The sequence below is a fragment of the Comamonas sp. A7-5 genome (assembly GCF_039581385.1).
GTDB classification, from domain to species: Bacteria; Pseudomonadota; Gammaproteobacteria; order Burkholderiales; family Burkholderiaceae_C; genus Comamonas; species Comamonas thiooxydans.
This window is the reverse complement of record NZ_JBCPWO010000002.1, coordinates 515,612-573,282: the sequence shown is the minus strand read 5'-3', so window position 1 is coordinate 573,282 and position 57,671 is coordinate 515,612. Positions and strand designations below refer to the sequence as shown.

At 63.6% G+C, this 57,671-nt stretch carries 41 protein-coding genes and 1 riboswitch (2 of these 42 running past the window's edge); of the genes, 15 read left to right on the top strand and 26 right to left on the bottom strand.

The window, feature by feature from the left end; genetic code table 11:
• From AAIL67_RS05545 to AAIL67_RS05530, 4 genes are all read right to left on the bottom strand, one after another.
• On the bottom strand, positions 1-1,893 hold the 5' portion of the coding sequence (locus AAIL67_RS05545) for a hypothetical protein (protein WP_343483542.1). Its footprint begins 468 nt before the window's first position; only the first 1,893 of its 2,361 coding nucleotides appear in the window; the start codon lies at positions 1,891-1,893; its stop codon lies beyond the left edge, outside the window.
• 74 nt (positions 1,894-1,967) lie between these two features.
• On the bottom strand, positions 1,968-3,524 hold the full coding sequence (locus AAIL67_RS05540; protein WP_343483541.1) for a methyl-accepting chemotaxis protein: 1,557 nt from the start codon (positions 3,522-3,524) through the stop codon (positions 1,968-1,970).
• A gap of 137 nt (positions 3,525-3,661) precedes the next feature.
• Positions 3,662-4,879: a DNA polymerase IV gene (dinB, locus tag AAIL67_RS05535; protein ID WP_343483551.1), complete on the bottom strand. Its 1,218-nt coding sequence runs from the start codon at positions 4,877-4,879 to the stop codon at positions 3,662-3,664.
• A gap of 203 nt (positions 4,880-5,082) precedes the next feature.
• The gene (locus AAIL67_RS05530; protein WP_034378665.1) at positions 5,083-6,603 is read right to left on the bottom strand and encodes an amino acid permease; all 1,521 of its coding nucleotides are present in this window, start codon (positions 6,601-6,603) and stop codon (positions 5,083-5,085) included.
• Between the two features lie 543 nt (positions 6,604-7,146).
• Positions 7,147-7,246: riboswitch (glycine riboswitch) on the top strand.
• Positions 7,247-7,417: 171 nt separating this feature from the next.
• Between AAIL67_RS05530 and AAIL67_RS05525 the strand changes: the two genes are divergently transcribed.
• Complete coding sequence (locus AAIL67_RS05525) at positions 7,418-8,686, top strand: D-amino acid dehydrogenase (protein ID WP_343483540.1); 1,269 nt, start codon at positions 7,418-7,420, stop codon at positions 8,684-8,686.
• A gap of 100 nt (positions 8,687-8,786) precedes the next feature.
• Positions 8,787-10,217 carry an amino acid permease gene (locus AAIL67_RS05520; RefSeq protein ID WP_343483539.1) on the top strand — a complete coding sequence of 477 codons (1,431 nt, stop codon included), beginning with the start codon at positions 8,787-8,789 and terminating at the stop codon, positions 10,215-10,217.
• Between the two features lie 122 nt (positions 10,218-10,339).
• Here AAIL67_RS05520 and AAIL67_RS05515 read toward each other — a convergent pair whose 3' ends face one another.
• Complete coding sequence (locus tag AAIL67_RS05515) at positions 10,340-11,272, bottom strand: DMT family transporter (protein ID WP_343483538.1); 933 nt, start codon at positions 11,270-11,272, stop codon at positions 10,340-10,342.
• 349 nt (positions 11,273-11,621) lie between these two features.
• Between AAIL67_RS05515 and nhaA the strand changes: the two genes are divergently transcribed.
• A complete protein-coding gene (gene nhaA, locus AAIL67_RS05510) occupies positions 11,622-13,010 on the top strand; it encodes a Na+/H+ antiporter NhaA (protein WP_343483537.1) in 1,389 nt (462 codons plus the stop codon).
• A gap of 76 nt (positions 13,011-13,086) precedes the next feature.
• Here the strand turns inward: nhaA and AAIL67_RS05505 are convergent, their stop codons facing one another.
• Positions 13,087-14,265, bottom strand: coding sequence for an alpha-hydroxy acid oxidase (locus tag AAIL67_RS05505; protein ID WP_343483536.1), 1,179 nt, complete (start codon positions 14,263-14,265; stop codon positions 13,087-13,089).
• 198 nt (positions 14,266-14,463) lie between these two features.
• On the opposite strand from AAIL67_RS05505, the gene AAIL67_RS05500 reads away from it, so the two are divergent.
• The 4 genes from AAIL67_RS05500 to lldD all read left to right on the top strand — a co-directional run bounded on the left by AAIL67_RS05500 (position 14,464) and on the right by lldD (position 20,167).
• Positions 14,464-16,122 (top strand): L-lactate permease, encoded by a 1,659-nt coding sequence (locus AAIL67_RS05500; protein ID WP_012837244.1) that lies wholly within the window; start codon positions 14,464-14,466, stop codon positions 16,120-16,122.
• Positions 16,123-16,581: 459 nt separating this feature from the next.
• Entirely contained in the window at positions 16,582-18,246 is a 1,665-nt protein-coding gene (lldP, locus tag AAIL67_RS05495; protein WP_343483535.1) for an L-lactate permease, read from the top strand.
• Positions 18,247-18,263: 17 nt separating this feature from the next.
• On the top strand, positions 18,264-19,034 hold the full coding sequence (gene lldR, locus AAIL67_RS05490; protein ID WP_003076706.1) for a transcriptional regulator LldR: 771 nt from the start codon (positions 18,264-18,266) through the stop codon (positions 19,032-19,034).
• Entirely contained in the window at positions 19,031-20,167 is a 1,137-nt protein-coding gene (lldD, locus tag AAIL67_RS05485; RefSeq protein WP_034353288.1) for an FMN-dependent L-lactate dehydrogenase LldD, read from the top strand. The genes lldR and lldD overlap by 4 nt, the downstream gene beginning before the upstream one ends.
• 40 nt (positions 20,168-20,207) lie before the next feature.
• On the opposite strand, the gene AAIL67_RS05480 is transcribed toward lldD, so the two are convergent.
• Together AAIL67_RS05480 and AAIL67_RS05475 are read right to left on the bottom strand one after the other, a co-directional pair.
• Positions 20,208-21,089 (bottom strand): EamA family transporter, encoded by an 882-nt coding sequence (locus tag AAIL67_RS05480; protein ID WP_343483534.1) that lies wholly within the window; start codon positions 21,087-21,089, stop codon positions 20,208-20,210.
• Complete coding sequence (locus AAIL67_RS05475; protein ID WP_012837239.1) at positions 21,086-21,706, bottom strand: nitroreductase family protein; 621 nt, start codon at positions 21,704-21,706, stop codon at positions 21,086-21,088. Before AAIL67_RS05475 ends, AAIL67_RS05480 begins: the two co-directional genes overlap by 4 nt.
• A gap of 80 nt (positions 21,707-21,786) precedes the next feature.
• On the opposite strand from AAIL67_RS05475, the gene AAIL67_RS05470 reads away from it, so the two are divergent.
• Positions 21,787-22,680 carry a LysR family transcriptional regulator gene (locus AAIL67_RS05470; RefSeq protein ID WP_343483533.1) on the top strand — a complete coding sequence of 298 codons (894 nt, stop codon included), beginning with the start codon at positions 21,787-21,789 and terminating at the stop codon, positions 22,678-22,680.
• Between the two features lie 27 nt (positions 22,681-22,707).
• Here AAIL67_RS05470 and pbpC read toward each other — a convergent pair whose 3' ends face one another.
• From pbpC to argH, 11 genes are all read right to left on the bottom strand, one after another.
• Entirely contained in the window at positions 22,708-25,059 is a 2,352-nt protein-coding gene (gene pbpC / locus AAIL67_RS05465) for a penicillin-binding protein 1C (RefSeq protein ID WP_343483532.1), read from the bottom strand.
• Between the two features lie 196 nt (positions 25,060-25,255).
• A complete protein-coding gene (locus tag AAIL67_RS05460) occupies positions 25,256-25,813 on the bottom strand; it encodes a DUF308 domain-containing protein (protein WP_012837236.1) in 558 nt (185 codons plus the stop codon).
• 375 nt (positions 25,814-26,188) lie between these two features.
• Positions 26,189-27,064 carry an endonuclease/exonuclease/phosphatase family protein gene (locus AAIL67_RS05455; RefSeq protein WP_343483531.1) on the bottom strand — a complete coding sequence of 292 codons (876 nt, stop codon included), beginning with the start codon at positions 27,062-27,064 and terminating at the stop codon, positions 26,189-26,191.
• A gap of 66 nt (positions 27,065-27,130) precedes the next feature.
• A complete protein-coding gene (locus AAIL67_RS05450; RefSeq protein WP_343483530.1) occupies positions 27,131-27,520 on the bottom strand; it encodes a VOC family protein in 390 nt (129 codons plus the stop codon).
• A gap of 34 nt (positions 27,521-27,554) precedes the next feature.
• Positions 27,555-28,421, bottom strand: coding sequence for a carbohydrate ABC transporter permease (locus AAIL67_RS05445; RefSeq protein WP_034378648.1), 867 nt, complete (start codon positions 28,419-28,421; stop codon positions 27,555-27,557).
• Positions 28,418-29,338 carry a sugar ABC transporter permease gene (locus tag AAIL67_RS05440; RefSeq protein ID WP_343483529.1) on the bottom strand — a complete coding sequence of 307 codons (921 nt, stop codon included), beginning with the start codon at positions 29,336-29,338 and terminating at the stop codon, positions 28,418-28,420. Before AAIL67_RS05440 ends, AAIL67_RS05445 begins: the two co-directional genes overlap by 4 nt.
• A 35-nt stretch (positions 29,339-29,373) precedes the next feature.
• Positions 29,374-30,663 carry an ABC transporter substrate-binding protein gene (locus AAIL67_RS05435; protein ID WP_063661640.1) on the bottom strand — a complete coding sequence of 430 codons (1,290 nt, stop codon included), beginning with the start codon at positions 30,661-30,663 and terminating at the stop codon, positions 29,374-29,376.
• A 46-nt stretch (positions 30,664-30,709) separates the two neighbouring features.
• Positions 30,710-31,831 (bottom strand): ABC transporter ATP-binding protein, encoded by a 1,122-nt coding sequence (locus tag AAIL67_RS05430; RefSeq protein ID WP_343483528.1) that lies wholly within the window; start codon positions 31,829-31,831, stop codon positions 30,710-30,712.
• A 230-nt stretch (positions 31,832-32,061) separates the two neighbouring features.
• Positions 32,062-38,073: an MG2 domain-containing protein gene (locus AAIL67_RS05425; protein WP_343483527.1), complete on the bottom strand. Its 6,012-nt coding sequence runs from the start codon at positions 38,071-38,073 to the stop codon at positions 32,062-32,064.
• Positions 38,074-38,225: 152 nt separating this feature from the next.
• Positions 38,226-39,206, bottom strand: a complete 981-nt coding sequence (locus AAIL67_RS05420; RefSeq protein WP_343483526.1) for a Bug family tripartite tricarboxylate transporter substrate binding protein — start codon at positions 39,204-39,206, stop codon at positions 38,226-38,228.
• 99 nt (positions 39,207-39,305) lie between these two features.
• Positions 39,306-40,754, bottom strand: a complete 1,449-nt coding sequence (argH, locus tag AAIL67_RS05415) for an argininosuccinate lyase (protein WP_034353260.1) — start codon at positions 40,752-40,754, stop codon at positions 39,306-39,308.
• Between the two features lie 339 nt (positions 40,755-41,093).
• Between argH and AAIL67_RS05410 the strand changes: the two genes are divergently transcribed.
• The 3 genes from AAIL67_RS05410 to AAIL67_RS05400 all read left to right on the top strand — a co-directional run bounded on the left by AAIL67_RS05410 (position 41,094) and on the right by AAIL67_RS05400 (position 44,037).
• Complete coding sequence (locus tag AAIL67_RS05410) at positions 41,094-42,053, top strand: DMT family transporter (protein ID WP_343483525.1); 960 nt, start codon at positions 41,094-41,096, stop codon at positions 42,051-42,053.
• 195 nt (positions 42,054-42,248) lie between these two features.
• The gene (locus AAIL67_RS05405; protein ID WP_343483524.1) at positions 42,249-43,319 is read left to right on the top strand and encodes a histidine kinase; all 1,071 of its coding nucleotides are present in this window, start codon (positions 42,249-42,251) and stop codon (positions 43,317-43,319) included.
• Positions 43,300-44,037, top strand: a complete 738-nt coding sequence (locus tag AAIL67_RS05400; protein WP_034378633.1) for a LytTR family DNA-binding domain-containing protein — start codon at positions 43,300-43,302, stop codon at positions 44,035-44,037. Before AAIL67_RS05405 ends, AAIL67_RS05400 begins: the two co-directional genes overlap by 20 nt.
• A gap of 48 nt (positions 44,038-44,085) precedes the next feature.
• Here the strand turns inward: AAIL67_RS05400 and AAIL67_RS05395 are convergent, their stop codons facing one another.
• The 5 genes from AAIL67_RS05395 to polA form a co-directional block, all read right to left on the bottom strand.
• Positions 44,086-45,039, bottom strand: coding sequence for a ZIP family metal transporter (locus tag AAIL67_RS05395; protein ID WP_034378631.1), 954 nt, complete (start codon positions 45,037-45,039; stop codon positions 44,086-44,088).
• Between the two features lie 200 nt (positions 45,040-45,239).
• On the bottom strand, positions 45,240-46,145 hold the full coding sequence (locus AAIL67_RS05390) for a dienelactone hydrolase family protein (RefSeq protein ID WP_343483523.1): 906 nt from the start codon (positions 46,143-46,145) through the stop codon (positions 45,240-45,242).
• A 95-nt stretch (positions 46,146-46,240) separates the two neighbouring features.
• Entirely contained in the window at positions 46,241-46,552 is a 312-nt protein-coding gene (locus tag AAIL67_RS05385; RefSeq protein WP_082877265.1) for an AzlD domain-containing protein, read from the bottom strand.
• Positions 46,549-47,211 carry an AzlC family ABC transporter permease gene (locus AAIL67_RS05380; RefSeq protein ID WP_034353248.1) on the bottom strand — a complete coding sequence of 221 codons (663 nt, stop codon included), beginning with the start codon at positions 47,209-47,211 and terminating at the stop codon, positions 46,549-46,551. Before AAIL67_RS05380 ends, AAIL67_RS05385 begins: the two co-directional genes overlap by 4 nt.
• A 206-nt stretch (positions 47,212-47,417) precedes the next feature.
• Positions 47,418-50,231: a DNA polymerase I gene (gene polA, locus AAIL67_RS05375; protein ID WP_343483522.1), complete on the bottom strand. Its 2,814-nt coding sequence runs from the start codon at positions 50,229-50,231 to the stop codon at positions 47,418-47,420.
• Positions 50,232-50,331: 100 nt separating this feature from the next.
• Here polA and AAIL67_RS05370 point away from each other — a divergent pair, with 100 nt between their 5' ends.
• The 4 genes from AAIL67_RS05370 (at position 50,332) to AAIL67_RS05355 (ending at position 54,922) form a co-directional block, all read left to right on the top strand.
• Positions 50,332-50,694 (top strand): hypothetical protein, encoded by a 363-nt coding sequence (locus AAIL67_RS05370; protein ID WP_343483521.1) that lies wholly within the window; start codon positions 50,332-50,334, stop codon positions 50,692-50,694.
• Positions 50,695-50,806: 112 nt separating this feature from the next.
• On the top strand, positions 50,807-51,763 hold the full coding sequence (locus AAIL67_RS05365; protein WP_343483520.1) for a homoserine kinase: 957 nt from the start codon (positions 50,807-50,809) through the stop codon (positions 51,761-51,763).
• Between the two features lie 112 nt (positions 51,764-51,875).
• Positions 51,876-52,706: a BPSS1780 family membrane protein gene (locus tag AAIL67_RS05360; protein WP_063661654.1), complete on the top strand. Its 831-nt coding sequence runs from the start codon at positions 51,876-51,878 to the stop codon at positions 52,704-52,706.
• Positions 52,707-52,954: 248 nt separating this feature from the next.
• Positions 52,955-54,922 (top strand): alkaline phosphatase PhoX, encoded by a 1,968-nt coding sequence (locus AAIL67_RS05355; protein ID WP_343483519.1) that lies wholly within the window; start codon positions 52,955-52,957, stop codon positions 54,920-54,922.
• A 70-nt stretch (positions 54,923-54,992) separates the two neighbouring features.
• Here the strand turns inward: AAIL67_RS05355 and AAIL67_RS05350 are convergent, their stop codons facing one another.
• A complete protein-coding gene (locus AAIL67_RS05350; protein WP_343483518.1) occupies positions 54,993-57,476 on the bottom strand; it encodes a UvrD-helicase domain-containing protein in 2,484 nt (827 codons plus the stop codon).
• A gap of 176 nt (positions 57,477-57,652) precedes the next feature.
• On the bottom strand, positions 57,653-57,671 hold the end of the coding sequence (locus tag AAIL67_RS05345) for a DHA2 family efflux MFS transporter permease subunit (protein ID WP_343483517.1). The gene runs 1,562 nt beyond the window's last position; only the last 19 of its 1,581 coding nucleotides appear in the window; its start codon lies off the right edge, out of view; its stop codon occupies positions 57,653-57,655.

Sequence of the window (57,671 nt, the reverse complement as noted above, 5' to 3'; positions counted from 1 at the left end):
AGGTTCATCATGCTGCCAATAGTGGTTGACGCGCTCGTTCACGCCGCCCCACCACCAGACGGTGTCGCCGCGCACATCGTCACGCCAGACATAGTCGCCGTCGGAACAGGGGTGTTGAATCTGTCTCACCTCGCGCCAGCGTGGCAGCAACTGCCAGCGCCCTTGCGCATCGGGAGCCAGTTCGCGCTCTGAGTAGAGCGGGCGCCAGTCGGGTCTTGCCAGATGGCTGGCCGATACGGACTGCAAAGGCCAGCGCCAGGATGCGGTCGAGGGGTCCCAGTCCTTGTCCGCCAGGCTGGCCGTCAGCGCCAGCACGCGCAGGCGAGCAGCCATGCCGCCCTTGACCGACGGCACAGCGGCCAGCCGCACCACGGGCCAGGGCAGGTCCACGCTTTGCAGGCGCTCCCCGTCCCAGATCTGCAGGCTGCCGCTGCCACCGCGAATCGGTGCACGGCCATGCGGCATGAGAATCGCCCAGCGTCCCTGCACGATCACATGTTCCAGTGCCCAGGTACCGGGCAGATGGCGTTCGCCCCATTGCAGGTTGTAGGCCGCCGTTTCGCCCAGCTCCTCCCGGGCGGGCTTGGACAGAGTCCAGATCAGGCGCTGCCCCTTGAGCGGCTCGCTCTGCGCGCGCCACAGCGCGGGCTGCGCCGGATCACGCAGCCAGTCGAAGCACAAGGGAAGCGAGGGTTTGAGGATGGGCAGGCCATCGCGCTGATGGGCAGCGCAGATATCCACCTCGCTCATGGCGCAGCTGATGCTGGTGCCATCGTGCAGGCGCTCGGTCTCGGGCGTATCTAGCTGCACTTTCTGCAGCAGCAGCTCATTGAGCCAGCTCAGCGGTAAAACCGCTGGCGCTTGCGGCTCGCTCGGCGGCTCAAGATCCGGCAGGCCCAGGGCCCAGGGCTTGTGATCCTCGGGCATCAACTCCGGCCATTGCTGCCAGCCTCGCTCCATGGTCCAGACAGCCAGCCGCAGGCTGGCCTGGCTGGCATCGCCCTGGGTAGGGTAGGCATAGAGCGCAAAGGCCTGGGCATCGGCACGCCAGACCATGCTGTGGCTCTCGTCCAGCACCCAGGGCTGGGCGGCCTCACCCAGCATCAGCTGCCAGTGCGGATTCTGCAGCGGAGCCATGGGATAGCGCAGCTTGCGCAGCGAAGCCGGCCAGTGGCGCTGCAGCGCCACCGGCGGCACCGGGGTGGGCTGAGCCGGTTGAGGCAGAGTCGGCATGGGCCGGGCGACTTCGGCCGGCAGGCAGTCTGCCGGCACCCAGAGATCCACCACCTGCAGCAGGGGCTGCGGCTGCGCAGCCATATGCTCGCCCAGCCAGGCCTCGAAGCTGGCATCGGACATGATCACATGCGCATCGTCGGCAATGCCGCTTTCGTTGATGCTCTCGCCACTCCAGCGCGGCATGCGCCAGTGGATGGCATCCAGCAGCTCGCCTTCCGGCTTGCTGATCACCCAGCTGCGACGTGATTTGCGGTCGACCAGATGGGCGGCCTCGCTGTCATAAAAGCCCGTGCGCAGCCAGCGCCCGTCATAGGAGGTGTGCATGTCCATCTCCCAGACATGGGGCAGGTAGACGCCGTCCGCACACAGCACATCGCCATAGATGGGGCCGCCCATGCCGCGCTCGCCCTGGGGGCGAAAATTCACATCCCTGCTGGCCTCTGACGCCACATCCGCCTGCGCCGCAAGCTCTTGATCGGAGAGTGTCCGCGCCGCAACATCCGACGCCGCTCCGGCCTGGGCCACGGACGGCTCGGCCTCCTGCCCAGCAGTTGCAGACGACGCGGGTCTGGCGTCAGCGCGCAAACGCGATATCAGCCAGATCAGCAAACACAGGGCCAGCGCCGCAATGGCGATCAGGGTCAGCACAACACTCATGGCGCAATCCTACCGAAAGCCAATGTGAAAAAGGCAGCTCCACGGCTGCCTTTTCAGAGCAAGACCACAAAAGCCTAGAGATGGAACACGTCCACCGAACGCTCCAGTGTCCTGGCACTCAGGCGCAGCGATTGCGCTGCGCTGGTCGACTGCTCCACCAGCGCCGCATTCTGCTGGGTCACTGAGTCAAGTTGGGCCACGGCCTCGTTGACCTGGGAGATGCCTATCGACTGCTCACGCGTGGCAATGCTGATCTGGTGCACCAGGGAGCCGACCTTGTCCACGGCCTGCACCATGCCGTCTATGGTCTGGCCCGCGGCACGCATGCGCGCATTTCCGTCATTGATGCCATCGACCGTGCGGTTGATGAGCACGCTGATCTCCTTGGCCGCTTCGGCGCTGCGCTGGGCCAGTGCTCGCACCTCGCCTGCCACCACGGCAAAGCCGCGACCCTGCTCGCCGGCCCGCGCCGCTTCCACGGCCGCGTTCAGCGCCAGCAGATTGGTCTGGAAGGCAATGCTCTCGATCACGCCAATGATCTCGCTCATGCGGGTGGAGGAGCCGCGGATATGCTCCATGGCCAGTCCCACTTCGCTGATGGCCGCGCCGCTGCGGCTGGCCACCTTGCTGCTCTCGTCGCTGGCACCGGCCATGAACTGTGCCGTGTCGGCCGTCTGCGACACGGTGCCCGAAATTTCCTCCATCGAGGCCGCCGTCTGCTGCAGGCTGGTGGCCTGCGACTCGGTACGCCCTGCCAGATCGAAACTGCTCTGGGCGATTTCATGGGCAGTCTGGGCAAAGCCCTGCACCTCGGTACGCACATCGCCCACCACGGCGCGCAGATTGATCTGAATCTGCTGCAGCCTCAGCATCAGCGCCCCCACGGCACCGCTGTAGCTCTGGCTGCATTCGGTACTCAGATTGCAGGCGGCCACATCGGCTGCAAAGCGGCTAGCTTCCTCCAGTCCCGCCACGCAGCGCCGTTGAAAGCGCCACAGCACGAATGCGCCGCCTGCCAACAGGCTTGCAGCACGCCAGCCCCAGGCAGTTGCACCCTGCCAACCCAGCATATCGGGCAGCATGGCGATCAAGGCCATGAGGGCCAGCAACCAGGCCATGCGCGCCACCAGGCCCACATCCTTACGACCATCCCACCAGCCCATCAGCCCCAGACGGCGCACCGCGCCCGCGCGCAGGCGGAAGCTGGCCTGTGCCTGCTTTTCCTCGTTGCGCATGCGCGCGTACAGCGCTTCGGCTTCGGCCACTTCGGCGGCCGAAGGCTTGGTGCGCACCGACAGATAGCCGCTTGGCTTGCCGCCCTCCATGATGGGCGTGACATTGGCGCGCACCCAGTAGTGGTCGCCGTTCTTACGGCGGTTCTTGACCAGTGCCGTCCAGGGATAGCCATGGGCAATGGTGCGCCACATATCCTTGAAGGCAGCGGCCGGCATGTCGGGGTGGCGAATCAGATTGTGCGGCTGGCCGATCAGCTCTTCGTAGGCATAGCCGCTGACGCGCACAAAGGCCGGGTTGCAATGCGTGATCTCGCCCTTGGTGTTGGTGCTGGAGACCAGCAGCTCGTCACCTGGAAAGTCGTAGTTTTGTTGAGATACCGGCAGGTTCAGGCGCATGCTTTGCACTCCTCCAATAAGCCTGTTTAGTTTTTGTTCGAGAGTGAGCGATCAGGCATCCCGTCGACAGCTGGTTAACCAGATACACAAATTCACACTTGAATCATCGCACAGTGATGATTCCCGAGCCCCCAGGCTCAGAACAGAGATGCGGTATAGGGATCCGAATGCTTGACCGAGGTCAAACCATGAGGTCTGAGCAGCAGTTCGCGAGCCGCAGGATCGTGGGCGCTGGCCTGCCAGAGCTGCTCGGCAATCAGGCCCGAGACCTTGACCCCCAGCAGCCTGATGCGCTTGCCAAGCGGCACGCGCTTGAGGCATTGGCCCGCGGCCAGGCGGATGGCCGCCGCATCCTGTATCGGCAGGTTCAGAGTCTGGTCCCGCGTGGCAATCCTGAAATCGTCATAGCGCAGCTTGATGCCCACGGTGCGCCCCACATAGCCCTTGCGCTGCAGATCCTCGGCCAGACGCTCGCACAGGTCCGTGAAGATCGCACCCAGTTCGGCCTTGTCGCGCACGGCATGCAGATCGCGCTCGAAGGTGGTCTCGCGACTCATGGACACCGGCTCGCTCTCGGTCACCACGGCGCGTTCGTCCTGCCCCCAGGCCGACTCGTGCAGCCAGTGGCCATAGCTTTTGCCAAACCAGTGCAGCAGCTGCGGCAGGCTTTGCGCGGCCAGGTCGCCAATGGTTTCTATGCCCAGGCTCTTGAGCTTGGCATCGGCCTTGGGTCCTATGCCGTTGACCTTGCGGCAGGCCAGCGGCCAGATCCGGCTTTGCAGATCTTCGGGCTGGACGACGGAGATGCCGTTGGGCTTGTTGAACTCGCTGGCCATCTTGGCCAGCAGCTTGTTGGGCGCCACGCCCACCGAGCAGGTCAGGCCCGTGGCGTCGAAGATGGATTTCTGGATCAGCCGGGCCAGCACGCGTCCGCCTTCACGCTGGCCGCCGGGCACGTCGGTGAAGTCGATGTAGACCTCGTCCACGCCGCGGTTCTCCATCAGCGGAGCAATCGACACGATGATCTCTTTGAAGGCCCGGGAAAAGCGCCTGTACTCGGTAAAGTCCACGGGCAGAAGAATCGCCTGCGGGCACAGCCTGGCGGCCTTCATCATGCCCATGGCCGAGCCCACGCCGAACTGCCGCGCCGGATAGGTGGCCGTGGTGATCACGCCGCGCCCTGTGTAATCGCGCAGCAGCGGAAAGTCCGCCACCGGGATCTCGGACAACGGCCGCCCCGCATGGCGCGCCAGCAGCTCCTCGTCAAAGCTGCGCCGCCCGCCGCCGATCACCACCGGCAGCCCCTTGAGCTGCGGGTAGCGCAGCAGCTCCACGGAGGCGTAGAACGCATCCATGTCCAGATGCGCGATGCGCCTGGGCCGGGAATCGGGGCTGGTGGGAAGATCGCTCACAGTGCCGATTTTGCCTGCGCTGGCAAGAGACGGCAGCCATGCATTAAACAAGCACACATGCACCTGAAAACAGCAAGCAGCGGCATGACCTCATGCCCTGCATCCTTCCCCCCTCCCGCACAGAGAAGAGGAAGACTCAAACCGCCTCAGGACGAAACCTTGCCCTGCTTGATGTCTTCGAGCTCGTCAAAGCGCATATCGGCATAGCTGACCCAGGTCTTGCGCTTGACCAGCCAGTAACCCAGCCAGAACAGCAGGAACAGCGGAATGCCCAGATAGGTCGAGACCACGCCGCCCCAATCGATGCGATCTTCCAGGAAGGCCTGGTAGTTCTGGCCCAGCGTCACCACCAGACACAGCACAAAGGCAAAGATGGGACCGAAGGGGAAGGCGCCGGCCTTGTAGGGCAGCAGGCCCACATCGTGGCCGTGCATGACATAGCCGCGACGGAAGCGGTAGTGGCTGACGGCAATGCCCAGCCAGACGATGAACTCCGTCATGCCGGCCAGATTCAGCAGCCAGATATAGACGGCCTGCGGGCTGTAGAGCGAGGAAAACAGACACAGGCTGGCGACCAGCGTGCTGCCGATCAAGGCCACCAGCGGCACGCCGTTCTGGGTCAGCCGGGAGAAGATGCGCGGCGCATTGCCCTCGGTCGCCATGTTGTAGAGCATGCGCGTGGCCGCATACATGCCGGAGTTGCCGGCCGACAGCACCGAGGTCAGGATCACCGCATTCATCACCGTGGCCGCCGACAGCAGGCCCGCGTGCTGGAACACCAGCGTGAACGGACTCACCGCGATATCGGCCACATCGGTACGCAGCAGCTGCGGATCGGTATAGGGAATCAGAAAGCCGATGACGACAATGGCCAGCACATAGAACAGCAGGATGCGCCAGAACACCTGACGAATCGCACGCGGCACGTTCTCGCGCGGATTCTCGGATTCGCCTGCCGCAACGCCCACCAGCTCCGTGCCCTGGAAGGAATAGGCCACGATCATGGCCACGCCCACAAAGGTCGCGAAATTGCCGACGAATGGCGCATCGCCCGTGGTCCAGTTCTCGAAACCGGGTACATGGCCGTTGCTGATGATGCCGAACAGAATCAGCACGCCGGTGATCAGAAAGGCCACCACGGCCAGCACCTTGATCAGCGCGAACCAGTACTCGGCCTCGGCAAAGCCGCGCGCGGAAAACGCGTTCAGCCCCACCATCAGCAGCAGGAACAGGCCGCTCCAGATGATGCCTGGCACATCGGGAAACCAGTAGGCCATGACCAGTTGCGAGGCCACCAGGTCCACCGCCACCACCACAGCCCAGCTGAACCAGAAGTTCCAGCCCAGCGCAAAGCCGAAGCCTCGATCCACATAGCGCGAGGCATAGGTAGAGAAAGAGCCGGCCACAGGCATGAAGGCGGCCAGCTCGCCCAGGCTGGTCATGATGTAGTACACCATGATGCCGATGAGCAGATAGGTGAGCACGGCACCACCAGGGCCGATCTGGGCGATGGCCGAGCCGGAGGCCACGAACAGGCCCGTTCCGATGGCGCCGCCAATGGCAATCATGCTCAGGTGGCGCTGCTTGAGCACCCGGTGCAAGCGGGGCTGGTTATCGTCACCATCACCAGTCGGCGCGAGCTGCTGGCTTGAGTTGGGTTGGGACATAAATGTCTTGTTGTAATGGTTTGCGCCCATCCGGACAAAACACCCAACCATCCCGCAGGCGCTGCGACAGGCAACGCAAAAAGGCGACCATGACGGTCGCGGGCAACAAGGACAAAGGAACGAAGCCATGACAGCAGAACGCCATGGCGGATAGGCCAGTTGCATCCTGAATCGGCAGCCACCCCAGTCGGGCGCTTCAATGGCAAAGCGGTGATATCGCCGGGCCCATTGACAGGCAAAGACGATATTTTGCCCAAATCCACCGCAGGCCATGACCCGCTGTGCCAATGCAGGGGCTGACTCTGGGGCTGCTCAGGTGTACTTGACAGAGCTTACTGCTATGAATTTAGAAGCACACTGTGCTTTAATAAATTCATTTTCATAGACAAATAATCCATATTTCATTGAAGGATAAGCGGCAATCGCTATCAAATAGCGTGAACCCGACATGAGCAGCCATGGCTGGGCCCTGGCGCAGAAGTCTAGAAAACCCGTATATCCAGGCACCGCCGTTCTTCCTACATTTGCCCACAGGCTCTCAGCCCGGTGATGCCGAGAGAGACTGCAGCGCAAACTTGGCGTATGCAGCGCCGAAGGAGCAACCGCCCCGGAAACTCTCAGGCCAAAGGATCGGCATCGCTTTCACACACTCTGAAGAATGTCCGGACGTCATCGTCCGCCGGGCATACCGAAGGAGCAAGCGAGCAGCGCCGCAAGGCCCTGCCTCGTGAATCTCTCAGGTCCAGAACAGAGGGGGCGTCCGCTGCGCATGTTGCGCACGGGCTCCACCCTTGACGTTTCTGGAATCTGAATCATGAAGACAATCGCCGTCATCGGCGGTGGCATCACTGGCGTGACCACCGCCTACGCCCTCGCACGCCGCGGATTTTCCGTCACCCTGTTCGAGAAACAGCGCTATGCCGCCATGGAAACCTCGTTCGCCAATGGCGGCCAGCTCTCGGCCTCGAACGCCGAGGTCTGGACCCATTGGTCCACCATCGTCAAGGGCCTCAAGTGGATGCTCAAGAGCGATGCTCCACTGCTGCTCAACCCCAGGCCCAGCTGGCACAAGATTTCCTGGTTCTGCCAGTTTCTCGCTGCCATCCCCCATTACGAGAAAAACACCGTGGAAACCGCCAGGCTGGCGATTGCGGCACGCGAGCACCTGTTTGACTGGGCGGCCAGCGAAGGCATTGACTTCGATCTGAAGCAAAAAGGCATCTTGCATATCTACCGCGACCGAGCAGGCTTTGAACATGCGGGCAAGGTTTCCCGGTTGCTGGCCAAAGGCGGCCTGGAGCGCCGCGCCGTGACACCGCAGGAGATGCGCTCCATAGAGCCGACCCTCTCCGGAACCTTCTATGGCGGCTACTTCACCGAGAGCGACTCCACGGGAGACATCCACAAGTTCACCAGCGGCCTGGCTGCCGCCTGCGAACGACTGGGCGTGCAATGCCGCTACGGCCAGGAAATCGTGTCGGTGAACAGCAACGGCAAGCAGGCCAGCGTGACCGTGCGCCAGGGCCTGGAAACCGAGACCTCGACTTTCGACGCCATGGTGGTCTGCGCAGGCACGGCCAGCCGCGCCCTGGCCGCCCAGCTGGGCGACAGCGTCAACATCTATCCGGTCAAGGGCTATTCCATCACGGTCAATCTGCCGGACGAAGCCAGCCGCGCCGCAGCCCCTGTGGTGAGTCTGCTGGACGACGAGACCAAGCTGGTCACCAGCCGCCTCGGCGACGATCGCTTCCGAGTTGCCGGTACGGCGGAGTTCAACGGCTTCAACAAGGACATCCGCGCCGACCGCATCCGTCCACTCATCGAATGGGTGCAGCAATGCTTCCCCGGCGTCAGCACGCGCAGCGTCGTGCCCTGGGCGGGCCTGCGCCCCATGATGCCGGACATGCTGCCGCGCGTGGGCCCTGGCAACAAGCCCTGCGTGTTCTACAACACCGGCCACGGCCATCTGGGCTGGACCTTGTCCGCCGTCACCGCCGACATGGTCGGCGACCTCGTGCTGCAGTCCATGGGCAGCGCCAGCAGACAGCCCCGACCGGCCACGCTGAGCACCGCCAGCGCCTGACCACGACCTGAAAACCTCATCAACAAGCCAGACACGGTAGCCGCAGCGCCCCGTGAGGGGCAGCTGTTGCCGTGTGAATGGCAAAACGGAGACATACAACATGAGTCGAAATCATCCAAGCGCAGCCGGGGAGTCGCTGCAGCAGACAGGGGAGCTGGAGCGCGGCCTCAAGGACCGGCACATCCAGCTGATCGCCCTGGGCGGCGCCATTGGCGTGGGCCTGTTCCTGGGCTCGGCCAAGGCAATCCACAAGGCTGGTCCGCTGCTGCTGGTCAGCTACGCCATCGCGGGGCTGGCCATCTTCTTCATCATGCGGGCACTGGGCGAGTTGCTGGTGCACCGCCCGGTGGCCGGCTCTTTTGCCACCTATGCCGAAACCTATGTCAGCCCCTGGGCCGGGTTCGTCACCGGCTGGACCTACTGGTTCACCTGGGTGGTGACAGGCATGGCGGAGCTCACGGCCATAGGCATCTACACCCACTACTGGTTTCCGGCCATTCCGCAATGGGTTCCGGCGCTCGCCACGCTGGCCGTGCTGCTGGGCGTGAATCTGATTGCGGTCAAGGTCTTCGGCGAGCTGGAATTCTGGTTCGCGCTGATCAAGGTCGTGACCATTGTTGCCACGCTGGTTCTGGGTGTGGCCATCATCACCACGGGCTGGGGACCGCTGGGCCAGACGGCAAGCTTCACCAATCTCTGGTCGCATGGCGGCTTTGCGCCCGTGGGCATGGTGGGCGTGGTCTTCACCTTGCAGATAGCCTGCTTTGCCTATTCCGGCGTGGAGCTGATAGGCGTGACAGCCGGTGAAGCCGAGTCCCCCGAGAAAGTGCTGCCCCGTGCCACCAACAGCATCGTCTACCGCATTCTGATCTTCTATATCGGCGCCCTGATCGTCATCATGTCGCTGGTGCCCTGGAACGAACTCAGCCCCGACATGAGCCCCTTCGTCCATGTCTTCGACAAGCTGGGCATTCCTGCCGCAGCCGGCATCATCAACTTCGTGGTCATCACCGCCGCCGCCTCTTCGTGCAACAGCGGCATCTTCAGCACGGGCCGCATGCTCTACACGCTGGCGCAATTCAAACAGGCGCCCGCCAGGCTGGGCCGGGTCAATGCGCGCCATGTGCCTGCGGCCGGCCTTGTGCTGTCGGCGGCATTCATGCTGCTTGGCGTGGTGCTGAACTATCTGGTGCCCGAGGAGGCCTTCATCTACGTGACCAGCATTGCCACCATCGGCGCCGTGTGGACCTGGGGCATCATCGTCTTTGCCCATCTGCGCTATCGCCGCGCCGTCAGGCTGGGGCGTGCTGCTGCCGTGGCCTACCGCATGCCCGGCGCGCCGTTCACCAACTGGTTTGTGCTGGCCTTTCTGGCCGTGGTGCTGGTCTGCCTGTCGCTGGATGCCAGCACCCGCGTGGCGCTGTATATCGCGCCCCTGTGGTTTGCGCTGCTGACGATCGGCTACCGGCTCTACGCGGTCAAGCCCGAGCAGCGCCAACGCCTGGCGCAAGCGCAGCAGCAAGCCGCCTGAGGCGCAGCACAGCCGCGGTAGCATGCTATTGATTTAGAAGCTTCTTGCGCTTTTTCATAGTTCATTTCAAATGACTTTTAGCTTTGAAAATGAGACTAAACAAGCGCAGGAAGCTCTTGAAATCAGAGCTGCAGACAGATCAGCACCAGGCCCAGCATCATCAGCGCCATGCCCAGCTTTTCCGTCAATGAGAGCTTCTCGCTGAACACCTTGCGCGAGACGATATAGCTGAACACCACCTCCACCATGCCCAGGGTGCGCACGGCGGCCGCCCCCTGCATGGCATAGGCGGTGAACCAGGCCAGCGAGGCTGCAGCGCCCATGCTGCCGGCCAGCAGCGAGATGCGCCAGGCCTTGAAGATGGGGCGCAGGCCCTGTTCATGGGTTCTGGCAATCCAGGCGCTCATGACGACGGACTGCATGGCCTGCGCGATCAGCACGCCCCAGGCCCCCGACAACCAGGGCGAGCTCACTCCCAGTGTTGCGATCTCGACCGCGCCGCCGCGAAAGCCCACCGTGGCCAGCGCAAAACAGGCGCCGCAGATCAGCCCGTAGACCGAGGATTTGCTGGTCCAGGCCGAGAGCGTGAACAGTTGCCCGCGCGGCGGCAGCGACAGCATCAACACGCCCACCGTGGCCAGCACCATGGCCAGCAGCGCCAGCCGGGTCGGCAGCTCATGCAGGAACATGGCGGCAAACAGGGCCACCTGCAGGACCTCGGTCTTGGACAGCGTGACCGCCACGGCAAAGTTGCGTTCCTTCATGGCCATGAGCAAGGCAGCCGTGGCCGCAACCTGAAAGAAGGCACCAAGCGCGATCCAGCCCAGATACGCGGCGCTGAACTTCGGCAGCACCTGGGACGGATCGCCCAGACCATACAGCGCCAGCAGATAGATGGCAGCAAACGGCAAGCCATAGAGAAAGCGCACCAGCGTGGCTGGCAAGGTGCCGACCTGCGCCGTCAGCGAGCGCTGGGCCGTGTTGCGCACCGTCTGCGCCGCCGCCGCAAACAGCACCACTCCCACCCACAAATATTCCATTCCTATGCCCGGCATGAGACGCTTTCTTTTCTGTTAGCGCGCCAGCATAGCGCCGGCTGCCGGACGGTGCTGACGCGATTCGTGCAGTCCACCCGCTCAAGCCAAGGCGACGTGAAGCACGAACGGCTTCCGTTCTGATGACGAAGTCTCCACCCCGGAAAAATAACCTCAAATCCAGACCATTGCTGCGTCTTTAGCTACAATTTCTGCTGGGTGCCCGCCGCACGAGGTGGCGATGGCAGGTGAATGTTCATGCGCAGGTCGGGCCGCCAGCGCACCAGTCGTTTGCAGTGCAGACGGCACCAGCAGGCATTGCCTCAGGTGCCGCACGCCTTCAGCGTACGACTCAGACACCTACCGACACATGGACCCACAAACACTTGTGCAGGCCCCTGCGCCTTTTGCATCCCAAAATTCCCCCCGTGTTTCCGCACTGCAATCCGCGACCGAGCGCGTGCAGGCACAAATCTCGCACCTGCTGCATATCGAATCCTTTGCCGGCATGGTGCTCATGCTGGCCGCTGCGGCAGCCCTGATCTGGGCCAACTCCGGCGCGGCGCAAAGCTACTTTGCACTGTGGCATGCCCCCGTCGCGCTGACGCTTGGCCCATGGAGCTTCAGCACCGATCTGCATTTCATCGTCAACGATGTGCTGATGACGGTGTTCTTTCTGGTCGTGGGCATGGAGATCCGGCGCGAGCTGCACAACGGCGCGCTGGCCAGCCTGCGCCAGGCCAGTCTGCCGCTAATCGCTGCCATCGGCGGCGTGGCCGTGCCCGCACTCATCTACGTGGCCCTGGCGGGCAACGACAGGACGCTGCTCAACGGCTGGGCAATTCCGACGGCGACCGACATCGCGTTTGCCGTGGGCGTGCTGGCCCTGCTGGGCCGCAATATCCCGGGTGCACTGCGTATCTTCCTGCTGGCCCTGGCCATCATCGACGACATCGTGGCCGTGCTCATCATCGCCTTCTTCTACTCCGGCGGCCTGCAGGCCATGGGCTTTGTGGTTGCCGCAGCCGGCGTGCTGCTGGTGCTGCTGTTCAACCGCATGGGCATTGCCGCCGCGCCCCTGTATGTGCTGCCCGGAGCCATTCTCTGGTTCGGTCTGCTCAAGACCGGCGCTCATCCCACCCTGGCAGGTGTGGTGCTGGGTCTGATGACGCCTGTATTTGTACGCCCCGCTTCCATGCCGCTGCTGATCACGGCACAGACGGCCATGCGCAGGGCCGGCGAGCAGATGCTGAGCGGCCGGCCCGATCCGCAGCACCTGCTGCAGGAGTTGCGCACTGCCCAGCTCGCACAGCGCGACCTGCTGCCGCCTGCTCTGCGCCTGCCCATGATTCTTCATCCATGGGTGGCTTTTTGCATCATGCCCATCTTTGCGCTGGCCAATGCCGGTGTGCAGTTCTCGGGCATAGACCTGAGCGCAGCCGCACCGCAGACCACGGCCATGGCCGTGCTGGTGGCCCTGGTGCTGGGCAAGCCCCTGGGGGTCTTCATCTGCACCTGGCTGGCCGTCAAGAGCGGGCTGTGCAGCCTGCCCGAGGGCCTGAACTGGCGCGGTGTGCTGCTGGTGGGCCTGCTGGCCGGCATAGGTTTTACCATGTCCATCTTTGTCGGCGGTCTGGCCTTTGCGGATGCGAGCCTGCTGGGCGCGGCCAAGCTGGGCATTCTGGCCGGCTCGGCCATGGCAGCCTTGCTGGGGCTTGGTTATGGATTTGCCATGCGCAAGCGTTTCGAGCAGCCCTGAACGCCACGACACACCGCCGGAAAATCAAAAAGGTCAGTCCTGCAAAGGACTGACCTTTTTTCATGCCGCAGAACAATCAGCTCTGCTCGAAAGGTTTCGGGTAAGTGCCGGGCAACAGAATTTCTTTGCCGACCTGGTTGATATTGGTGTGCCCGCAGAAGGCCATGGTGGTATCGAGCTCCTTGTGAATGATCTGCAGCGCCTTGCTCACGCCGGCCTGGCCATAAGCACCCAGACCATAGAGGAAGCTGCGACCTATCATCGTGCCCTGCGCACCCAGTGCGCGGGCCTTGAGCACGTCCTGACCGCTGCGAATGCCGCCATCCATCCAGACTTCGATGTCCTTGCCCGCAGCCTCTGCAATCGATGGCAAGGCTGCAATCGAAGAAGGCGCGCCGTCAAGCTGACGGCCGCCATGGTTGCTGACCACCAGCGCGTCAGCACCGCTTTGTGCAGCCAGACGCGCATCTTCGGCATCCATCACACCCTTGAGAATGATCTTGCCGCCCCAGAGCTTCTTGATCCATTCCACATCGCTCCAGTTCAGTGACGGATCGAACTGATCTGCCGTCCAGGACGACAGCGAGGACACATCGCCCACACCATCCACATGGCCGACGATATTGCCGAAGCTGCGGCGCTTGGTACCCAGCATTCCCAGGCACCAGTGCGGCTTGGTCGCCAGATTGATGAGGTTTGCCAGCGTGGGCTTGGGCGGGGTGGACAGGCCGTTCTTGATGTCCTTGTGGCGCTGCCCAAGGATTTGCAGGTCCAGCGTCACCACCAGCGCCGAGCAGTTGGCCGCCTTGGCACGATTGATCAGGCGCTCCATGAAGGCCTTGTCGCGCATCACATAGAGCTGAAACCAGAACGGATGGCGATCGGTGTGCTCGGCTATGTCCTCCAGCGAACAGATGCTCATGGTGGACAGCGTGAACGGCACGCCAAAGGCCTTGGCGGCCTTGGCTCCAAGAATCTCGCCATCGGCATGCTGCATGCCGGTCAGGCCCGTGGGCGCAATCGCCACCGGCATGGCGACCTCCTCGCCGATCATGGTGGTGCGCGTGCTACGCCCTTCCATGTTCACGGCCACACGCTGACGCAGCTTGATGGTCTGGAACTCGTCTTCGTTGGCCCGATAGGTGCCCTGGGTGTAAGAGCCCGAATCGGCGTAGTCATAGAACATGCGCGGCACACGACGCTTGGCCACCACGCGCAGGTCTTCGATACAGGTGATTTTGGAAAGATCGCTCACGACTTCTAGCCTTGTAATTGGAGTTGAACCCGATGGTAGCCCTCATCGCCGTCATCGGCAGTTCACTATGGTTTGAAGTGATTTATGCCGGTTTTGAAATTTTCTTCAGCGAGGGAAAATCAAGGGCAAATGCTAGGTATGCAAGCCTATTCGCACAGCCACCATCCTTGTCCGCACAACAAACAGGAGACAAAAGAGATGGTTTGGCAACAGGTCTACGACCCTCTATCGAATATGTGGCTGTCCACATTGCTTGCGGCCATTCCGGTCGTGGTGATGCTGGTGGGCCTGGGCTTTCTACACATGAAGGCCCACCTGGCCGCAGGCGCGGGCCTGATTGCAGCGCTGCTGATTGCAGTCTTTGTCTACAACATGCCCGGCGAAATGGCGGGGCGTGCAGCCTTGTTCGGCGGCTTCACCGGCCTGCTGCCCATTGGCTGGATTGTGCTGAACATCATCTTCCTGCATCAGCTGACCGAGCAGAACGGCAGCTTCAAGGTGCTGCAGGACTCACTTTCCGGGATCACCGAAGACCGCCGCATCCAGTTGCTGCTGATTGCCTTTTCTTTCGGTGCCTTTTTCGAGGGCGCTGCCGGCTTCGGGACACCCGTGGCCGTGACGGCAGCCATCCTGATCGGCCTAGGCTTTTCTCCACTGGCGGCATCCGGTCTGTCACTGATCGCCAATACCGCACCCGTGGCCTTTGGCGCCCTGGGCACGCCCGTCATCACGCTGGCCAAGGTCCATGGCTACGATCTGATGGAAGTGACCGCCATGATCGGCCGCCAGCTGCCTTTCTTCTCGGTGCTGGTGCCGTTCTGGCTGATCTGGGCCTTTGCCGGTCGCAAGGGCATGATGGAGATCTGGCCCGCGATTCTGGTCACCGGCCTGTCGTTTGCCATTCCCCAGTATCTGGTCTCCAACTTCATCGGCCCAGAGCTGGTGGACATCATCGCGGCCATTGTTTCCATGGCCAGCCTGATCCTGTTCCTGCGCGTCTGGCAGCCCAAGAAGATCTGGACCTCGGCCTCGCTGCGCGGCAAGGATATCAGCGCCTCCGAAGTCAAGCCGCCACAGCCTGTGGCCAAGCACAGCAAGAGCGCGCTGATCGCCGCCTGGACACCCTGGATCATTCTCTCGGTGTTTGTCTTCATCTGGGGCCTGCCGCCGGTCAAGGCCTGGCTCAACAGCCTGTTTGCCCCCGCCTTCCCCATGACGGGCCTGCACAATCTGATCGAGAAAATGCCGCCCGTGGTGCCCCAGCCGACCAAGGAGGGTGCGGTCTACACGCTGAACCTGCTGTCTGCCACCGGAACCGCCATTCTGTTCTCGGCCATCGTCAGCGCCTTCGTCATGAAGTACAACCCGGTGACCATAGTGCGCACCTTCTTCAAGACCACCTGGCTGGTGCGCTACTCGCTGCTGACCATCGTGCTGATGCTGGCCCTGGGCACGCTGACACGCTACTCGGGCACAGACACCACCCTGGGCCTGGCCTTTGCCAACACAGGTGTGTTCTACCCCTTCTTCGGCACGCTGATGGGCTGGCTGGGCGTGGCGCTCACAGGCTCGGACACGGCATCCAACGTGCTGTTCGGCGGCATGCAGAAGGTCGCCGCCGACCAACTGGGCCTGTCCCCCAACCTCATGGGCGCCGCCAACAGCTCGGGCGGCGTGATGGGCAAGATGATCGACGCGCAATCCATCGTCGTGGCTTCGACCGCCACACGCTGGTTCAACCGCGAGGGCGACATCCTGCGCTACGTATTCTTCCACTCCATCGCCCTGGCCTGCCTGATGGGCCTGTTCGTCACCATGCAGGCCTATGTCTGGCCGTTCAAGCTGATGGTGAACTGAGCCCCCGAGCCGCTTTGCGGCTTGCCCTGACGGGACACCCTAAAGGGCCACACTGGCCCTTGCTCGGCATCTCTGGCCTGGGCCGCGGCAGTTTTCCACCGCGCATGTCCCTTTTCTCAACCCACCAGGTGGGCCCCCAGCAGCCGCAGCGCCTTCGGGCCTGCGGCTTTTTTGCGCCGTTTGCAGGGGATCAGCGTAACACCAATCCGCAAATTGGTATTACCAATCAATTGCTCAAAACAAGGGAAAACCACTAATTCATGACCAAAACCCCATTTCTATAATTCACCAAACCCGAAATCGCCACACATTGGTCATACCAATTTAGCAAGCGAAGCCGAACAAGACTGCATGACAGCGTCCGGCGCAGGGCGGCATGGTTGTTTAAAGAATTGACGGGGAAGCTTCTGGACGCTCAGGAGGGTTGCCCTCCCCGCATAAATCCAGGAGATCAAGGCAATGCAAGAAATCTGGTCGCAGAACTACGACCCCGCAGGCAATGTGTGGGTGTCGGCGCTGGTGGCGCTGATACCCATCATCTTTTTCTTTCTCGCGCTGACCAAGCTGCGCCTCAAGGGCTATGTGGCGGGCACCATCACGGTGGCGCTGTCCCTGGCCGTGGCGCTGCTCTTCTATCGCATGCCCGTGGCCAATGCGCTGGCAGCAGGCGTCTACGGCTTCTTCTACGGCCTGTGGCCGATTGCCTGGATCATTGTCGCGGCAGTCTTTCTCTACAAGGTCTCGGTCAAGACCGGACAGTTCGACATCATCCGCTCGTCGATTCTCTCGGTCACAGAAGACCAGCGCCTGCAGCTCATCCTGGTGGGCTTTTGCTTCGGTGCCTTCCTTGAGGGAGCCGCCGGCTTCGGCGCCCCCGTGGCCATCACGGCGGCGCTGCTGGTGGGCCTGGGTTTCAGGCCTCTGTATGCAGCCGGCCTGTGCCTGATCGGCAATACCGCCCCCGTGGCCTTCGGCGCCATGGGCATTCCCGTCATCGTGGCCGGTCAGGTCTCGGGCGTCGATGTCATGGCCATCAGCCAGATGGCCGGCCGCCAGTTGCCGTTCATGACCATCATCGTGCTGTTCTGGCTCATGGCCATCATGGACGGCTGGCGCGGCGTGAAGGAAACCTGGCCTGCGGTGCTGGTGGGCGGCGGCAGCTTTGCACTCGGACAGTTTCTGACGGCCAACTACATCGGCCCCGAACTGCCGGACATCACCTCGGCCATCTTCGCCCTGGTGACACTGACCACTTTCCTCAAGTTCTGGCAGCCCAAGCGCATCTTCCGCTTCGACACCGAGCCGGGCACAGCAAAGATCCAGACGACAGCCCCTGCCAAACTGACGACCGGCATGGTGATCAAGGCCTGGTCGCCCTTCATCATCCTCACGGCCATGGTGACCATCTGGAGCCTCAAGCCCTTCAAGGCGCTGTTCGCCTCGGGCGGTGCACTGTCCGGCACGGTCTTCAGCATTCCCGTGCCCATGCTGCACAATCTGGTGCAGAAAATGGCTCCCGTCGTCGCCGCGCCCACGCCCTATGGCGCGGTCTATTCCTTCAACTGGCTGTCGGCCACTGGAACCGCGATCCTGATCGCCGCCGTGCTCGCCATTCTTTTGCTGCGCCTCAAGCCAGCCGTGGCAGTCCAGACCCTGGGCGAGACCTTCAAGGAACTGGCCCTGCCCATCTACTCCATCGGCATGGTGCTGGCCTTTGCCTTCATCGCCAACTACTCCGGCCTGTCCACCACGCTGGCCATGGCGCTGGCCCATACGGGCAAGGCCTTTGCGTTCTTCTCGCCCTTCCTGGGCTGGGTCGGCGTGTTCCTCACGGGATCCGACACCTCGGCCAATGCGCTGTTCGGCGCCCTGCAGGCCACGACGGCCGCCCAGCTGGGGCTGCCCGAGGTTCTGGCCGTGACGGCCAACACCACTGGCGGTGTGACCGGCAAGATGATCTCGCCCCAGTCCATCGCCATTGCCTGCGCGGCCGTGGGCCTGGCCGGCAAGGAATCGGACCTGTTCCGCTTCACTGTCAAGCACAGCCTGGCCTTCCTGGTGCTGATCGGCATCATCTGCACGCTGCAGGCTTATGTGTTTCCGTGGATGATTCCCACCACCTGAAACTCCTGCCCGACCCCATGCCCGCCATCCGCCTGTCCGACCGCGTTGCCCAGCAGCTGCTGGAGCTGATCCAGAGCACCCAGCTCCAGAGCGGCGCAAAGCTGCCGACCGAGCGGGCGCTGGCCGAGCAGTTGGGGGTCTCGCGCACGGCGCTGCGCGAGGCCATACAGAAGCTGGCCAGCCGCGGCGTGCTCGAAAGCCGCGTGGGCGCCGGCACCTTTGTCGGCTCGCGCGTGCCGCTGTGGCACGAGCAGGCCGTCGCACCGCTGGAATCCTTGCTGCGCGACGACCCCCAGTATCGCTACGACGTGCTGGAAGCACGCCAGGCGCTGGAGCTCAGCACCGCCTGGTATGCGGCCCAGCGTGCCACCGACAAGGACAGGGACCGCATCCGCCGCTGCTTCGACGACATGCTGCGCCACCAGCAGGCGCGCGATGCCGCCAGCGCGGCCCGCTCCGATGCGCAGTTCCATCTGGCAATTGCCGAGGCTTCGCACAACGCCGTGCTGGTGCAGCTCATGGGCAGCCTCTTCGAGCTGGTGCTTGGCACCGTGGCCCAGAACCGGCGCCTGATGTTCGTGCATGATGATCTCTCGACGCTGGAGCATCTGACTGCGCAGCACCGCAATCTCATGCAGGCCATTGTCGACGGCGAGCCGGAGCAGGCCAGAAGCGCTATCGGCCAGCACCTGGCCTATGTTCACGAAAAGCTGTCCGAGTCGGATGCCGAGGCGGCCCGACGCAAGCGGCTGGATCGTTTCTCCTCTTCCTCCGCCATTTTTTCATGATCATCTCCTCTACCACCGACTACCGCGCGGCTGCGCAAAAGCGCCTGCCGCCCTTTCTATTCCACTACCTCGACGGCGGTGCCTATGCCGAGAAGACGCTGGCCCGCAATGTCGACGACCTGGCCGACGTGGCCCTGCGCCAGCGCGTGCTCAAGGACATGAGCCAGCTGGACACCAGCATCGAGCTGTTCGGCGAGAAGTTCTCGATTCCCGTGGCGCTGGCTCCCGTGGGGCTGACCGGAATGTTCGCCCGCCGTGGCGAAGTGCAGGCCGCCATGGCCGCTGATAAAAAGGGCATCCCCTTCACCATGTCCAGCGTCTCGGTCTGCCCCATCGAGGAAGTCGCGCCCAGGCTGGGCCGCCCGATGTGGTTCCAGCTCTATGTGCTCAAGGACCGGGGCTTCATGAAGAACGCGCTGGAGCGAGCCCAGGCCGCCGGCGTCTCCACCCTGGTCTTCACCGTGGACATGCCCGTGCCTGGCGCCCGCTACCGCGATGCGCATTCGGGCATGAGCGGCCCCAACGCCGCCATGCGCCGCTACCTGCAGGCCGTGACCCATCCGCACTGGGCCGTGGACGTGGGCCTGATGGGGCGCCCGCACACGCTGGGCAATATCTCCACCTACAAGGGCCAGAACGTCTCGCTTGAAGACTATATGGGCTATCTGGGCGCGAACTTCGACCCCTCGATCTCATGGTCGGACCTGGAGTGGATCCGTGACTTCTGGAAGGGTCCCATGCTCATCAAGGGCATTCTCGATCCCGAGGACGCCAGGGATGCGGTGCGCTTCGGCGCTGACGGCATCATCGTCTCCAACCACGGCGGGCGCCAGCTCGACGGCGTGCTCTCCTCGGCACGCGCCCTGCCTGCCATTGCCGATGCCGTCAAGGGCCAGATCAAGATCCTGGCCGACTCGGGCGTGCGCAACGGCCTGGACATCGTGCGCCTGCTGGCCCTTGGAGCAGACTGCACCATGATAGGCCGCGCCTTCGTCTACGCGCTGGCTGCAGAAGGCGAAGCCGGCGTGACCAACCTGCTGAACCTGCTCGAAAAGGAAATGCGCGTGGCCATGACGCTGACCAGTGTCAAGAAGGTCTCGGAGATCACTGGCGATCTGCTGGTACGGGACTGATCCCGCACAGGCTCCGGCCCAGGGCCGGGCCTTGCGGGCATCAGCGCGCCGCACCCTTCTGCCCCAGCCAGATGCCGCCCAGGACCAGGGCCACGCCCGCCATCTGCACGCTCGTCAGCGTCTGGTCCAGGAACACCCACCCCAGCAAAATCGCCGTCAGCGGACTCAGAAAACCCAGCGGCGCCACCATGCTCGGCTCCAGCCGGGCAATGCCGCGAAACCACAGTACATAGGTCAGCGCCGCGCCCACCAGACCCAGCCAGGCCAGTCCGATCAGATGGCCGGGCGTGGGCGCCGGAAAATCCGGTCCGGCCCACAGCGCCAGAGGCAGCAGCAATAGTCCGCCGGCCGTGAGCTGCCAGGCGGTAAAGGTCAGCAGCGGCACGGGCGGGCGCCACTTGCGCGTGAGCACCGTGCCGCAGGCCATGGAAAGCGCTGCTGCCAGGCCTGCCGCAATACCTGTCGCATCCAGCGCCACGCCGGGCGTGAGCACCAGCAGGGCCACGCCCGCCAGTCCGGCCAGGGCTGCGAGCACCGAGGCCGGCCGCAGCGCGCTGCCCAGCACCCAGGCCGCAAGAAACACCACCACCAGCGGCTGCACGGCCCCGACGGTGGCGGCCGCCCCTCCCGGCAGACGGTAGGCCGAGACGAACAGCATGCTCCAGAACACCGAGAAATTGAGCGCTCCCAGAATGAACACCCGCAGCCACCACGCGCCCTGCGGCAGGCGCCGTGCAAATGCCAGCAACAACAGGCCAGCGGGCAGCGCGCGCAGCAAGGCCACGGTCATCGCGGGCACCTGCGGCAGCAGCTGCGTGGTGACGATATAGCTGCTGCCCCAGATGGCGGGCGCCAGCCCTGTCAGCAGCAGATCCCATGCCCGGGTCTGCCCCGGTGTTCGCACCGCTTGCCGGGAGCTCATGCGAACTCCAGCACCTGCTCCAGCGGCCGGCGCGGCTTCTGCGGCCAGTTGCCGGCTGCTGCACGGCCCACGGTGACAAGCATCACCGGAACCTCCTCGCGCGCCAGACCGAAGCTCGATGTCACGCCTTCGGCGTCGAAGCCCGTCATCGCACAGGACGCCAGACCCATGGCCTGCGCCGCATGCATCAGCGTCATGGCGCCAAAGCTGGCCGAGCGCAGGGCCTCGTCGCGCACCGCCTGCGCGCTGGCGTACTGCTGCTGCGCGGCCTGCAGCCATCCCTGCGCCATGGCGGCAGGCATGAAGCCCCCGTCCACAAAGGGCTGCAGCCGTTCGGCCAGCGCCTCGGGGTCGGCCAGCACGCCGCAGACGATGAAGCAGACGGCCGCCTCCTGCACCTTGGCCTGATCCTGGGCCAGAGCGCGCAGCCTGGCTTTGGCTGCGGGCGTGCGCACGGCGATGAAGCGCCAGTTCTGAAGGTTGTAGGCCGTGGGTGCACGCGTGGCCAGTTGAACCAGCCGCGCTATCTCGGCATCGGCCAGGCTGTGGGAGTCATCGAAACGGTTGGCCGAGATGCGCTGCTCGATGAGGGTGAGCGTGGGATGAAGTGTCGTCATGGCACGACTGTAGATAATTCACCCCAAATTGATAATTGGCGATTATCAAAATAAACCATTCACCAGCAGAGAAGAATCACATGGACCGACTGACCGCCTTGCAAGTCTTTCATCGCATCGCGCAGTGCGGCAGCTTTGCCGAGGCGGGCCGCAGCCTGGGCCTGTCGCCGGCCGCGATCAGCAAGAACATCGCCGAGCTGGAGGCCCATGTGGGCACGCGCCTCATTCAGCGCACCACGCGGCGCATGGCGCTGACGGAAGAAGGCCGCCTGTATCTCGAGCATGTCACGCGGGCGCTCGATGCACTGGCCGATGCAGACTCGGCGCTATGCCCCTTCAAGGCCGCGCCCAGCGGCCTGCTCAAGGTCAGCGCACCCATGACATTCACGCTGACGCAGATGTCTTCCGCCATTCCCGCCTTCCTGGAGCGCTACCCCGAGCTGCAGCTGGACCTGCACCTGGACGACCGGCGCGTCGACATCGTGCGCGAAGGCTTCGATCTGGCCATACGCGGCAGTGACCGGCTCGAGGACTCCTCGCTGATCGCGCGTCCGCTGACAAGCATGTCGCATGTGCTGTGCGCCGCTCCCGGCTATTTCGAAAAGCGCGGCCGCCCGCACACGCCTGCCGATCTCAACGGCCTGGAGCACATACGCTTCAGTCTCTCGGGCCATGCGGATGCCTGGGAATTCGAGCAAGGCGGACGCATGGAGAGCGTGGCGGTCAACGCGCGCTATTCGGTGTCCTCAAGCCTGGCAGTGCGCGACGCACTGCGCGCGGGCTTTGGCGTCAGCCTGATCCCGCAGCCCTATGTCGAGGAAGACCTGCGCACGGGCCGGCTGCAGGCCGTCCTGGAGGACTGGAGCACGGTGAAGACCACGCTCTATGCGATTTATCCGTCGCGCCAGCATGTGACGCCCAAGCTGCGCGCGCTGCTGGACTTTCTGGTCGCGCAGTTCGATTCCGGCAACTGAGCGTCTGGCCGGTTCACCGGCCAGCCTTCAGCGCCGGCGTTGACTCTGGATCTGTTCCGGCCCGGCCACCAGGGCGCCGGCACCGCGCACCTCGAGCGCGATGCTGTCCAGCACCTTGCCGGAGGCATCGAGCAGCTCCAGCCTGTGACGCCCCGGCCAGGGCAGCCAGCCCAGCTGACTGCCGCGCCCCAGCTCGCGCTGCACTTCTCGCATCACGGGTTGGGCGTTCTTGTCTGCTGTGGCTGGCGCTCCATATTGCCGGGTCGCCAGCCGCCAGCGCAAGCTGCTGTCGCGCCAGTCCTGCTCGGCCGCCATGCCGGCCTGGCGCGCCACCAGCTGCACGCGCTGGCTGTCGGGCGGAATATCGGGGTCCAGCGCCAAAATGGTGCCATTGGCCGGGCGCGAGATACGCACAGCGGCCGCAGCCGCGGCACTGCCGGACTTGCTGGCTTTTTGCCTTGCAAGGTTTTTCTGTTCCGTGCCGCCAGCCACATGATCCATGGCAAACAGTGATTGCTCGGTCCCTGCCACAAACCATTCGCCGCGTGCACTTTCGATAGGCATGCCGCCGCTTGCCAACGCACCGAACTGCACTTGCTGCTGCAGCACGCCGACCGGAGCCCTGGGCGCGCGGCTGGACAGGTTGCGATGCAAGAAGCCCATGATATCGGCCCATATGGGCGCTGCGCCGCTGGTGCCGCTGACCGAATGCATGGCCTCGCCACCCGCATTGCCCACCCAGACGCCCACGGTGTAGCGCTCGGACCAGCCCACGGCCCAGTTGTCGCGCATATCCTTGCTGGTGCCGGTTTTCACGGCCGTCCAGAAGCGCGTGGCCAGCACGCTGTCCGTGCCGAACGTCGGGGCCCGCGCCATATTGTCGGAGAGAATGTCGCCCACGATAAAAGCTGCCCGCGCATCCAGTGCCTGCACCGCGTCGTCGCCGGTTTTGCCGCCGGCCTTGCGGCTTTCCGTCTGAGGCAAGGCCCAGCTCACGGGACGATATTGACCGCTATTGCCCAGTGCCCGATAGGCATTGGTCAGATTGAGCAGCGCGACCTCGCTGCTGCCCAGCGCCAGGCTGAAGCCGTAATAGCCCCCGCTTTCACGCAGCGGCAGACCCAGTTTTTTGAGCTGCTCGAAGAAGGCGTCGGGCGTGACCATGACCAGCGTGCGCACCGCAGGCACATTGAGCGAGGACGCCAGCGCCGTGCGCGCCGACACCCAGCCCTTGAAGCGCCGGTCGTAGTTCTGCGGAATGTAGAGGCCGTTCTGCGTGGGAATATGGGCCGATGAATCCTCGATCAGCGAGGCGGCCGTGATGCGCTTTTCGGCAATCGCCTGGGCGTAGAGAAACGGCTTGAGCGTGGAGCCGGGCTGACGCAGCGCAGTCACGCCATCGACCTCGGACGCCTGGCTCAGCGTTCCTGAGGAGCCCACCCAGGCCAGAATCTCGCCTGTTCGGTTGTCCAGCACCACGGTCGCACCATCTTCCACATTGCGGCCCTGCAGCTCGCGCAGATGCTGCTGCAGGCTGGCCACGGCAAAGCGCTGCAAGGGTGCGCTCAAGGTTGATCGCACCTGCTCCTGCCCCCTGTTCTGGGGCAGCGCCAGCCAGCGCCGTGCGAAATGCGGGGCCACGCCCTCGCTGGCCAGCCATTGACGCCGCTGCAGCACGCTGGAGGTGTAGAGCTGCATGGCCGAGCAATCCCTGGCCGCCACATCGTCGGGCACCATCACCTGCAGCACGCCGCAGGCACGCTGGGCCACCCGCTCCACCGAGGCATTGGGTGCCCGCACCAGGGCTGCGGCAATGGCGGCCTCGCGCGCGTCCAGCCCGTGTGCGGCCTTGCCGTACAGGCTTTGCGACAGCGCAGCGATACCCACGATCTCGCCGCGGAACGGCACCAAGTTCAGATAGGCCTCGAGAATCTGGTCCTTGCGCCAGCGCCTGTCCAGCACCTGGGCCGCCACAGCCTGCCCCACCTTCTGCACCACGCTGCGCCCACCCGGTCCCTGACGCCAGTCTCCATCCAGTAGACCGGCGAGCTGCATGGTGATGGTGCTCGCGCCGCGCGTGCGTGTGTTCCAGAGGTTGCCCCAGGCAGCTGCGGTGACGGCAGCCCAGTCCACGCCGCTGTGCTCGTAGAAACGCTTGTCCTCGCTGAGCACCAGGGCCGTGCGCAGTGCCGGCGAGACATCGGCCAGAGCCACCCAGGGTCCGCGGCGCACCGTGCTGTCGGTGCGCAAACGCTGCAGCACCTCGCCTTCGCGCGAAAGCAGCAGGGTCTCCGACGAGCGATGGTCGCTGCGCACCTCGTCATAGCTGGGCACGGCTTGGCTGCTGGCGGCAAGACCCAGCCACAAGGCGGCCGTCATGCCAACGGCTCGCCAGGACGGCTTCATTCTCGAGGGCTGGAAATACCGCTGCATGCCTTGTTTCATGTCTTTGTGCGCTGTTGAAAGTCAGCAGGCATTGTCCCAAAGATGGCATGGCAAACTGTCCGCTCAGACAAGCGGCAATAAAAAAGCGGCTTCAGCGAGCCGCTTTTTTCCGGAACCACCGCCTTTTTCTTCAGGCCGTGAACTTCTTGATCTTGAACGCCAGTATCACCATCAGCACGCCAAAGATGACGGCATAGGTCGCCAGCACCCACAGCATGGCCATCATGCCCGCGCCGGGTTGCATCAGCACGAAGATGCCGAAAAGCACCGAGAGCAGCCCCCCGAGCACCAGCACCCATTCGCCTTGAATTTCCTTGCGCAGACGCAGCGCCGCGACGATCTGCAGCACACCGGTCATCAAGGCCCAGACGCCGATATAGATAGTCAGAACCAGCGCAGTAATCGCAGGGTTGATGACCGTGAGCACCCCCACCACCACACCCGTCAGCCCCCACAGCAAAACCACCCACCAGTGGCGCGACTGCTGGCGGCTCTTGATGGCGGTGTAGATGCCTAGCAGGCCGTCGACAAACACATAGGCGCCAAACACCAGCACCAGCGCGGCGGCGGACGCCGCAGGCTGCATCCAGGTCAGCACGCCAAAGATGATGGCGGCGGCGCCGCGCAGCAACAGCACCCACCAGCTACGGTGCAACATGATGGACATGGACGGAATTTCTACAGGCATGAAGACTCCTCTCTTTTAGAACGTGTTTACGTTCTCAGGGTTTCACAACAGTGCGACTTGTGCAGCCACTCGTCTCTCGAATCCAGCTCCGACCCTTAGAACGTGTTTACGATCTCCTCGCGCCGCGACAGAGGGCTTTGCGGGATGGGATGCCAGGCGCGATACCGCAGCAATAGCCCTGCTATTGCGAGGATTCGCAACGCCGCAGACCGCCCGCAAAGACACTGTCCCGAAGGGTTGGAGCGCAATCGGGCGATTTCTGCACGCTGTCTCTTGCTTGCACCCCGGTGCAAGCGGCGAGCCATCGCTTCGAACTCATCCCGATTGCGCTCCAACGCGGCCGCGTAGAGATCATAAACACGTTCCAAAACAAGCTCAGCCCAGCGTCAACATCACAGGCTGGTGGTCAGACGCCTGTGTGGCGCTGTCGACACTCCAAGTGTGCACTCTCTGACACAAGCTGTCGCTGACCCATATCAAGTCACATGCCCCGGGCTCTGCCCCCCAGGTTCGATCCACCAGTCTGAAGGTCGGAGGCTGCGGTTGTCCGGGATACAGCACATCCCAGCTATTGCGCCACTGCCCGGCCTGCAGACAACCTTCCTCACCAGCAGCCCAAGGTGCGGACAGAACGGCATATTCGGGCTCGTGCGGCTCGAAGTTGAAATCCCCGCAAAGCACGGCATGGCGGGTATGCGGCTTGGTTTGATAGGGCGAGCCATCGTTGGCCGGCTGGGGCGGGGCATCGGCCAGCGCACAGGCCTGCATCTGCAGGGCACGCAGTGCGCCGGCCTGCGCCATGCGCTGAAGCGTCGAGAAATATTCGAGATGCGTGGTCATGATGCGCACCGGCCCCAGCGCCGCGTCATCGACCGTGACCACGGAACACATGCGCTGCATGCAGCGCATATCGGCTTCTGCCGGCATGGGCAGCAGATAGTGCTGAACCAGCAGCACCGGCAGCCGCGTGGCAATCAGATTGCCAAAACGCTGATGGCCCCGGGGCGTGAACTCATCGACCGATGCGCCAAAGAAAATCTGCCAGCCCGGCAACAGCGCCTTCAGCTCGGCCAACTGGTCGCCGGGCCTTCCTTGCAGATCGGGGTAGTTGACGGCGATTTCCTGCAGGCACAGCACATCCAGACCGCCGGACTGCTCGCCCATTTGCAGCGCGTGGCGCACGATGCGTTCCACACTGACCAGTCCATCCATGCCGCAGCACCATTGCACATTCCAGGTCAGGATATTCATCTTGTCGCGTCTTTCCAGATTGAAAGTGGCTGAAGCCCCGGCAGCCACCATTTTTACAGCAGCTGATCAGGCCAAGTTCTCGCGCAACTGGAACACATTGCCTTCCTTGTCCATGGCATTGCAGGCCGCAAAGCCAGGACCTTGCCAACGCTCGTCAAACACCTGTCCGCCCAGCGCCTGTGCAGCGCTTTCGGCTTCGGCAATCGCCGGCACGGTGACGAAGAACTTGAGCGCCACATCGGCACGGCGCTGCGGTGGCGTGCCGATCTTGACCCGCGCCGCAATCTCGGCAGGCAGGGCGTGAATCACCAGTTGCAGGGCTGCGGACTCCAGCACGATGACGTGCGCATCTTCATGCAGTCGCCGCATGCCCAAAACCCGCTCATAGAAGCCTGCCAGACTCTGGAAATCCTTGGCATAAATCAGCACACCAGCAGCAGCAGCGGGACCGAGCATCGTCAACTCCTCAAATGGTTTGACTGTATCCCAGTCACTTGATGCCTGCGCGCATGAAGCTTTGCACGAACTGGCGCTGGAACAGCAGGAATGCAATAAGCAGCGGCCCTGAAGTCATCAGTGTGGCGGCGCAGATAGTCGACCATTCCACGCCCGATTCCACGCTGGAGAAAACCTGCAGGCCCACGGTGAGCGGACGCGACTGCACGCTGTTGGTGATGATCAGAGGCCAGAGAAAATTATTCCAGTGAAAGCTCACCGAAACCAGCGCAAATGCCGTGTAGACCGGCCTGGCCAGCGGTACGTAGACACGCCAGAGAATCTGCAGCGTGCTGGCACCTTCCACGCGCGCAGCTTCGTCCAGCTCGCGGGGTATGCCCATAAAGGTCTGGCGCAGCAAAAAGATGGCAAAGGCCGAGGCGAAATACGGCAGACCTATGCCCGCCAGAGTATCGACCGCTCCCAGCCCGGACATGGTCTGATAGTTCGCCACCAGCAGAATGTCCGGCATGATCATCAGCTGTATCAGCACCAGCGCAAACGCCACATTGCTGCCGCGAAAGCGCAAGCGTGCAAAGGCAAATGCAGCCAGCGTGGACAGCAGCAGCTGCACCGCCAAAATCATGGCCACCAGCAAGATGGTGTTGAGAAAATAGCGCGCAAACGGCGCGGCTTCCCAGGCATGGCGGAAGTTCTGCAGCGTCCAGGGCGCGGACAGATCCAGGCGCGTGGACGCATCGGAGGGGTGAAACGCCGTCCAGACAGCATAGGCCAGCGGCAGCAGCCACAGCAGCGCCAACGTCCAGGCGGCCAGGGTGTCCAGCCATGAAGCGCCATAAAAGCTCACGCCCTGGCTCTCCCGGGCGCTCCTGCGCCCCGGCAGAAATGAAGCAGCTGTCATTGATAGTGCACCTTTTTGTCCAGCACAAAGAACTGGAACAGTGCCACGGCAGCCAGCACCACGACCAGCACCACGGTGATGGCCGCGGCATAGCCGGTGTCCCAGAACTTGAAGCCCACTTCGTAGAGGTGATAGAGCAGCAGCGTGGAGGCATTGTCCGGTCCGCCACGTGTGAGGATGAACACATGGTCCACGAGCCGGAAGGCATTGATCACGGCGTTGACCAGGATGAACAGCGTGGTCGGCATGAGCAGCGGCCACTGCACGCGGCGCAGGAAATACCAGCGCGATGCGCCTTCGATGACCGCTGCCTCCTTGAGGCTGGGGTTGAGCGTCTGCAGCGCGGCCAGATAGAAGATCATGAAAAAGCCGGCCTCCTTCCACACGGCCACCAGCGTGATGCAGGCCAGGGCCGTGGACGGATCGCCCAGCCAGTTGTGCGCGTCCAGGCCCAGTGCGCCGCGCAACTGCTCCAGCAGTCCGTACTGAGGCGTGTAGAAGAACAGCCAGATATTGGCCACGGCAATCATGGGCAGCACCGTGGGCGTGAAATAGGCCATGCGCAGCAAGGCCCGCCCCGCGAGCTTCTCGTTGACCCACAGCGCCATCAGCAAGGCTAGCCCCATGGACAGCGGAATGGTGGCAGCGGCAAACCAGAGGTTGTTGCGCACGGCCTGCCAGAACACGGGATCATCGACCATGAGCGCATAGTTTTCCAGCCCCACCCATTCGCCGGGCTGGCCGCCACGACCCGTGGCATGCAGGCTGTCGATCAACGTGGACAAGGCCGGCCAATGTGTAAAGCCCAACAGCAGCACCAGCGCCGGCATGAGCAGCAGCCAGGCATGCACGGCCTGCTTTCGCGCTGCGGCCTGCGCCAGCCTGCGGGCGGTCCTGGATGGCAAGGGCGCAGACATGACGCCCTTGCCGGTTTCAAGCGCCGGACTGCTCATTACTTGTAGCGACGCAGAATGCGCTCGGATTCCTTCTGCGCGTCGTCCATGGCCTGGGCTGCGGTCTTGGTGCCGTTCAGGGCCGCCTGAATCGCATCGTTGAGCACCTTGGTCACGCGCTGGTTCTCATGGGTGGAATACTCGGCCACCGACACGGGCAGTTGATCGCGCGCCACCAGTGCCTGGGGAAATTCCTGGCCGTACTTCTTGAGTGCGGGAGTCTCGTAGGCTGCAGGCGAGACCGCCACATAGCCGCTGTCCATGCTCCACTGCGCGGCACGCTCTGGCTGGGTCACCCATTTGGCAAACTCGAACGCAGCCTGCTGCTGCTGCCTGGGCGCATTCTTGAAGATGTAGAAATTGCCCCCGCCCGTGGGCGAGCCCTTGCGGACATTGCCGGCGATCTGGCCCACGCCGAAGTCGAACTTGGCATTGGCACGGATATTGGTGAGATTGCCCGTGGTCGTCACGATGATGGCGGCCTTCTTTTCCATGAAGTCCCTGGGCGTCGTGCCCCACTCCACCACACCTGCCGGGTGCACGCCGTCCTTGACCAGGCCGACCCAGAAGTTCAGCGCTTCCACCACCTTGGGGTGGTTGAGCATGACGCGGGTGCCGGACTCGTTGGCCAGCAGCACATCATTGGGCGTGGTCAGGGTCTGCAGCATCCAGTAGCCAAAGCCGGTGGACGGAATCTGGATGCCGTATTGCACGACCTTGCCGCTGGCGTCCTTCTTGGTCAGCTTGTGGGCGGCCTCCTTGAGCTCCTTCCAGTTCTGAGGCGCCTGGTCGGGGTTCAGGCCGGCCTCCTTGAAAGCTTCCTTGTTGTAGTACATCACCACGGTGGAGCGCTGAAAGGGCACGCCCCAGGTCTTGCCACCGGTCTGGCTGTTGGCCATGAAGGCGGGGTAAAAGCCCTTGAGCCAGGCCTTGTCGGCATCGGTCTTCACGAAGTCGTCAATAGGCGCAATCGCGCCCTCGTCCATCAGCGTGAACATATCGGTGGACAGCAGCACCGAAGTCGCAGGCGCCTTGCCGGCCTTGTGCGCCGTCAGCGCCTTGACGATGGTTTCCTGATAGGTGCCCGCATAGATAGGCGTGATCTTGTATTGCGGATGCGCCTTGTTGAAGTCCGCCGCATAACCGTCTATCACCTTGGTGATGGGGCCGCCCACGGCCACGGGGTAATAGAAAGGCACTTCCAGCGGGGACTGCGCAAGAGCAGTGCCCGCCAGGCCAAGGCCGGCGGCAGCGGCGATCACGCCATGAACAAAGGTTTGACGACGCATGGGAATCTCTCCTCGGGAATTGCAGACAATGGAAAACACCGGCGGCTCAGGCTGCGGCCAGCAAGGAGCGGGCGGATTCCACCGCCTGCCCACAAACATGAATGCGACCGCCCTGCGCATCGAACCAATGCGCAGCCTGCTGTGGCCAGTACAGGATCACGCCTTGTCCAGGCCGCAGATCTGCATGGGCATGGCCGGGCACACGCGCCGTCAGCAGCTCGCTGCCCACCAGGCAGCGCAGCACCAGATCGGCACCCAGATATTCAAAGCCCTGCACGGTGGCCGGAATGCCGTTGCCCAGTCCCTCGTGGCCGCTGCCGGCATCACCTGTCACGGCAATCACCTCGGGCCGCACGCCCAGCGCCTGCGGATAGGCGCTGCCAGCCACCAGATCCGGGGCCACGACCACATCGCTGCCTGCAATCCGGTTGCCCTGCAGGGCCACGATGTTCATGGCGGGCGTGCCGATAAAGCGCGCGGCAAACGTGGTTGCGGGCTTGGCATAGATCTCGCGCGGCCCAGCCGCCTGTTCCACCCGGCCCTTGTTGAGCAGCACCACCTGATCGGCCATGCTCATGGCCTCGGCCTGATCGTGGGTCACATAGACCACCGTGAGGCCCAGACGCTGCTGCAGCTCGCGCAGCTCGGCGCGCATTTCCTGGCGCAGCTGGGCATCGAGATTGGATAGCGGCTCGTCCATCAGACAGACCCTGGCCTGCGCCACCAGCGCACGGCCCAGCGCCACGCGTTGCTGCTGGCCGCCCGAGAGTTGCCCGGGCCGGCGCTCCAGAAGTGCCGTCAGCCCCAGCAGCTCGGCCGTTTGCTCAAGACGCTGCTCGCGCTCGGCCCTGGCAACCTTGCGCACCCGCAGACCGAACTGGATGTTGTCGGCCACGCTCAGATGCGGGAACAGCGCATAGCTCTGGAACACCATGGCAATGCCGCGCTCTGCGGGCGGCAGATGGGTGACGTCGCGACCATCGATGCGCACCGACCCCGAGGTGGGAATGTCCAGCCCGGCAATCATTCGCAAGGTGGTGGATTTGCCGCAGCCCGAAGGGCCGAGCAAGACGCAAAACGAGCCTGATTCAATGCGCAGATTCACGGCATGCAGGGCCGTGGCGTCACCCCAGGATTTGGCGACGTTCTCCAGCTCGATCAAAGACATCACACCAGTCTAGAAAGACTGGATGACAGCCGCGTGTCAACCCGGATCCAACTAAATAAAAACAGGAGCTTCTGGCGCCTGCTATTGATTGATCTCAGATAGAAATGATCTTGAATCATCCTTTTTAAATGCGAAAGCAGCTTCAATATCCATAGCATCAGTGCATGAAAAAAGCCCCGACTGCTTGCGCAGACCGGGGCTTGTCGTACGGCGGGGAAACCGCTGAAGGCTTACTTGGGCATCACCACCTTGAGCTTGGCGTTGGGAATCTCGCCAAACATCTCGGGCGCATACAGCGCTTCGGCACGCGTGGGCGGCAGGGCGAATTCACCGGCGTTGTTCAGGCGCACGGTGTATTCGACCTTGGTCGTCCCTGCGGGCAGGTACTGGTAGTAGGCACGGTAGGACTCGAAGCTGCGCTCCTCATAGGCCAGCCAGCCGGCCCCCTCCTGCTTCTCGCCCTTGGATGCGATCTCGGAATCGCGGCCCAGGCCGCCACCCAGAATGGTCGCCCCCGTGGGGACGGGATCGGTGATGGCCACCCAGGTCATATCGGTCTTGGCCTGCACCTCCAGCGTCACGCGCAGCACATCGCCGCGCGTGTACTGGCCGCCACCAAACATGCCCTTGTCGGCCTGCTCCACGGGCGTGACGGTCTTCTTGATGGTGTAGCCGGCGCTGAACGGCGCCTTCAGGGCCACGGCCGCCACGGACTGCACGGTCAGCCAGGGCTTGCCCGTGCCTTGCTGCGTCACGCTCAGCTGGCCCTTGCCGGCCTTGGCCCAGGGCATGAACATGGTGTTGTTCATCAGGCCGCCGGCACGCACGGGCTCGCCAAAGACGCTGTTGGCATGGGCCGTGCCCTGCGCATCCTCGGAGGTGGCGCGCCTGACCTCGGCCCAGTTCACCTTGGCCTCGTTGCCGTTCATGCTGGCCACGGTGCTGCCGGCCACGGGCTCGGACTCGAACTTCTGCGAGAAGCGGCGCAGGGCCAGAGCTCCCCAGAGGTTGGCCGTGGTCGTGTTCCAGGCACCGCCCTGCTGGCGAGCGATAAAGCCGCTGACCAGGCGCGGCATGTCTTCGGCCCATGCCGGGTCGTTGATGGTCGCGAGGATCAGACGTGCCAGATTCACGTCAGGGCCCTGCATCAGCCACCACCAGCCATCGTCCTGATCGGTCGAGAAGCCGGCACGCGTGCCGTTGTAGGTCAGGCGGGCACGCAGAATCTGCATGGCCTGGGCCAGACGCTCGTCGCGCTGGGGCGCATCGCTCATGCGCTGCAGCAGCAGCACCCAGTCGATGACCGTGTGCGTGGGCCACTGGTTGGGCGTGGCATTGATGCTGTCGAGCATGCGCGGCGTGGCCTTGCCAGTCAGCGCCAGCGCGGCAATCGCCGCCAGCTTGCGCATTTCCAGATCCTTGCGCGGGCTCCAGAAGTTGCGCTGGATGCGGCCTTCCACAAACGCGATCAAGCCGTCCTCCATGCGCGCACGCTCGGCGGCAGGAATCACAAAGCGCTTGTCAACGCCCTGCGCCATGGCCGACAGGTTCAGCAGATGCGCGGTCAGCGTATCGCTGCCGCGGCTGACCGATCCGTCCTGGGGCGGGAAGTAGTTGGCCAGGCCGTCACCGTCCAGATAGTTGGGCAGCTGGGCCATGGTGCTGCCCCAGAGATCGGCGTTGTTCATGCCGACGGCCTTGCTGGTGGTCTGCTCCAGGCAGGAGTAGGGGTAGCGGGCCCACCAGTCGCGCACGCCGGGCAGGCCTTCGGTCAGCTTGGGCACCAGCGACATCTGCAGACCACCGCGACCGGGCAGGGCATCGGCGGGCGGATTCACGGGCACGCTATAGCTGCCGTTGACCTGCACCAGCGTGGCCTGCTGCACCGACAGTGGCACGGCGGGCACGATGCGCTGGCTGATCTTGAGCGCATCCTGCGCCGCATCGGCGCCGCCAGCGGTGTCGCGCGCGGAAATCTCCCAGATCAGCGCCTCGGCACGCGTGCCGGAGAGCTGGGCCGGAGCCTTCACATCCCAGGCCACTTCACGCGCCTCGCCGGCGGGAATCTCCACGGTCTGGGCCTTGAGCTCCAGCATGGTGGCACGCGGCGTGACCTCCACCTTCATGGCCTTGGCCGAGGTGTTGCGCAGCGTGACCTGAGCGCGGAACTGATCGTCCTCGCGCACCAGGGGCGGCAGGCCGCTGATGATCTGCAGATCCTGCGTGGTGCGGATCGCCGCCTGGCCAGTGCCGAACAGGCTCACGCCCGCATCGGCCACGGCCACCACCTGGAAGGTGGTCAGGGCGTCGTTGAGCGGCACCTCGATCAGCGCCATGCCGTTGCCGTCCAGCACCACATCGGGCTTCCACAGCAGCAGGGTGTCGAGCAACTCGCGTGTGGGGCTGCGGCCACCGCCACCGCCCGCAGGCACGGCCTTCTTGCCGTAGTGGCGCCGGCCGATCACCTCCATCTGGGCCGTTGCCGTCTGCACGCCCCATTCGCGGCGCGTCAGCATGGCATCGAGCAAATTCCAGCTGCTGTTGGGCATCAGCTCCAGCAAGGCCTGGTCCACGGCCGCCAGCGCCACATGGGCACCTGCTGCAGGCTTGCCATCGGGCAGCGTGGCCTTGATGGTGACCTTGGCCGTGCCGCGCACCTTGTAGCTGGACTTGTCCGAGGAAACCTTGACGTCCAGGGTATTGCTCTTCAGGCCCACGCGAATTTCGGACATGCCGAAACGGAAGGCCGGCTTGGAGAGATCCACCATGGAAGTCGGCGCGATGAATTCCTTGCCGTCATTCCAGAAGGCACGCCACCACTCCAGCGGCGACTTGAAGCCCCAGGTAAAGAAGCTATACCAGGGCACTTCCATCAGGCGGCCGCGCAGCGCCAGCACGCTGACATAGGCATTGGGGCCCCAGTTGTCTTCGATCTTGACGTCCACCGTGGGGTTGTCACCCGCCAGCTCCACCACCTGGGTGCTGACGATGCCTTCGCGCTCCACTGCCACCAGCGCCGTGGCGCGGCGGAAGGGCATGCGCACCTGAAAGCGCGCGGTCTCGCCGGGCTCATAGCTCTTGCGCTCGGACAGCACGTCCATGCGGTCATGGTCTTCGCCGCCGAACCAGAGTTCGCCCTGGCCCGTGACCCACACCGAGGTCGCGGCCTGGCTGCTGCGGCCTTCCTTGTCGGCGGCCTTGACGATCAGCTCCACCTCGCCGGGCTGGGACAGCTGGGCCTCGCATTGAACAAGGCCATGACTGTCGCTGGTGCCCGAGCACACGGTGCCCAGATTCTTGAGCGTGGTCTGGTTGTCGTAGCTGTAGAAGCCGCCCACCAGCCGCTTGCGGCTGGAGGTGGTGATGCGCGCCACGGCTTCGACCTTGACGGGCACGCCGGCCTGGGCCTTGCCTGCCGTATCCAGCGTCAGCGCCTGAAAGCGCAGCTTGCGGTCCACCGAGATCCAGTTCTCGGAGCGCACGCCTGCCACTACGGCAGCCGGCCAGATGGTGCGCGTGCTGCGCAGGGTCTGCACCTCGCCGTTCGGGTCGGCGTAGGTCGCTTCCATCAGCAGCTCGCGCGGCTCGCCGGACTTGGGCAGCTTGTCGATAGCGACCTTGCCCAGACCATTCTTGTCCAGCGTCACGGGAAGCTTGTCGGCCACGACCTTGGTGTCGTCGGCCGCCGTGCTTTCCTCATCGTCGCTGCTGCCCACGTCCTGGGCACTGCGCGGCGGGTTGAAGCTGAAGCCGTCCCAGCCCGCGAAATCCAGCGATTTGGAACGCAGCAGAGCCGACACCTTGACCGGCAAATTGGCGGCAGCGCCACCCGAGACATAGTTGATCTGCACTTCGGCAGGCACGCTGCTGACAGCGTAGAGCTGCTCCTTGCCGGCCGGGCCCACACGTCCCTCCATCACCGGAAGGCGGAACTCCTCGACACGGAAGATGCCCGTGCTGAAGCTGGAGCGACGGCCGCTGCCATTGGTATAGCCCAGCTCCACCGCATATTCGCCGAGCTTGGCGGCCTTGGAGATGGGGAACTCGCTGCTCGCGCTGCCATTGGCATTCCAGCTCAGGGCCTGGGTAAAGCGCTGGCCACTGCCCAGATGGGTGATGGTCAGGCGGTCAGGCTTGTCCTGGGTCTGTTCAAAGCCCGTGGAGTTCTTGCCGGGGCCCGTCAGGGCACGCAGAAAGTGCTTCATGGACACGGTTTCGCCAGCACGGAACAGCATGCGGTCAAACACCGTATGCGCGACTTCGTCGCGCTTGCTGCTGGAGCTAGTCGGCACATTGAAGCGCCAGGACTCTATGCCCTTGTTCCAGTTGCTCCAGACAAAAGCCAGTTCCTCGCCAGCCTCGGTCTTGGCACGCGCACTCACGAAATAAGAGTTGCTGCGGTAGTAGCCGTCTTCGTTGCTGCAGGAAGGCGGATTGGGATTGAGGCCGTTGAAGGTCACCAGACCCTGGGCATCACTGACGGCCGAAGCAATCGCCTGACCGTTGCAGTCCGAGACCTGCACCGTGGCGCCCGGCACCACCTTGCCCTTGTCCAGCGTCGTCACCCAGGCCACGGAGTTCTCGCGCCCCAGCTTGAAGTGCACGGCCAGATTGGTCACCAGCACCGAAGTGCGCACATACATGGTGCGGCCCGCTCCATAGCCTTCGTCGAGCAGCGACTGGCCCAGCATGGGCGAGGCGATCTCCACTACCTGGAAGCCCGGGTTCAGCGGAATGCCGACGACCTCGAAGGGGCGCGGGTCGCTCTTGGCCGCCTTGGGCAGCTCCAGCGTCTGGGTCTGGCTCTGGCCGTCCAGCAGCGACAGCATGCGGGTCTGCACCCAGTGCTTGTCGTCGTTGATGACAGGAGGCAAGACCTTTACATCACGCGCAGCGCGCTTGCGCTCCACGCTGTAGCTGTCATAGCGCTCGACCTTCTTGAGCCAGGCGATGATGTCGGCGTCCGAGCCGCCCTTCTTGGTGCGCACCACGCTGGCGTCCAGCGACTTGCCCAGAAGCTGCGGCTCCACATTGCGCAGCGTCACGGGCAGCAGCGCCGGGCCCTTGGGGCCTTCGGCAAAGCGCTCGACGATGCCGAAGGGCGCGGCGGCAAACTTCACCAGCGGCGGCATATTGCCCGTGGCCGTGGCCAGCGGGAACATATTGGCATTGCTCAGCGTGCGACCCGCGGCATCCTTGAACTGCGGCGGCAGCTCCACCACATACTTGGTGTTTGGCTGCATGGTGGCGGGAAAGCTCACGCTGTCCACCAGCGAATCCTCGGCCAGCTTGTCGCCGTTCTGCTCGATGATGGGTGCCACGGCCGAGGCACCGCTCTTGAGGCGTATGCCTTCGATCAGCTTGCGCGGCACCGGCGCGCTGAATGACAGACGCATGGGGCGGATCGGCAGGCAGGCGGCGTTGGCGTTCTCGCGCTCGCAGCTGAAGTCGGCGCTGAAGGGCTGGCGCACCTGGTACTCGTAGCGCTGCTCGTCCTTGCTGACCAGGCCATTGGCCATGGCCACGCCCTTGCCATAGACCAGGGTCATCTTGCTGCCCGAGGTCAGACGGCGGTTACAGGCCAGCACCACGAAGTTCTGCGGGTTCTTGGCCGCATCCTTGTCCCAGTGGCGCTGCTCGAGCACGGCCTCGCGGTCCTTGCCCTCGATCAGTTGCACGGGAATGCGCTCGCCCACACCTTCGGAGGTACACCAGACGCGCTGCTTGAGGCTGTCGACGGATGCCGCACCCGTCAGGCGCAGAGCAAAGTACTGCTGCTCGTCCACCTCTTCATAGGTATCGGGCGCGATGCGGGCCACCTGCGGTCCGCCGGTCTGGAACTGATAGCTGGCTGCGCCCGTCAGGGCCGTACCCGCGACGCTTTTGAACTGCGAGTTGAGCTGGGCCGTGCAACGCACGCCGGCGGGCAGGTTCTGGGCAAAGTCGAAGACCCATTCCTTTTCGCTGTTCCAGCGCCCTGTGCCCTTGGCGGCCTGCGCATTGCTGCACTGCAGATTGACCGGCGCCGCGGCCTTGGGGTCGCCAAAGCGCACGGCTGCCCCATCGAACTGCACCACCACCTGGCCCACCTTGCTTACATCGCCCTGCGGGCTGAACTGGCGCACCCCCACGGCATGGGCCGCCGTGGCCGCCAGGCCCCATAACAGGCCTGCCTTGAGCAGCACGCGCCAGTGCGGCGCGATCTGCTCCCTCTTCCTTCCCTCTGCATAAGGCACAGTCATACAGTCACTTCCTTTTGGGGCCGGCGTGGCCGGCCCTGGCTGTTTGAATCTGAAGTCTGGAGTCAGCGACGCAGCAGTGCGGGACGGCAGAATGCAAAAAGCCCTGCCTCGCAAGTGAAGCAGGGCCTTGAGCAGGTGCCGCACGCGCGAAACTACTGCGGCTGGAAACCGCTGCGCTGAATGATACCGGCCCAAACCTTGGAATAGGCGGCCTCACGCTCCCCCAACTGGCGGGGATTCATGTATCCAACTGTAAGCCCCAACGCCGTCAACTGCGCGTAGACGTCACGCTGCTTGAGCACATTGCCCACGGCTGCAGAAAAGCGCTCGACAAAGGCCTGGGGCACGCCCTTGGGCGCAAAGATGCCGTAGTAAGGCATGTCCTCGAAGCCCTTGATGCCCTGCTCCAGCAAGGTCGGCACTTCGGGCATGGAGGCCTGGCGCTTGGCGCCCAACACGCCGATCACGCGCAGCTTGCCAGCCTTCTGGTTCTCCATGAAGTCGGGCACCGAGGCAATGCCGGCAGGAATCTGATTGCCCAGCATATCGGCCAGCAAGGGAGCGCTGCCGCGATACGGTGCCGCCACCAGATCGAGCTTGTAGTGGTCGGCCAGGATCTTGACCAGAAATTCGGGCGTCGAGGCCGGAGCCGGAATGCCGATGGTGCCGTTCTTGGCACTGCCCCTGGCCCAGGCCGCGTACTCGGCCAGATTCCTCACCGGCGTGTTGCTGGACACGGCCAGCGCATTCACGAAAGTGGCGACCCCGGCCACGGGAATGAAGTCCTGCTGCGGATCGAAGCCCGGCTTTTTCACGACCTTGGGCAGGATGGAGATGGTGTGGTCATGCGTGAGAAACAGCGTATGGCCATCGGCAGGCGCGGCCTTGAGCAGTTGCGCTGCAATCTGGCCGCCGGCGCCGGGACGATTCTCCACCAGCACCGTCACGCCGCCCAGTTCGTCCTTGAGCTTGTCGGCCAGCAGGCGCCCAATCGCGTCCGAGCCACCGCCGGGCGGAAAGCCCACCAGAATGCGGATGGGCTGGCCCGACGAGGCCCAGGCCAGCGGCCCCAGGGCCGATGCTGCCACCGCTCCCGCACCGGCTCTCAGCAATTGACGACGAGATTGCGTCATGTGTTTTCTCCTTATGCTTTTTCCAGACTAACCAAAACAAAAGCGCCCGGCAAAGGGCGCTTTCAAGGCGTGAACGTTACGCCACAGTGCTTGAGTCCATCAGGCCAGACGAGCGTGGTGCTTGGCCAGCTGCGCACGCACCTGCGCCGGCGCCGTACCGCCCAGCGTGTTGCGGGCATTGAGCGAGCCTTCCAGGCTCAGGGCTTCGAACACATCGGCCTCGATGTTGGGGTTGAAGGCCTGCAGCTCGGCCAGTGGCAGCTCGGTCAGGTCCACGCCCTTCATGGTGGCCAGCTTCACGGCGTGAGCCACGGTTTCGTGGGCGTCACGGAAGGGCAGACCCTTCTTGACCAGATAGTCGGCCAGGTCGGTGGCCGTGGCATAGCCCTTCAGAGCTGCAGCGCGCATGTTCTCGGCATTCACGGTGATGCCGCCTTCCTTGACGCCGCTGGCGGGGTTGAGCTGGCCGCCGATCATCTCGGCGAAGATGCGCAGCGTGTCCTTCAGGGTGTCCACCGTGTCGAACAGCGGCTCCTTGTCTTCCTGGTTGTCCTTGTTGTAGGCCAGGGGCTGGCCCTTCATCAGCGTGATCAGGCCCATCAGATGACCGACCACGCGGCCGGTCTTGCCGCGTGCCAGCTCGGGCACGTCGGGGTTCTTCTTCTGGGGCATGATGGACGAGCCGGTGGTGAAGCGATCGGCGATCTTGATGAAGCCGAAGTTCTGGCTCATCCAGATGATCAGCTCTTCCGACAGGCGGCTCACGTGCACCATGCACAGCGAGGCAGCAGCGGTGAACTCGATGGCGAAGTCGCGGTCGGACACGCCGTCCAGCGAGTTCTGGCTCACGCCTTCCATGCCCAGGGTCTTGGCCACGCGCTCGCGGTCCAGCGGGTAGGTGGTGCCGGCCAGGGCGGCAGAGCCCAGGGGCAGCACGTTGACGCGCTTGCGCACGTCCAGCATGCGCTCGGCATCGCGCTTGAACATTTCCACATAGGCCAGCATATGGTGGCCGAAGCTCACGGGCTGGGCCACTTGCAGATGGGTGAAACCGGGCAGGATCACGTCCACGTTCTTCGCGGCCACGTCGACCAGCGAGCGCTGCAGCTCCTTGAGCAGGCCTTCGATCAGGTCGATCTCGCTGCGCAGCCACAGGCGCACGTCGGTGGCCACCTGGTCGTTGCGGCTGCGGCCGGTGTGCAGACGCTTGCCGGCATCGCCGACCAGCTGGGTCAGGCGCGCCTCGATGTTCAGGTGCACGTCCTCCAGATCCAGCTTCCACTCGAAAGTGCCGGCCTCGATCTCGGCCGTGATCTGCGCCATGCCCTTCTGGATGGAGGCGAAATCTTCGGCTGCAATGATCTTCTGGGCCGACAGCATTTCGGCGTGTGCCAGAGAGCCCTGGATGTCGGCTTGCCACATGCGCTTGTCAAAGAACACGCTGGAGGTGTAGCGCTTGACCAGGTCGCTCATGGGTTCGGAGAACAGGGCAGACCAGGCTTCGGCCTTGGAATCGAGCTGGTTGTGCGAAGGAGCAGATGTAGACATGTGAGGGCAACAATCCCGTAAAACCACAGGCCGCCCAATGCAGAAGTTTGGCGTGACGGCTGTGCAAAGCAGAAACAGGGATTTTATCGGCCTGACCCGGCTTGGGCGCCACAGCGTCCCAGAGCCATTGCCGGCCACTGCGACAAAGCGCTGTTCGCGCCCCATAAACTCCCGATTCAATAGCACACTGCGATTGATAGATAAGGCCTGCAAGCCTTATCCAGCCAAGCTGGCAAATCCGGCTGCAGCCACCCGGTTTCTGGCTTGCGCGGACAATCACATCGTCCCCGTTCACTTCCCTCCCAGGCCGCTGCCCAAGCGGCTGACGCGCCTCCCGGCATGCATTCCCGCTCTTCCCTGATTTCCGGCCTCGGTTTTGCGCTGGCCGCCTGCGCGCTCTGGGGCGCGATTTTTCTCGTGCCGGCCATGCTGCCGGAGTTCTCGCCGCTGCAGATCACCTTTGGCCGCTTCGTGCTCTATGGCGTGGTGGCCTTATGCGTTTTTCTGCCTCGGGCCACCAGGCTGCTGCCCAGGCTGCAAGCGGCCGATATCCGGCATCTGGTCTGGCTGGCCCTGACGGGCAATGTGGTGTACTTTGCCCTGGTCGCCACGGCCGTGCAATGGATAGGCATGGCCGTGACCTCGCTGATCGTGGGCCTGGTTCCCGTCACCGTGCCGCTGCTGGGACGCAACACCCATGGCGCGCTTCCGCTGCGCCGCATGCTGGCGCCCATGGCGCTGATCCTGACCGGCATCGTGCTCGTCAACGCCCATGCGCTGACCACAGGGCCCGAAGGCAGCCAGGAGCGCTATCTGCTGGGCGTGCTGATGGCCGTGCTGGCCATGCTCTGCTGGAGCCGCTACGCGCTGGACAACACCCGCTATCTGGCGCAAAGCCGCTTCAACGGCACGGAATGGTCCACACTCTGGGGCCTAGTCGTCGGACTCATCAGCGCCTTGCTTTGGGCGCTGCTCTGGCTGGTATCGCCGGAGGCCAGCGGCGCTGGCAGCCCCGATATTCCAGCCCAGCGCTGGCAGCTGTTCTGGCTGTTGAACCTGGCCGTGGCCGTGCTCTCGTCCTGGCTGGGCAACTGGATGTGGAATGCCGCCAGCCAGCGCCTGCCCATCACCTTCGTGGGCCAGCTGCTGGTGTTCGAAACCCTGTTTGCCCTGGCCTACCACTTCCTCTACGAGCAGCGCCTGCCCCGGCTCGGCGAGTTGGCGCCCATGCTGCTGATTCTCGCAGGCCTGGTCTGGTCGCTCAGACGCTTTCAGGCCGCAGGCCGGGCTGCTGCCTAATTTTGAGTCAGCACAAACGCTGATGCATCAAACCGACAGATGCCGCGCGAATTGCAGCTGCACAGCGGCTGCTGGCCAATAATCACAGGACTTGCGCAATTTCGAACCGGGCATGCATCCCTGTCGACAGGGATGCCCTTTGTGCTTTTTTCGCCCCAGTCTGCATCCAAGACAGCGCCCTGCTCCAGACCACCTGTGCCCATTTCACCGCTCATCGCCGCCACTCCCGCATCGGCCCGCACGGTCCTGGTGTTCGACGCCTGCAATGCCGGTGTGGTCCTGCGTGCCGTGCTGTTTGTACAGGTGGTGGCGAGCACGGCCGCCATCTATGGCGCGGACTCGTTCTGGGAGTGGTTTTCCAGCGCCGCCCTGCTCACCGGGGCTTGCCTGCCCGGTACCCTGGTCTGGCTGATAGCGGCCTGCAGCCTCAAGCACCAGTTGCAGCGCCTGGGCACGCGCGGCCAGTATCTGGCCGGCGTGCTGCTGGGTGCCCTCGCGGGGCTTTACGCCTGCGGCATGCTGCTCTTCATAGGCATAGCCAAGGTCCCCTGGCTGGCCAGTGCCGTCACGGGAGGCCTGCTGGCCGCGCTGCTGGTGACGGCGCTGGTGCTGCGCGCGCGCGGCAACACGCCGGCGCAGACCCAGGCCCGTCTCACCGAGCTGCAGTCACGCATCAGACCGCATTTTCTGTTCAACACCCTCAACAGCGCGATTGCGCTGGTGCGTGCCGAACCCGCCAAGGCCGAGGCCTTGCTCGAGGACCTCAGCGACCTGTTTCGCTATGCGCTGGCCGAACCCCATCTGACCACCACGCTGGCCCAGGAGATAGAGCTGGCCCAGCGCTATCTATCCATAGAGCAGGTACGCTTTGGCGAGCGGCTGCAGATGCAGTGGCAGCTCGATGAAAGCGTGCATGGAGCGCTGCTGCCGCCGCTGCTGCTGCAGCCGCTGGTGGAGAACGCCATCCGTCATGGCGTGGAGCCCAATGCGCGCGGCGGCAAGCTGCAGGTCCGCACCGAAAGGCGCGGCAACGAGGCGCTGATCCAGATCATCAACACCTTGCCGCCGGCCAGCGCCGAGCATCAAAGCACGGGCCATGGCATGGCCCTGGACAATGTCAAGGCCAGGCTGTCGCTGCTGCACGATCTGCAAGGCAGCTTCAGCGCCAGGGTACGCGATGGGCTGTATGTGGTGCGCCTGAGCGTGCCTTTGCTGCAGACCGACCCAAAACCGGGACAATCCCGCCATGCACATTCTGATCGTTGATGACGAAGCTCTGGCCCGCACCAGGCTGCGCACTCTGCTCGGCGACTGCGCACATGGCCCCCACCATATCCAGGAAGCCGCCGATGGCGAACAAGCCCTGCAGATGCTGCAGGCCGCACAGCCGGCCCCGGTGCAACTGGTGCTGCTGGACATCCACATGCCGGGCCACAACGGGCTGCGACTGGCAGCGGCTCTGGCCGAGCTGCCCAACCCGCCCGCCATCGTGTTCGTGACGGCGCATTCCAGCCATGCGCTACAGGCTTTCGAGCTCGATGCAGTGGACTATCTGACCAAGCCCGTACGCCTGGAGCGCCTGCAGCAATCGCTGCAAAAGGCCGAACGTGCGCTGAGCACGCGCAGCGTCGTGGACAGCGGCCCCGTGCTGCTGATCCAGGAGCGCGGCGGCACGCTGCGGCTACCGCTGTCCGAAGTACGTTTTCTCAAGGCCGAGCAGAAATACATCACCGTGCGCACCGTGCAGCGCAACTACATCCTCGACGGAGCGCTGGCCGATCTCGAAACCCGCCATGGCGAGCATCTGCTGCGCATACACCGCAACGCCCTGGTGCTGCGTGCGGCCTTGCGCGGCCTCGAGAAATATGACGACCCGCAGGAAGGCGAAGGCTGGGGTCTGCGCCTGCAGGGCGTGAGCGAGCTGCTGCCGGTATCGCGCCGCCAGCTGGCGGCGGTCAAGACCGAGCTCAAAGATATTTCCTGAATGAAAAAACCGACTGGAAGCCGGTTTTTTTATCGACTGCAGTTGCAATCAATGTTCGTGCTTGTGCGCCGCTTCATGGGCAGCCGCGGGCGCGGGGGCGGGCTCGTGCGCATGCCCGACCTCGGCACCATGATCGTGGTCATGCTCGTGTCCATGGTTGTGCGCCGCGCCGCTCATCACCGTCACGATGACAATGCCCAGCAGCAGCCAGAAGACCTGGGCTGCGGTTTCCTTGGCGCTCAGGCGCTTTTGCAGCTGGGGAATCAGGTCGGCCAGCGCCACATAGATAAAGCTGCTCGACGCAATGACCAGGAAATATGGCAGCAGCTCGTGCAACTGTCCGATGAGGAAATAGCCGGCCACCCCGCCCAGCGTGGTCACGGCTCCTGCCATGGACACCTTGATCAGCGCCACGCGGCGATTGCTGCTGGACTGGCGCAGCACCACGATATCGCCCATGTGGTGGGGCACCTCGTGCGCCAGCACCGACAGAGCGGCAATCAGGCCCAGGCGGATGTCGGCCACGAAAGCCGATGCAATCAGCACGCCATCGCCAAAGCAATGCACGCTGTCGCCCGTCAGAATGGCCCAGCCGCCCTTGCCATGGCTGTGAGCATGCGTATGCTCGCCATGCTCATGGCGGGCGTGACCATGCTGGTGATCGTGGCCATGACCGTGGTGCACGGGAACATGCTGGTGGGCGTCGCCATGCGAATGCTCATGGCCGTGGTGCCAGAGCTCGGCCTTGGACAGCAGAAAGAAAAACACCAGCCCGATCAGCAGCACCACGAACAGATCATGGGACTTGCCGTGGCTCTCGAACGCCTCGGGCAGCAAATGCATGAAGGCCGTGGCGAGCAAGGCTCCCGCCGCCAGGCTCAGCAAACGCTGGGGCATCAGCCCTGGCGTGCGCCCCCCTCCCAGACTCATCAACAACGCGGCCACCCAGACACTGCCGATACCAGCAGCCAGGGTGGCCAGAATAATTGCTACCAATGTCATAGCTTTATATGGCTTAACCGCAACCTTTTACAGGCGAATCTTGAGGATTTTCGCAGAATGCGCCGCCCAACGCGGCCCGCTTGCGACTATCCCCATACCGTCAGCCCCGGATGCGCATGGCATGCATGGCATGCCGGGACTTCTTTCACCTTAGCAAAGCTGTCAAGCCCCCCGGGCCGAAAATTTCAGCGTCTGAGACATCAAGCCACGCCATGCTGGTTGAACCAGGTCAGCATGCGGGTCCAGCCGTCCTGCGCGGCCTGCTCGCGGTAGCTGGGGCGATAGTCGGCATGGAAGGCATGGGGCGCCTCGGGGAAGATCACGAACTCCGAGGCCCTGGCCGCCGCAGAGCCGGTCTTGAGTGCTGCCTTCATGGCTTCGACCGACTCCAGCGGAATGCCCGTGTCCTTGCCGCCGTACAGGCCCAGCACCGGCGCCTTGAGCTGTCCCACCAGATCCAGCGGATAGCTGGGCTGCAAATCGTTCTTGTTGCCCTGCAGGCGCCCATACCAGGCCACGCCGGCCTTGAGCGGGGCATGTGCGGCATACAGCCAGGTGATGCGCCCGCCCCAGCAAAAGCCGGTGATGGCCAGCTTCTTCACATCACCGCCCTGCGTACCCGCCCATTGCACGGCCGCGTCCAGATCGCCCATGACCTGGGCATCGGGTACCTTGGCGATCACCTCGCTCATGAGCTTGGCCATCTCGGCATAGGCCATGGGATCGCCCTGGCGCACAAACAGATCGGGGGCGATCGCCAGATAGCCGGCACGCGCCAGGCGGCGGCAGGTGTCGGCAATGTATTCGTGCACGCCGAAGATTTCGGAGATCACCAGCACCACGGGCAGATTCTGCCTGCCCGCAGGCATGGCCCGATAGGCCGGCAGCTTGAAGCCTTTGACATCGATGCTGACCTCACCTGCCGTCAGGCCGTCGACCGGAGTCTTGATGGCCGTCTGCGCCATGACCGGCCCGGCAGCGCAGGCATAGCCCACGCCCAGGCCGGCCCCCAGGGCTGTGCGCAAGGCCGCGCGGCGGCTGGGCCGGGCATCGGCGCGACCGCCAAGCAGCCCCTGCATATCCTGAGCGATGTCTTCGTACTTCATGGATCCTCCTTGGGTTGATGGAATCTCAAGCCAGCCCGGCTCGCGCAGCAAGCCGAGCTGGCCATGCAGTCTAAAGCCAGTGCCTTGCCGTCAGCTCAGACCAGCCAGCGCAGCAGCGCCGCGGCAGTTGCCCCCAGAATCACCACCAGCAAGAACGGTGCCCGCAGCCACAGGGCCAGCGCCGCCACCAGCAAGGCGCCCAGACGCGCATCCAGGCTGATGCGCGTGCCGCTGGCCAGGGTGTTCATCACCGTCAGCGATGCCAGCAGCGCCACCGTCAGACAGGCCGCGATCTGGGCCATGCGCGGGCTGCGCATCCAGCGCTCGGGCAGGCTGTAGCCCAGCAGCTTGGTCACAAAGGCCAGCGCGCAGGCCAGCAAGATCCATTGCCACAGGGACAGCGTCATTGCTCGGCCTCCGAAGGGCGCACCCAGCCCCAGAAGGCGCCCAGGGCCGCGGCCAGCAGAATCGGCACGCCTGCGGGCACCCAGGGTATGGCCAGGGCCGTGACCAGGCCGCAGGCCAGTGCCAGCGCCACCGGCTCGCGCGCATTCAGGCGCGGCCAGAGCAGACCGAGAAAGGCCGCCACGGCGGCACCGTCAAGACCGAAGCGGCGCGTGTCGCCCAGCGCATTGCCCATCAGCGCGCCCAGCAAGGTGAACAGATTCCAGAGCAGGAACACGCCCGCCCCGGCGACCCAGAAGCCGCGCCGCTGCTCGGCCAGATCTTCCTGCCCCGATGCCGTGGCCGCAGATTCGTCGATGGTCCAATGCGCCGCCAGCCAGCGCTGCAGCCCCTTGACGCCCAGCAGACGGCTCATCTGCATGCCGTAGATGGCATTGCGCACGCCCAGCAGCGAGGCCGCACTGACGGCCGCCATGCCGCTGCCGCCACCGGCAACCACGCCGATGAAGGCGAACTGCGAACCGCCTGTGAACATCAGCGCGCTCAGCGCCATGGTCTGCCAGAGATTGAGGCCGGCCGCCACGGAAAGCGCACCGAAGGAGATGCCGTACAGCCCCGTCGCCACCGAAATCGACAGCCCCATGCGCACGGCGGGCGTCATTGCAAAGCCTTTGAACAAGATATTTCCCGCAACAAGCTAGAACAATTCAGGAGCTGACAGTGCATGTGAACAAAGCACTTCAGGTCAAAAACAACCTGAAGTTCTTTAATAGAAAGCGCAGGCAGCTCTCTTTTTTAAGGATTCGCCTCGGCAAGACCTAGTCGCCCCGGGACAAACGCATATCAGTGCGCCTGTTGGTGAAAAGCTCAATGCGCCTTTTCCCAGCTGCTGCCAAAGCCGATCTCGGCCAGCAGCGGCACGGACAGATCGGCCACGCCGGCCATGATGGCCGGGATCTCGGCCTGCACCCAGTCCCTGGCGGATTCAGGCAGCTCGAACACCAGTTCGTCATGCACCTGCATGATGACCAGCACCTCGGGCTTTTCGGCATCCAGCCTGGCCTGCACGGCCACCATGGCCTTCTTGATCAGATCGGCCGCCGTGCCCTGCATGGGGGCGTTGATGGCCGCGCGCTCGGCCGCTTTCTTGCGCGGGCCGTTGCCGCCATTGATCTCGGGCAGCACCAAGCGGCGGCCGAAGACGGTCTCCACATAGCCCTGAGCGTGGGCCAGCTCCACGGTCTGGTCCATATAGCGCTTCACGCCGGGATAGCGCTGGAAGTATTTGTCGATATAGGCGGCCGCAGCCTTGGTTTCAATGCCCAGGTTCTTGGCCAGGCCGAAGCTGCTCATGCCGTAGATCAGGCCGAAGTTGATGACCTTGGCATAGCGGCGCTGCTCGCTGCTGACCTCGTCCACACTCACGCCGAAGACTTCGGCGGCCGTGGCTCGGTGCACGTCCAGGCCGCTCTTGAAGGCACTCAGCAGGGCCTCGTCGCCCGACAGATGGGCCATGATGCGCAGCTCGATCTGCGAATAATCGGCGCTGGCAATCAGCTTGCCCTCGGGGGCCACAAAGGCTTCGCGCACGCGACGGCCTTCGGGCGTGCGCACGGGAATATTCTGCAGATTGGGGTCGTTGCTGGACAGACGCCCCGTCACTGCCACGGCCTGGGCGTAGTGGGTGTGCACGCGGCCGTCGCTGGGCAAGGCCATCTGGGCCAGCTTGTCGGTGTAGGTGCCCTTGAGCTTGGACAGCGAGCGGTGCTCAAGCAGCTTGGCGGGCAGCGGATAGTCCTCGGCCAGCTTTTCCAGCACTTCCTCGTCCGTGCTGCGCGCGCCGGTGGCGGTCTTCTTCACGACGGGCATGCCCAGCTTGTCGAAGAAGATCTCTCCCAGCTGCTTGGGCGAGGACAGATTGAAGGGCTGGCCCGCAATCTCGTAAGCCTCTTCCTCGAGCTTGAGGATGCGCGCGCCCAGATCATTGCTCTGGCGCGCCAGCTCGCCCGCGTCAATGCTGACGCCATTGCGCTCGATGCGAAACAGCGCTTCGCTGGTCTGCATTTCCAGCTCGTAGATATGCAGCAGCCCGGCATGGGCCTGGATGCGCGGCCACAAGGTGTTGTGCACGTCCAGCGTCTGGTCGGAGTCCTCGCAGCTGTACGCAGCGGCCTTGTCCACAGGCACCTGGGCAAACGGAATCTGGTTCTTGCCCTTGCCGCACAGGTCCTCGTAGCTGATGCCAGTACGACTTACGTGGCGCAGCGCCAGGCTGGTCAGATTGTGCGGGCGGTCGGCTTCGAGCACATAGGACTGCAGCATGGTGTCGTGCGCATAGCCGCGCACAGTGATGCCGTGATTGGCAAACACATGCTGGTCGTATTTGACATGCTGGCCCAGCTTCTTCTTGCCGGCATCCTCCAGCCAGGGCTTGAGCCTGGACAGCACCATGTCCATATCGAGCTGCTCGGGCACGTCCATGCCTTCGTGGCGCAGCGGAATATAGGCGGCCTCGCCCACGGCCACGCTGAAGGAGATGCCGACGATGCGGGCCACCATCTCGTCCAGCGAATCGGTCTCGGTATCCAGCGCGGTCAGCTCGGCGGCGCTGATCTTGGCCAGCCATTCATCGAGCTGAGCCTCGCTCAGAATCGTGGTGTAGAGGACATCGCGCTGCTGGGCAGTCACGGCGACCTCGGTCGCCGCCGCGTCATCGGCATCGAACAGGCCGCCCTGGGCACTGTCGACCTTGGCAGCCTTGCCCGGCTTGGCCGCCTTGGCTTCGGCTGCTGCGGCGCCCAGCGTGCGCACCAGCCCCTTGAAGCCGTATTTCTCGTAGAAGGGCGCAAGCGCTGCGCTATCGGGCTCGGCCAGCGTGATGGCATCGAGCTGCGGCAGGCCGCCGATATAGGAGGACAGATCGCAGTCGGTCTTCATGGTCACCAACTGGCGGCTCAGCGCCAGCTGACCGCTGGCAATCGCATCGCGCAGGTTCTGACCGGCAACGCCCTTGATATCTGCGGCGCGGGCAATCAGATTGTCCAGCGAACCATACTCCTCCAGCCACTTGGCTGCAGTCTTGGGTCCGACCTTGGTCACGCCGGGCACGTTGTCCACGGTATCGCCCACCAGGGCCTGGTAGTCGATCATCAGCGCCGGCGGCACGCCGAACTCGGCCGTCACTCCCGCCACGTCGCGCTTCTTGCCATTCATGGTGTCGATGATGGTCACATGCTCGCCCACCAGCTGGCTCAAGTCCTTGTCGCCGCTGGAGACGATGACCTGTATGCCCTGGGCCGCCGCGGTCTGCGCCAGCGTGGCGATCACGTCATCGGCTTCCACGCCGGGCACGGCCACCACTTTCCAGCCCAGCAGTTGAACCACCTCGTGGATGGGCTCGATCTGGCTGCGCAAGTCATCGGGCATGGGCGAGCGCGTGGCCTTGTACTCGGTGTACATCTCGTCGCGGAAGGTCGGGCCCGAGGCATCGAACACGCAGACGGCGTAATCGGCCTGCACATCCTTCCTCAGCGCCTGCATCATGTTCACCATGCCGCGGATGGCGCCCGTGGCCGGGCTGGCCGGGTCGCCTGGAATCGCCCGCAGGTCGGGCATGGCATGGTAGGCGCGGTAGAGGTAGCTGGAGCCGTCCACCAGCACCAGGGTCTTGGAATTGCTCATACCCCGGATTGTGCACGCGTGCCCGGCTCCTCCGAGCTGCAGCCCAAAGACAGGCTGCGCCTGGTGGGACAATTCGAAGTCGCCCTACAATCTATGCATCATGCGCGCTGCACCACTTTTCATCATCCTGAGCCTGGCTGCCGGATCCGTTCTGGCCCAGTCCCCCACTCCTGCTCCGGCCAATGCCGTGGTCGCTCCTGCGCCCCAGGGCCAGCAGGACAACACGGCGGCGACCGGCAGGCACAACCAGCGGATCGAACATATCCGCGTGGAAGATGCTGGCAGCCGTGTGGATGAAACCCGTGTGGGCGGTCAGACCCAGAGCATCACCGTGCAACCCAAGGTAGGCTCCATGCCCGAGTACGAGGTGCAGTCCAACGACGGCGCCCGCGCAGCCCGCAACCGCGACAACAACAGCGGCGACACCACGGGCACCCGCGTCTGGAATTTCATCAAATTCTGAAGCGCGGCGCGCTTTCCCCCATTCATGACAGGGCAGTGCTTCACTGCCCTGTTGCATATAGACACCTTCTCCCCGCTAGTTCGGTCGGTCGCCCCAGACCGGCGTATTCACCATGGCTGTTTTCACCGAAGTTTCCGATAAAGATGCGCGCGAGCTGCTGCGCCGCATGTCCCTAGGCGCGTTCAAGGAATTGCGCGGCATTCAAGGCGGCATTGAAAACACCAACTATTTTCTGACGACCGACCAGGGAGAGTGGGTGCTGACACTGTTCGAGCGCCTGAGTGCCGAGCAGCTTCCTTTTTACCTCTACCTGATGAAGCACCTGGCGCAAGCCGGGATTCCCGTGCCGGACCCGCAGGGCGAGACACGCAGCGGTGACATTCTGCTCAAGGTCTGCGGCAAGCCCGCATCCATCGTCAACCGCCTGGCCGGCAAGAGCCAGCTGACCCCGGCTGCCGTGCACTGCGCTGCCGTGGGCGAGATGCTGGCGCGCATGCACCTGGCCGGTCAGGACTACAACCGCCAGCAGCCCAATCTGCGCGGCCTGCCCTGGTGGAATGAAACCGTGCCCGTGGTCCTGCCCCATCTGGGCGAGGAAACCACCGCCATGCTGCGCGCCGAGCTGGCCTATCAGAACCATATCGCCGCCTCGGCCAGCTATGCGGCCCTGCCGCGCGGCCCCATCCATGCCGACCTGTTCCGCGACAACGTGATGTTCGACGGCGACCGGCTGACCGGTTTTTTCGACTTCTATTTCGCGGGCGTGGACACCTGGCTCTTCGATCTTGCGGTCTGCCTCAACGATTGGTGTATCGATCACGCAACAGGTGCACATGATGCCGAGCGCGCCAAAGCCATGCTTGCGGCCTACCAGGCCGTGCGTCCGCTGACCGGGCCCGAGCGCGAGTTGCTCAACGCCCAGTTGCGTGCCGGCGCCCTGCGTTTCTGGATCTCCCGCCTCTGGGACTTCCATCTGCCGCGTGAAGCCGCACTGCTGCAGCCTCACGACCCCACCCACTTCGAGCGCGTGCTGAGCCAGCGCATCGCACATCCGCTGACGCTGGACTGAGTACCAGGCAAGCTGATTGCTCCGGGGCTTTTGATGGCCCCGCTCAGCCGTCTCGGGTACAGTGCAAGAAGCGACTTTTGCACGCTCTCGCAAAAGTATTTCAGCCTCTTCCATGAAACTTCAAATCGTTCCACCCGGCACCGGTCTGCAATGGGTGCTGCAGGGTCTGCGCACCTTCAAAAGCCAGCCCCTGGCCCTGGCCGCCCTGTTCTTTCTGGGCATGGCCAGCATGTCTCTGATCTCGGCCCTGCCGCTGATCGGCCCCGTCATTGCACTGGCACTGCTGCCATGCATCTCGCTGACCATGATGGTCGCGGCATCCGAAGCCGCCCACGGCCGCAAGCCCACACCGGCGCTGCTGCTGGTGGCTTTCCGCTCCGGCAGCCAGCATCTGCACTCCATGCTGATGCTGGGCGGCCTCTATGCCGCAGGCTTTTTGCTCATCATCGGTGCCTCCAGCCTTGTGGACGGCGGCACGTTTGCCAGCGTCTACCTGGGTCAGACTCCCATGACCCGCGAACTGGCCGAAGAGCCCGAGTTCCAGTCCGCCATGTGGCTGAGCATGTTTCTCTACCTGCCGCTGTCGCTGGCCTTCTGGCATGCTCCGGCGCTCATCCACTGGCATGGCATCAGCCCCGTCAAATCGCTGTTCTTCAGCTTTGTCGGCTGCATTCGCAATATCGGTGCCTATCTGGTGTTCGGTGTCTGCTGGATCGGCGTGTTCATCGTCTCCGGCATGGCCCTGGCCATCGTGACCGGCATCCTTGCCATGCTCATCGGCAGCATTGCCGGTGGCCTGATGGTGGCAACGGCACTGATGCTGGCAGCCATCTTTTTTACCTCGATTGTGTTTACCTTCCGTGACAGCTTCAGCCCGCCCGATGCCGACCAGACTATGACCGACTCCTCGTCGGGCACAGCGCCGCCATCATCGGATTCCTAAGCTCGAGCACTACCACCCTGCACCAGCACCAGCACCAGCCCCGACCCCAGGTCGGGGCTTTTTTTATGGGCCGAACAAAGGCCCGCGCCAGCAGATCATTCATCCCGGCGTCATCAAGCCGCCACGGCACTGTCATATTTGTTTCCTAGGATTCGCAGGACTGACCAAGGCATGCATCTCATGTCCTGGCATTCATTCAATTCAGCGCTGCCCCAAGTCTGCGCTTCACCCCACACTGCGAAACTCTCATGGCACAAAATCTGCTCAGCCGTCGTAAGGCCCTGCAACTCTTTTCCGGCGCTCCTCTGCTCCCACTGGGTTCGGTCGTGTCCGCATCCAGCCTGCTGGCCGCATGTGGTGGTGGTGATGACGACACCCCGACAACGCCTACGACGCCTCCCGTCACCAAGAACTATGTTTCCGCCACCTTCACCAGCATGGCCGCGCCTACGCTGACCACGCCCGCCAATATGGCCACCATGTATGTGGCTTCGCAGCTCAAGGTGGCGTTCGACGACAAGAGCGAGCAGGTCTTTGATCTGGGCTATGAACCCTACTTCGTCACTGGCGACATGGTGACCGACGGCAAAGGCGGCAAGATCCTCGCCGGTGGCTACTACGACATCAACAACCAGCCCATCATGGACAAAAGCGTGGCTGGCAAGGAACGCCACTTCTTCTCCGACTGCCCAGATGGCTCTTCGCTGCTGCAACTCGACAACGCCAAAGTAGACGGCGTCAAAGGCAAGCCCGTGTTTGCGGTGGTGCAGTTTGAGTACGCCAACAAAGACCAGTCCGGCAAGAGCGCCTACGGCACCCTGCCATCGCCCATTGCCGTGCTGACACTGGATCAGGATCAGACTACGGGCAAGCTGAGCCTGGTCAAGTACCACAATGTGGACATGTCCAAGGCTCACGGCCTGTGGATCACCTGCGGTGCCAGCCTCTCGCCCTGGAACACCCACCTGTCCAGCGAAGAGTACGAACCCGATGCTTTCAGCGCCAGCAACTCCTCCATGTTCAAAGCCTTCAGCAAGAACGTGTTTGGCGATGAAACCAAGGCCAACCCATACCACTACGGCCATCTGCCTGAAATCACGGTCAATCCCGACGGCACCGGCACGGTCAAGAAGCACTACTGCCTGGGCCGCATTTCGCACGAGCTGATCCATGTCATGCCTGACAATCGCACAGCACTGATGGGTGACGACTACACCAACGGCGGTCTGTTCATGTTTGTCGCGGACAAGGAAAAAGATCTCTCCGCCGGTACGCTGTATGTGGCGCATTACACGGAGTCGCTGACCGACACCTCCACCGCCAAGATGGAGTGGATCAACCTCGGTCACGCCACCAGCGCTGAAATCGAAGCGCTGGCTAACAACACCAAGCCCACCGACATCATGGAGTCGCTCACGACTGACCCCGGCGACGCTAGCTACACCAAGGTCTTTCTGGATGGCAGCGCCGCCTGGATCAAGCTCAAGTCCGGCATGGAGAAGGCTGCGGCCTTCCTAGAAACCCACCGCTATGCCAATCTTATGGGTGGCAGCATGGCTTTCACCAAGATGGAGGGCACAACGATCAGCATCAAGGACAAGGTTGCCTACTCGGCACTGGCCAATATCCAGACCTCCATGATCCAGAACGACAAGCTCTGGGATGCCAAGCACAATGTCAACTTTCCCAAGACGGTCAAGGCGGGCGGCATTCTGGAGCACAAGCTGGGCGGCAGCATCAAGGACACCAAAGGCACGGCCATCAACAGTGAATGGGTGCCCACAAGCTCGCACATGCTGATGATGGGCGAAGACATTGCCGCAGATGCACTAGGCAACACCGCCCACCCGGACAAGATTGCCAGCCCCGACAACCTCAAGTTCTCCGAAAAGATGCGCACGCTCTTCATCGGCGAAGACAGCGGCAACCACATCAACAACTTCCTGTGGACCTATAACGTCGAGACCAAGGCCATGTCGCGCATTCTGTCCACACCGGCAGGTGCCGAATCCACAGGTCTGCATGCCGTGGACGAGATCAACGGCTGGACCTATATCCAGAGCAACTTCCAGCACCCCGGTGACTGGAGCACTCTGCACGCCAAGGTCAAGGATCAGCTCGACGGTTTGATCAACGCCAATTACAAGGACAAGTTTGGTGCGGCAGTCGGCTACATGACGGCCAAGCCCACGCAGATGACACTCAAGGCCAAATAAGCCGCTTCAATCCAAAATGCCGCCAGCGTGATGCTGGCGGCATTTTTCATGTCCCAACGGCCCGCGAACCTCAATCCACAATCGTCAGCTTGGCAATCGCCAGCGCCAGCCACTTGGTGCCATGACGGCCGAAGCTGACCTGGGCACGTGCATCGTCACCCGTGCCTTCCACCGCCAGCACCTTGCCCTCGCCGAACTTGTTGTGGAACACCGCGATACCGGCCTTGATGCCGTGCGCGGGCTCGGCCTTTTGCTGCGGCACGGGCGGGCTGGCAAAGACTTCGCTCTGCTTGCCGCCCCAGCCCGAGCCCGAGCCGTATTGACCTCCAGCCCTTGACCCCCAGGCACCACCGGCGCCTGAAGAGGGCGCAAAACTGCCAAAGCCGCTTTGCCTGGGCGTGATCCACTTGAGCGCTTCTTCAGGCAGCTCGTCAAAGAAGCGGCTCTTGACGTTGTAACGCGTCTGGCCATGCAGCATGCGCGTCTGCGAATGGCTCAGATACAGACGCTTGCGCGCACGCGTGATGGCCACGTAGGCCAGACGCCGTTCCTCCTCCAGACCGCCACGATCCATCATGGCGTTCTCGTGCGGGAACAGGCCTTCCTCCACACCGCCGATGAACACGGCATCGAACTCCAGGCCCTTGGAGGCATGCACGGTCATCAGTTGCACGGCATCCTGGCCGGCCTGGGCCTGGTTGTCGCCCGCTTCCAGTGCCGCATGCACCAGAAAGGCCTGCAGCGGCGACAGTGTCTCGCCGGTATCGGCATTGACCATGGAGGCTGCCGTACCGGCCGGCGCCCTGAGCACCTCGTCCAGCAGCGGCTGATTCGGGTCCAGCCCCTGGCTGACGGGTGACTGGCTCAGCTGCGGCGCATTCTGCTGCTCGTCCAGCGGCATGGCCACGGCATCGCGGCCAAAGCCTTCCTGGGTCACAAAGCTCTCGGCAGCCGTGACCAGCTCCTGCAAGTTCTCGATGCGGTCCGCGCCCTCTTTCTCGTTGCGGTAATGCTCGATCAGCCCGCTTTGCTCTTCCACGGTCTCGATGATTTCACGCAGCGTGCGCCCCTGCGTCTGCTCGCGCAGCACATCGATCTGGGCCACAAAGCCCTGCAGCTTGGTGCCGGCCGCGCCGCCCACGGCGGTGACGGCGTCGCTCAGCGAGGTGCCGCTGCTGCGTGCCGTGTCCTGCAGGACTTCGATCGTGCGCGCGCCGATGCCGCGTGCGGGAAAGTTCACCACGCGCAGGAAACTGGTGTCGTCGTGCGGGTTCTCCAGCAGGCGCAGATAGGCCAGCGCATGCTTGATTTCGGCACGCTCGAAAAAGCGCAGGCCGCCGTACACACGGTAGGGAATTTTGGAATTGAACAGCGCCGACTCGATCACCCGGCTCTGCGCATTGCTGCGGTAGAGCACGGCAATTTCCTGGCGCGTGAAGCCATCGTTTCTGACCAGCTGCTTGATCTCGTCGACCATCCACGCAGCCTCGGCCAGATCGCTGGGCGCTTCGTAGATACGCACCGGCTCGCCCGGACCCTGGCTGGTGCGCAGGTTCTTGCCAAGGCGGTTGCTGTTGTGGCTGATGAGGGCGTTGGCGCAGTCGAGGATGTTGCTGTAGCTGCGGTAGTTCTGCTCCAGCTTGATCTGGTTTTTGACGTCGAACTCGCGGATGAAGTCCGCCATATTGCCCACGCGTGCTCCGCGAAAGGCATAGATGCTCTGGTCGTCGTCGCCCACGGCAATCACGCTGGCTGCCGACTCGTAGCGCCCGCCCACATCGTCGCCCGCCAGCTGCTTGAGCCACTGGTACTGCAGCTTGTTGGTGTCCTGGAACTCGTCCACCAGAATGTGCTGAAAGCGGCGCTGATAGTGGTGGCGCAGATGGGAATCGTCACGCAGCAGCTCGTAGCTGCGCAGCATCAGCTCGCCAAAATCAACCACGCCTTCACGCTGGCATTGCTCTTCGTAGAGCTGGTACAGCTCCACTTTCTTGCGAGTGTCGGGGTCGGTCGCCACCACATCGCCAGGGCGCATGCCCTCTTCCTTGCAGCCCGCAATGAAGTACATCAGCTGCTTGGGCGGAAAGCGCTCATCGTCCACATTGAACTGCTTGCACAGGCGCTTGATGGCCGAGAGCTGGTCTTGCGTATCCAGAATCTGGAACGCCTGGGGCAACTTCGCGGCCTGATAGTGAGCGCGCAGCAGTCGGTTGCACAGCCCATGGAACGTGCCGATCCACATGCCGCGCACGTTGTAGGGCAGCATGGCCGACAGACGCGTGAGCATCTCCTTGGCGGCCTTGTTGGTGAAGGTCACGGCCATGATGGAGCCGGGCGTGGCCTGCCCGGTCTGCAGCAGCCAGGCGATGCGTGTGGTGAGCACACGCGTCTTGCCCGAGCCGGCACCCGCCAGAATCAGCGCATGGCCCGCAGGCAGGGTCACCGCGGCCAGCTGCTCATCGTTGAGGCCGGTCAGCAGGGGCGAGTGAGAGGCGGGATTGGCGCCGGAATTTGCACCGTCTGGCGCGGAGTCAAGCAGGTCGATCGGGAACATAGCCCCCCATTGTAGAAATGCTGGCGACTCCCTTCGACTTGCTGCTGCTTTCGCGGCTTCATGCTCCTGAAAGAAAAGCTGCTTGCGCTTGATGCATATGGATTTCAGACATCTTCATATCTGAAATTAATGCATATCAAGCGCAAGCAGCTATCAATTCATTCACGCCACGGCAATCAGTGTCCGCCCGCACCG

Excerpts from the sequence above, each read along its gene's own strand:
- AAIL67_RS05540 (WP_343483541.1), bottom strand. The coding sequence starts at position 3,524 with ATGCGCCTGAACCTGCCGGTATCTCAACAAAACTACGACTTTCCAGGT.
- dinB (WP_343483551.1), bottom strand. The coding sequence starts at position 4,879 with ATGGATGCGTTCTACGCCTCCGTGGAGCTGCTGCGCTACCCGCAGCTC.
- AAIL67_RS05530 (WP_034378665.1), bottom strand. The coding sequence starts at position 6,603 with ATGTCCCAACCCAACTCAAGCCAGCAGCTCGCGCCGACTGGTGATGGT.
- AAIL67_RS05525 (WP_343483540.1), top strand. The coding sequence starts at position 7,418 with ATGAAGACAATCGCCGTCATCGGCGGTGGCATCACTGGCGTGACCACC.
- AAIL67_RS05520 (WP_343483539.1), top strand. The coding sequence starts at position 8,787 with ATGAGTCGAAATCATCCAAGCGCAGCCGGGGAGTCGCTGCAGCAGACA.
- AAIL67_RS05515 (WP_343483538.1), bottom strand. The coding sequence starts at position 11,272 with ATGCCGGGCATAGGAATGGAATATTTGTGGGTGGGAGTGGTGCTGTTT.
- nhaA (WP_343483537.1), top strand. The coding sequence starts at position 11,622 with ATGGACCCACAAACACTTGTGCAGGCCCCTGCGCCTTTTGCATCCCAA.
- AAIL67_RS05500 (WP_012837244.1), top strand. The coding sequence starts at position 14,464 with ATGGTTTGGCAACAGGTCTACGACCCTCTATCGAATATGTGGCTGTCC.
- lldP (WP_343483535.1), top strand. The coding sequence starts at position 16,582 with ATGCAAGAAATCTGGTCGCAGAACTACGACCCCGCAGGCAATGTGTGG.
- lldR (WP_003076706.1), top strand. The coding sequence starts at position 18,264 with ATGCCCGCCATCCGCCTGTCCGACCGCGTTGCCCAGCAGCTGCTGGAG.
- lldD (WP_034353288.1), top strand. The coding sequence starts at position 19,031 with ATGATCATCTCCTCTACCACCGACTACCGCGCGGCTGCGCAAAAGCGC.
- AAIL67_RS05480 (WP_343483534.1), bottom strand. The coding sequence starts at position 21,089 with ATGAGCTCCCGGCAAGCGGTGCGAACACCGGGGCAGACCCGGGCATGG.
- AAIL67_RS05475 (WP_012837239.1), bottom strand. The coding sequence starts at position 21,706 with ATGACGACACTTCATCCCACGCTCACCCTCATCGAGCAGCGCATCTCG.
- AAIL67_RS05470 (WP_343483533.1), top strand. The coding sequence starts at position 21,787 with ATGGACCGACTGACCGCCTTGCAAGTCTTTCATCGCATCGCGCAGTGC.
- pbpC (WP_343483532.1), bottom strand. The coding sequence starts at position 25,059 with ATGACGGCCGCCTTGTGGCTGGGTCTTGCCGCCAGCAGCCAAGCCGTG.
- AAIL67_RS05460 (WP_012837236.1), bottom strand. The coding sequence starts at position 25,813 with ATGCCTGTAGAAATTCCGTCCATGTCCATCATGTTGCACCGTAGCTGG.
- AAIL67_RS05455 (WP_343483531.1), bottom strand. The coding sequence starts at position 27,064 with ATGAATATCCTGACCTGGAATGTGCAATGGTGCTGCGGCATGGATGGA.
- AAIL67_RS05450 (WP_343483530.1), bottom strand. The coding sequence starts at position 27,520 with ATGCTCGGTCCCGCTGCTGCTGCTGGTGTGCTGATTTATGCCAAGGAT.
- AAIL67_RS05445 (WP_034378648.1), bottom strand. The coding sequence starts at position 28,421 with ATGACAGCTGCTTCATTTCTGCCGGGGCGCAGGAGCGCCCGGGAGAGC.
- AAIL67_RS05440 (WP_343483529.1), bottom strand. The coding sequence starts at position 29,338 with ATGTCTGCGCCCTTGCCATCCAGGACCGCCCGCAGGCTGGCGCAGGCC.
- AAIL67_RS05435 (WP_063661640.1), bottom strand. The coding sequence starts at position 30,663 with ATGCGTCGTCAAACCTTTGTTCATGGCGTGATCGCCGCTGCCGCCGGC.
- AAIL67_RS05430 (WP_343483528.1), bottom strand. The coding sequence starts at position 31,831 with ATGTCTTTGATCGAGCTGGAGAACGTCGCCAAATCCTGGGGTGACGCC.
- AAIL67_RS05425 (WP_343483527.1), bottom strand. The coding sequence starts at position 38,073 with ATGACTGTGCCTTATGCAGAGGGAAGGAAGAGGGAGCAGATCGCGCCG.
- AAIL67_RS05420 (WP_343483526.1), bottom strand. The coding sequence starts at position 39,206 with ATGACGCAATCTCGTCGTCAATTGCTGAGAGCCGGTGCGGGAGCGGTG.
- argH (WP_034353260.1), bottom strand. The coding sequence starts at position 40,754 with ATGTCTACATCTGCTCCTTCGCACAACCAGCTCGATTCCAAGGCCGAA.
- AAIL67_RS05410 (WP_343483525.1), top strand. The coding sequence starts at position 41,094 with ATGCATTCCCGCTCTTCCCTGATTTCCGGCCTCGGTTTTGCGCTGGCC.
- AAIL67_RS05400 (WP_034378633.1), top strand. The coding sequence starts at position 43,300 with ATGCACATTCTGATCGTTGATGACGAAGCTCTGGCCCGCACCAGGCTG.
- AAIL67_RS05395 (WP_034378631.1), bottom strand. The coding sequence starts at position 45,039 with ATGACATTGGTAGCAATTATTCTGGCCACCCTGGCTGCTGGTATCGGC.
- AAIL67_RS05390 (WP_343483523.1), bottom strand. The coding sequence starts at position 46,145 with ATGAAGTACGAAGACATCGCTCAGGATATGCAGGGGCTGCTTGGCGGT.
- AAIL67_RS05385 (WP_082877265.1), bottom strand. The coding sequence starts at position 46,552 with ATGACGCTGTCCCTGTGGCAATGGATCTTGCTGGCCTGCGCGCTGGCC.
- AAIL67_RS05380 (WP_034353248.1), bottom strand. The coding sequence starts at position 47,211 with ATGACGCCCGCCGTGCGCATGGGGCTGTCGATTTCGGTGGCGACGGGG.
- polA (WP_343483522.1), bottom strand. The coding sequence starts at position 50,231 with ATGAGCAATTCCAAGACCCTGGTGCTGGTGGACGGCTCCAGCTACCTC.
- AAIL67_RS05370 (WP_343483521.1), top strand. The coding sequence starts at position 50,332 with ATGCGCGCTGCACCACTTTTCATCATCCTGAGCCTGGCTGCCGGATCC.
- AAIL67_RS05365 (WP_343483520.1), top strand. The coding sequence starts at position 50,807 with ATGGCTGTTTTCACCGAAGTTTCCGATAAAGATGCGCGCGAGCTGCTG.
- AAIL67_RS05360 (WP_063661654.1), top strand. The coding sequence starts at position 51,876 with ATGAAACTTCAAATCGTTCCACCCGGCACCGGTCTGCAATGGGTGCTG.
- AAIL67_RS05355 (WP_343483519.1), top strand. The coding sequence starts at position 52,955 with ATGGCACAAAATCTGCTCAGCCGTCGTAAGGCCCTGCAACTCTTTTCC.
- AAIL67_RS05350 (WP_343483518.1), bottom strand. The coding sequence starts at position 57,476 with ATGTTCCCGATCGACCTGCTTGACTCCGCGCCAGACGGTGCAAATTCC.